At 68.0% G+C, this 57,671-nt stretch carries 41 protein-coding genes (2 of these 41 only partly in view); 18 read left to right on the top strand and 23 right to left on the bottom strand.

The genetic code is table 11. The annotated features are described in order from the left end of the window. Window positions 1–1,402, top strand: partial view of an FAD-binding domain-containing protein gene (locus tag C1O66_RS13680; protein WP_102768386.1) — the 3' portion only. 119 nt of this gene lie to the left of the window's left edge; only the last 1,402 of its 1,521 coding nucleotides appear in the window; its start codon lies beyond the left edge, outside the window; it ends in the stop codon at window positions 1,400–1,402. A 27-nt stretch (window positions 1,403–1,429) separates the two neighbouring features. Further along, window positions 1,430–2,596, top strand: coding sequence for a serine hydrolase domain-containing protein (locus C1O66_RS13675; RefSeq protein ID WP_102768385.1), 1,167 nt, complete (start codon window positions 1,430–1,432; stop codon window positions 2,594–2,596). Window positions 2,597–2,598: 2 nt separating this feature from the next. Here the strand turns inward: C1O66_RS13675 and C1O66_RS13670 are convergent, their stop codons facing one another. The 4 genes from C1O66_RS13670 to glnE all read right to left on the bottom strand — a co-directional run bounded on the left by C1O66_RS13670 (window position 2,599) and on the right by glnE (window position 9,324). Beyond that, window positions 2,599–4,566: a methyl-accepting chemotaxis protein gene (locus tag C1O66_RS13670; protein WP_243392794.1), complete on the bottom strand. Its 1,968-nt coding sequence runs from the start codon at window positions 4,564–4,566 to the stop codon at window positions 2,599–2,601. 270 nt (window positions 4,567–4,836) lie between these two features. Next, a complete protein-coding gene (locus tag C1O66_RS13665; RefSeq protein ID WP_102768384.1) occupies window positions 4,837–5,817 on the bottom strand; it encodes a DMT family transporter in 981 nt (326 codons plus the stop codon). Between the two features lie 133 nt (window positions 5,818–5,950). Continuing rightward, window positions 5,951–6,553, bottom strand: a complete 603-nt coding sequence (locus C1O66_RS13660) for a rhomboid family intramembrane serine protease (RefSeq protein ID WP_102768383.1) — start codon at window positions 6,551–6,553, stop codon at window positions 5,951–5,953. A 2-nt stretch (window positions 6,554–6,555) separates the two neighbouring features. Beyond that, a complete protein-coding gene (glnE, locus tag C1O66_RS13655; RefSeq protein WP_102768382.1) occupies window positions 6,556–9,324 on the bottom strand; it encodes a bifunctional [glutamate--ammonia ligase]-adenylyl-L-tyrosine phosphorylase/[glutamate--ammonia-ligase] adenylyltransferase in 2,769 nt (922 codons plus the stop codon). Between the two features lie 265 nt (window positions 9,325–9,589). On the opposite strand from glnE, the gene C1O66_RS13650 reads away from it, so the two are divergent. From C1O66_RS13650 to C1O66_RS13640, 3 genes are all read left to right on the top strand, one after another. Beyond that, a complete protein-coding gene (locus C1O66_RS13650) occupies window positions 9,590–13,789 on the top strand; it encodes a YhdP family protein (protein ID WP_102768381.1) in 4,200 nt (1,399 codons plus the stop codon). A 654-nt stretch (window positions 13,790–14,443) separates the two neighbouring features. Further along, window positions 14,444–15,262, top strand: a complete 819-nt coding sequence (locus C1O66_RS13645; protein WP_102768380.1) for a carbon-nitrogen hydrolase family protein — start codon at window positions 14,444–14,446, stop codon at window positions 15,260–15,262. 45 nt (window positions 15,263–15,307) lie between these two features. Next, window positions 15,308–15,898, top strand: coding sequence for a hypothetical protein (locus tag C1O66_RS13640; RefSeq protein ID WP_102768379.1), 591 nt, complete (start codon window positions 15,308–15,310; stop codon window positions 15,896–15,898). 50 nt (window positions 15,899–15,948) lie between these two features. On the opposite strand, the gene C1O66_RS13635 is transcribed toward C1O66_RS13640, so the two are convergent. Beyond that, window positions 15,949–17,169: a M24 family metallopeptidase gene (locus tag C1O66_RS13635; protein WP_102768378.1), complete on the bottom strand. Its 1,221-nt coding sequence runs from the start codon at window positions 17,167–17,169 to the stop codon at window positions 15,949–15,951. A gap of 149 nt (window positions 17,170–17,318) precedes the next feature. Between C1O66_RS13635 and C1O66_RS13630 the strand changes: the two genes are divergently transcribed. Continuing rightward, window positions 17,319–17,897, top strand: a complete 579-nt coding sequence (locus C1O66_RS13630) for an NnrU family protein (protein WP_102768377.1) — start codon at window positions 17,319–17,321, stop codon at window positions 17,895–17,897. A gap of 27 nt (window positions 17,898–17,924) precedes the next feature. Here the strand turns inward: C1O66_RS13630 and C1O66_RS13625 are convergent, their stop codons facing one another. Then, a complete protein-coding gene (locus tag C1O66_RS13625; protein WP_102768376.1) occupies window positions 17,925–18,662 on the bottom strand; it encodes a hypothetical protein in 738 nt (245 codons plus the stop codon). A gap of 144 nt (window positions 18,663–18,806) precedes the next feature. Between C1O66_RS13625 and C1O66_RS13620 the strand changes: the two genes are divergently transcribed. The 3 genes from C1O66_RS13620 to C1O66_RS13610 all read left to right on the top strand — a co-directional run bounded on the left by C1O66_RS13620 (window position 18,807) and on the right by C1O66_RS13610 (window position 21,498). Continuing rightward, window positions 18,807–19,649, top strand: a complete 843-nt coding sequence (locus C1O66_RS13620; protein WP_133155215.1) for a hypothetical protein — start codon at window positions 18,807–18,809, stop codon at window positions 19,647–19,649. Between the two features lie 224 nt (window positions 19,650–19,873). Next, complete coding sequence (locus tag C1O66_RS24420) at window positions 19,874–20,536, top strand: cold shock domain-containing protein (protein WP_102768374.1); 663 nt, start codon at window positions 19,874–19,876, stop codon at window positions 20,534–20,536. Window positions 20,537–20,610: 74 nt separating this feature from the next. Further along, the gene (locus C1O66_RS13610; protein WP_102768373.1) at window positions 20,611–21,498 is read left to right on the top strand and encodes a DMT family transporter; all 888 of its coding nucleotides are present in this window, start codon (window positions 20,611–20,613) and stop codon (window positions 21,496–21,498) included. A gap of 19 nt (window positions 21,499–21,517) precedes the next feature. Here the strand turns inward: C1O66_RS13610 and C1O66_RS13605 are convergent, their stop codons facing one another. Next, window positions 21,518–22,630, bottom strand: a complete 1,113-nt coding sequence (locus tag C1O66_RS13605) for an ABC transporter substrate-binding protein (RefSeq protein ID WP_102768372.1) — start codon at window positions 22,628–22,630, stop codon at window positions 21,518–21,520. A 240-nt stretch (window positions 22,631–22,870) separates the two neighbouring features. Between C1O66_RS13605 and C1O66_RS13600 the strand changes: the two genes are divergently transcribed. Both C1O66_RS13600 and C1O66_RS13595 read left to right on the top strand, forming a co-directional pair. After that, window positions 22,871–24,178, top strand: coding sequence for an acyltransferase family protein (locus C1O66_RS13600; RefSeq protein ID WP_133155214.1), 1,308 nt, complete (start codon window positions 22,871–22,873; stop codon window positions 24,176–24,178). A 14-nt stretch (window positions 24,179–24,192) separates the two neighbouring features. Beyond that, window positions 24,193–24,639 carry a lactoylglutathione lyase gene (locus tag C1O66_RS13595; protein WP_102768370.1) on the top strand — a complete coding sequence of 149 codons (447 nt, stop codon included), beginning with the start codon at window positions 24,193–24,195 and terminating at the stop codon, window positions 24,637–24,639. 9 nt (window positions 24,640–24,648) lie between these two features. Here C1O66_RS13595 and C1O66_RS13590 read toward each other — a convergent pair whose 3' ends face one another. The 6 genes from C1O66_RS13590 to C1O66_RS13565 form a co-directional block, all read right to left on the bottom strand. After that, on the bottom strand, window positions 24,649–25,458 hold the full coding sequence (locus C1O66_RS13590) for a hypothetical protein (RefSeq protein WP_133155213.1): 810 nt from the start codon (window positions 25,456–25,458) through the stop codon (window positions 24,649–24,651). 11 nt (window positions 25,459–25,469) lie between these two features. Further along, entirely contained in the window at window positions 25,470–26,030 is a 561-nt protein-coding gene (locus C1O66_RS13585; protein ID WP_207795953.1) for a neutral zinc metallopeptidase, read from the bottom strand. A 208-nt stretch (window positions 26,031–26,238) separates the two neighbouring features. Beyond that, window positions 26,239–26,892: a hypothetical protein gene (locus C1O66_RS13580; protein WP_207795952.1), complete on the bottom strand. Its 654-nt coding sequence runs from the start codon at window positions 26,890–26,892 to the stop codon at window positions 26,239–26,241. A 47-nt stretch (window positions 26,893–26,939) separates the two neighbouring features. Continuing rightward, window positions 26,940–28,208: an FAD-dependent monooxygenase gene (locus C1O66_RS13575; RefSeq protein ID WP_102768368.1), complete on the bottom strand. Its 1,269-nt coding sequence runs from the start codon at window positions 28,206–28,208 to the stop codon at window positions 26,940–26,942. 89 nt (window positions 28,209–28,297) lie between these two features. Beyond that, entirely contained in the window at window positions 28,298–29,782 is a 1,485-nt protein-coding gene (locus tag C1O66_RS13570; protein ID WP_133155212.1) for a hypothetical protein, read from the bottom strand. A gap of 114 nt (window positions 29,783–29,896) precedes the next feature. Next, window positions 29,897–31,678, bottom strand: a complete 1,782-nt coding sequence (locus C1O66_RS13565) for an alkaline phosphatase D family protein (RefSeq protein ID WP_102768366.1) — start codon at window positions 31,676–31,678, stop codon at window positions 29,897–29,899. Between the two features lie 203 nt (window positions 31,679–31,881). Between C1O66_RS13565 and C1O66_RS13560 the strand changes: the two genes are divergently transcribed. Beyond that, the gene (locus C1O66_RS13560) at window positions 31,882–32,865 is read left to right on the top strand and encodes a potassium channel beta subunit family protein (protein WP_102768365.1); all 984 of its coding nucleotides are present in this window, start codon (window positions 31,882–31,884) and stop codon (window positions 32,863–32,865) included. Window positions 32,866–33,064: 199 nt separating this feature from the next. Next, window positions 33,065–36,250: a ligand-binding sensor domain-containing diguanylate cyclase gene (locus tag C1O66_RS13555; protein WP_165794604.1), complete on the top strand. Its 3,186-nt coding sequence runs from the start codon at window positions 33,065–33,067 to the stop codon at window positions 36,248–36,250. On the opposite strand, the gene C1O66_RS13550 is transcribed toward C1O66_RS13555, so the two are convergent. From C1O66_RS13550 to C1O66_RS13520, 7 genes are all read right to left on the bottom strand, one after another. After that, window positions 36,237–38,186 (bottom strand): sensor domain-containing diguanylate cyclase, encoded by a 1,950-nt coding sequence (locus C1O66_RS13550; protein WP_165794603.1) that lies wholly within the window; start codon window positions 38,184–38,186, stop codon window positions 36,237–36,239. The genes C1O66_RS13555 and C1O66_RS13550 overlap by 14 nt on opposite strands. A gap of 99 nt (window positions 38,187–38,285) precedes the next feature. Continuing rightward, window positions 38,286–39,008: a nucleotidyltransferase family protein gene (locus C1O66_RS13545; RefSeq protein ID WP_102768362.1), complete on the bottom strand. Its 723-nt coding sequence runs from the start codon at window positions 39,006–39,008 to the stop codon at window positions 38,286–38,288. 56 nt (window positions 39,009–39,064) lie between these two features. Continuing rightward, window positions 39,065–41,263 (bottom strand): ATP-binding protein, encoded by a 2,199-nt coding sequence (locus C1O66_RS13540; RefSeq protein WP_102768361.1) that lies wholly within the window; start codon window positions 41,261–41,263, stop codon window positions 39,065–39,067. Beyond that, window positions 41,256–42,785, bottom strand: coding sequence for an HD domain-containing phosphohydrolase (locus tag C1O66_RS23930; RefSeq protein ID WP_165794602.1), 1,530 nt, complete (start codon window positions 42,783–42,785; stop codon window positions 41,256–41,258). Before C1O66_RS23930 ends, C1O66_RS13540 begins: the two co-directional genes overlap by 8 nt. 226 nt (window positions 42,786–43,011) lie before the next feature. Beyond that, window positions 43,012–43,455, bottom strand: coding sequence for a type 2 periplasmic-binding domain-containing protein (locus tag C1O66_RS13530; protein WP_207795951.1), 444 nt, complete (start codon window positions 43,453–43,455; stop codon window positions 43,012–43,014). Window positions 43,456–43,471: 16 nt separating this feature from the next. Next, the gene (locus tag C1O66_RS13525; protein ID WP_133155210.1) at window positions 43,472–44,641 is read right to left on the bottom strand and encodes a TonB-dependent receptor; all 1,170 of its coding nucleotides are present in this window, start codon (window positions 44,639–44,641) and stop codon (window positions 43,472–43,474) included. A 141-nt stretch (window positions 44,642–44,782) separates the two neighbouring features. Beyond that, a complete protein-coding gene (locus tag C1O66_RS13520; protein WP_102768359.1) occupies window positions 44,783–45,376 on the bottom strand; it encodes a hemerythrin domain-containing protein in 594 nt (197 codons plus the stop codon). 200 nt (window positions 45,377–45,576) lie between these two features. On the opposite strand from C1O66_RS13520, the gene tkt reads away from it, so the two are divergent. From tkt to C1O66_RS23715, 4 genes are all read left to right on the top strand, one after another. Then, window positions 45,577–47,631 (top strand): transketolase, encoded by a 2,055-nt coding sequence (tkt, locus tag C1O66_RS13515; protein ID WP_207795950.1) that lies wholly within the window; start codon window positions 45,577–45,579, stop codon window positions 47,629–47,631. Window positions 47,632–47,686: 55 nt separating this feature from the next. Further along, entirely contained in the window at window positions 47,687–48,703 is a 1,017-nt protein-coding gene (locus C1O66_RS13510; protein WP_133155209.1) for a hypothetical protein, read from the top strand. Between the two features lie 121 nt (window positions 48,704–48,824). Further along, the gene (gene gap, locus C1O66_RS13505; RefSeq protein WP_102768356.1) at window positions 48,825–49,823 is read left to right on the top strand and encodes a type I glyceraldehyde-3-phosphate dehydrogenase; all 999 of its coding nucleotides are present in this window, start codon (window positions 48,825–48,827) and stop codon (window positions 49,821–49,823) included. A gap of 253 nt (window positions 49,824–50,076) precedes the next feature. Beyond that, window positions 50,077–52,932, top strand: coding sequence for a S8 family peptidase (locus C1O66_RS23715; RefSeq protein ID WP_133155208.1), 2,856 nt, complete (start codon window positions 50,077–50,079; stop codon window positions 52,930–52,932). On the opposite strand, the gene C1O66_RS13495 is transcribed toward C1O66_RS23715, so the two are convergent. From C1O66_RS13495 to C1O66_RS13485, 3 genes are read right to left on the bottom strand one after another with little or no spacing between them, the layout of a single operon-like run. Continuing rightward, a complete protein-coding gene (locus C1O66_RS13495; protein WP_102768355.1) occupies window positions 52,906–53,619 on the bottom strand; it encodes a hypothetical protein in 714 nt (237 codons plus the stop codon). The two genes, C1O66_RS23715 and C1O66_RS13495, sit on opposite strands and share 27 nt — an antisense overlap. Before the next feature lie 22 nt (window positions 53,620–53,641). Continuing rightward, window positions 53,642–54,532 carry a biotin--[acetyl-CoA-carboxylase] ligase gene (locus C1O66_RS13490; RefSeq protein ID WP_102768354.1) on the bottom strand — a complete coding sequence of 297 codons (891 nt, stop codon included), beginning with the start codon at window positions 54,530–54,532 and terminating at the stop codon, window positions 53,642–53,644. Between the two features lie 17 nt (window positions 54,533–54,549). Beyond that, entirely contained in the window at window positions 54,550–55,080 is a 531-nt protein-coding gene (locus tag C1O66_RS13485) for an SET domain-containing protein (RefSeq protein ID WP_102768353.1), read from the bottom strand. Window positions 55,081–55,227: 147 nt separating this feature from the next. Here C1O66_RS13485 and C1O66_RS13480 point away from each other — a divergent pair, with 147 nt between their 5' ends. Further along, a protein-coding gene (locus tag C1O66_RS13480; RefSeq protein ID WP_243392793.1) for a DNA topoisomerase III crosses the window boundary here: on the top strand, window positions 55,228–57,671 show its 5' portion. The gene runs 250 nt beyond the window's last position; only the first 2,444 of its 2,694 coding nucleotides appear in the window; it begins with the start codon at window positions 55,228–55,230; its stop codon lies beyond the right edge, outside the window.

Genomic DNA, 57,671 nt, shown 5'->3' with positions numbered 1-57,671 from the left:
GGCGGCCCTGCTGCTGATCGAACCCGAGTGGCTGCAGAGCCCCGAGTGCGAGGCCCGGCATGTCGAGTTCCTGTTGGCCTGTGCCGAGGCGCTGCAGCAAGACCTGGCCTGCATCGGCTTGCCCCTGATCGTGCGCGTGGGCTCGGCCGTGGCGGTGCTGGAGCAGCTGCGCCAGGAGCTGGGTTTCAGCCACCTGCTCAGCCACGAGGAAACCGGCACGGGCTGGAGCTATGTTCGCGACATCGAGGTCGCCCGCTGGTGCCGCACCCGCGGCGTGGCCTGGCAGGAGTGGCCGCAGACCGGGGTGGTGCGGCGCCTGAAGTCGCGCAGCGGCTGGGCCGCGCTCTGGGCCCAGCGCATGGATGCGGCGCCGCTGCCGCGGCCCCTGGGCTTCAAGCCCTGGCTCGATCAGCCGCAAGCGCCACTGCCCCGGCTGCAGGACCTGGGCTTCGCACCCAGCACCGTGCCGGCCACGCCACCCGGCGAGCGTGCCGCCTGGCAGACCCTGGGCAGTTTTCTTGAGGGCCGCGGGCGCGACTACCGCAGCGCGCTTTCCAGCCCGCTCACCGCCACCGAGGGCTGCAGCCGGCTCAGCGCCCACCTGGCCTTCGGCACCATCTCCATGCGCCTGGTGCACCAGGCCACCGAGCGCCGCATCGCCAGCACGGAGGACCGCAGCCTGGCCTACGGCCTGCGCGGCTTCTCCAGCCGGCTGCGTTGGCACTGCCATTTCATGCAGAAGCTGGAGGACGAGCCGGCCCTGGAATGGCGCAACCTGGCCCGCGCCGTCGATGGCCTGCGCCCTGGGGAGAGCGCGCCGCTGGAGGGCGTTGACCGCGAGCGTTTCGAAGCCTGGTGCGAGGGGCGGACGGGCTATCCCATGGTGGACGCCTGCATGCGCCAGTTGCGTGCCACTGGCTGGCTGAACTTCCGCATGCGGGCCATGCTGGTCAGCTTTGCCGCCTATCACCTGTGGCTGCACTGGCGCGAGCCCGGTCTGTTCCTGGCGCGGCAGTTCCTGGACTTCGAGCCCGGCATCCACTGGAGCCAGATGCAGATGCAGTCGGGCACCACCGGCATCAACACCTTGCGCATCTACTCGCCCGCCAAGCAGGCGCGCGAGCACGACCCGCTGGGCGAGTACCAGCGTTGCTGGCTGCCCGAGCTGGGCACGGCGGCCTACCCCGCGCCCATCGTCGACGAGTGCGCCGCTCTGGCCCGCGCCAAGGAGGCGCTCTACGGCCAGCGCCGCCGCCCCGAGGCGCAGGCCGAGGCCGAGCGCATCCAGGACAAGCATGGTTCGCGCAAGAGCGGCCTGCCGTCGACAGCGCGGCCCAGCAAGGCCTCGGCCCGGCGTGGAGCGACTTCGGCCGCTGAGCAGGCGCAGCAAAGCCTGTTCTGAGCGACCGGCCCGTGCGAGACTGCGGCCATGTGCTGCCGCCTGGACCTGCCCTCGCTTGCCTCCGCCCTGCGCCGTGGAATCCTGGCGTTTGGCTGGCTGCTGCTCGTGCTGAACTCACCGGCGGCGCAGGCGGCTGCCGCCCCCGATCGCTTCGAGCGCATCAGCCCGGCCGAAGCCGGCTACGACGCCGAGCGCCTGCAGGCGCTGGCTGACTTTCTGGCCCAGGCCGGCTCGCAATCGATGATCTTGCTGCACGAGGGCCGGGTGTTCTTCGAGTGGGGCGATGTGCGCAAGCCCTTGCTGCTGCATTCCATGCGCAAGGCGGTGTTGAGCGCCCTGGTCGGGCAATGCGTGGCACGGGGCCGGCTGAGGCTGGAGGCCACGCTGGCCGAGCTGGGCATCGACGACAACGCGCCTGCGCTCACGGCCGAGGAGCGCCGCGCCACCGTGCTGCAGCTGCTGCAATCGCGCTCGGGCATCTACCACCCGGCCGCAGCCGAGAGCGCCGCCATGCAGGCCGCCAAGCCACCGCGCGGCAGCCATGCGCAGGGCACGCACTGGCACTACAACAACTGGGATTTCAACGCCGCGGCCGCCGTGCTGGAGCGCGCCTGCGGGCCGGTGTTCGAGGCTTTCGATCGCGACATTGCCAAGCCCCTGGGCATGCTGGACTGGCAGGCCCGCATCGGCCGCTGGAGCGAGGGCGATCCGGAGCCCGATGCGGCCTGGCTCGCCCGCTGGGACGGCTTTGTGCAGAGCGAACCCTCGCGCTCGCGCTACCCCGCCCAGCACTTCCGGCTCAGTGCGCATGACCTGGCCCTCTACGGCCAGCTCTATCTGCAGGGCGGCCGCTGGCAAGGCCAGCAACTGTTGCCACGCGACTGGATCGAGCAAAGCACCCAGCCCGTGTCGGTGGTGCAGCCGCAATGGGGCCTGGCCTACGGCCGGCTCTGGGATGTGCTGTTGCCGGCCCGGCCCGAGGACCCGCCGGCCTTCTTCCACACCGGCGTCGATGTGCACATGCTGGGCGTCTATCCGCTGCAGCGCCTGGTCATGGTGCACCGGGTGGACACCGAGGCCGGCAGCCGCTTCACGCCGCGCGATCTGGTGCAGGTGATCCGGCTGATGCACGCGGCGCGGCGGGCGCAGCCGCCATCGCCACTGTCAGGGTCGGCGGCCGCGGCCTCGCGGTAGGCTCAGGGCAGCTTGAAGGCGTCCACCGCGCGGGCCAGTTGCTCAGCCTGCTGGCGCATGCCGCTGGAGGCCGCGGCGGTTTCCTCGACCAGGGCGGCGTTCTGCTGCGTCATCTGGTCCAGTTCGTGGATGGCTTTGCCGACCTGCTCGATGCCCAGGGCCTGTTCACGGGCACCGCTGGAGATGCCTTGCAGCAGGCTGCCCACCTTGCTGGTGCTCTCGACGATGGCGCGCATGGTGGTGCCGGCCTCGCTGACGATGCGGTTGCCCAGCTCCACCCGTTCGCCGCTGGCCACGATCAGCTGCTTGATCTCGCGCGCTGCCTCGGCGCTGCGCTGGGCCAGGGCCCGCACCTCGCTGGCCACCACGGCAAAGCCGCGGCCTTGTTCGCCGGCCCGGGCGGCTTCCACGGCAGCGTTCAGGGCCAGGATATTGGTCTGGAAGGCGATGCTGTCGATCACGCCGATGATCTCGCCGATGCGGCGGCTGGAGTCCTGGATCTCGGACATGGTGTTGACCACCTGCTCGATCACCTGCCCGCCCTGATCGGCCAGTTTGACGTTCTGGCTGGCCACGCCGGCGGCTTGCGAGGAGCCCTCCGTCGTCTGCGTCACGGTGGAGCTGATCTGCTCCATGGCCGAGGCGGTTTCCTCCAGATTGGCGGCCGCCTGCTCGGTGCGCTGTGACAGGTCCATGCTGCCGGTGGCGACCTCGTCCGCCGACAGCTTGATGGCATCGGCCGCCTCGCGAACCTCACTGACCGTGGCACGCAAGGACAGCTGCATCTCTGCCAGTGCACCCATCAGCAGGGCGGTCTCGTCGCGGCCCTTGGGTGTCAGGGTGTCGGTCAGGTCGCCGCCGGCCATGGCGCGCATGCGCTGAATCAGGGTGCTGATGCCGGAATTCATCACCCGGTAGAAGCAATAGAAAAAGTAGAGGCCGGCCAGCAGCAAGACCAAGGCGCCGCCTGCGCCCAGGATCGTGCCGTGCAACAGGCGCTGCTGGCGCGCTTCGAGCAGAGCGTCCAGTTGTTTTGCAAGGGCGCGCTGCATGCCGCTCAGCTCCACCAGAGCGGCGCTGGCCTCTTGCACGATGTCGGCAGCCTTGCGTTCGCCGACGCTGTCTTGCTGCAGCAAGGCTTCGCCGCGGGTGGTGAAGTCCAGGGCGCTGGTCATTTGTTCCGCCAGCTTGCTCTGTGCCAGGGCCGGGTTGAACTCTGCGGCATGGATCAGGTCGTCGCGCAGGCTGTTCAGCAGCGCCTTGTCTATGGCCACGCTGGCGGCTGCGGTGGCCAAACGCTGTGGCTTGGGGTCCATCACATAGTTCGCCAGGGCTCCTCGGCTCAAGCCCAGGTTCTCCATCAGGGGCGGCAAATGGAAGGTCGCAGCCAGCATCAGGTAGTAGCTGTCGCCTTCGGGGTCCAGGGCAAGACCGCTGGTATTGGCCACATGCTCGACCAGGTCGCCCAACTGCTTGCTGATTTCCACATAGGGTTTGCGAACCTCGGCCGCGCTCATGCCTTGGCTGGCCTGGCGCGACGCGGCCTCATGCGCGGCCATCAGCGGCTTCCAGTGCTCGTCGCCTTTGTCTTCAAAGCTGTCGAGGCGCGGCTTGGCTTCTTTGTGCAACAGTTCGAAGGCCGTTTTGAACCGGTCCTGCAAGGCCGGCAGGTCGCTTCTCTCCACCCCATTGGCTCGGTCGATCAGTCCTCGGCGCAAGAGTTGAGTGGCCTCCATGGCCGGCAAGATCGCTTGGATGGTGGCCAGGCCAGTGCGCTCCGAGGCCGTGCTTTGCCAGGCGGACTTCCGATCGGAGATCAGCACCCCCAAGGTCATGAGCATGGGCAGCACCAGAAGCACCAGGATCACGCCCGCCTTGGCCGGAAACATCATCTTGCGGAACCAGTTCACGCCGGGGCGGGCCCAGCCAGGGGTGCTGGCGATCGGTGTGGAATGCGTAGATGGGCGCATGGAGGCGTCTCGTCAGTTGGGATGAACGCGGGGGCAAGGCGGGGCATTCAACAGCCTCGCTTCATGCCTTGCGGTGAAGCGCGGACCAGAACCGGTCAGGCCACAGCGGGCGCAGCGCGTCTGCCGTGGTGCCTCGACCGAGCGCCGTCTGCGCCTCCAGGCGTCTGACGGGCGGAATCGGGTGCGTCCCTGCATGGTATTGCAATGGATTGCAATAAGCAGTATCGGCAGGGAGCCCGCAGGCCTTGAACGCAAGACGGGGCGGAAAAACTACCGATCTCCGGGCTTGCCCGTGGCAGCACCTGTGGGCGCCACGCCACGGGAACCACCGGCTTCTTCCTCGTTCGGCGCCGGTTCGGGCTTGCGGTTCACCAGAGCCACGCCCACCGCCAGGGCCAGCAAGGCCAGGCCCAGGCGTGGGCTGATCGCCTCATCCAGCAGCGCCGCACCGGCCAGCAGGCCGAACAGCGGCGTGGCCAGGGTGAAGCTGGCCAGACGCGTGGCCGGGTAGTGGCGGATCATCCAGAACCACAGCAGGTAGCTGGCAAAGCTGACGATCACCGCCTGGAAGAAGAACAGGCCGCTCAGGCGCAGCGACCATTCGGCCGGCAGCGGCTCGCCGACCCAGAGCGCCGCCAGGCTCAGGCCCAGGCCGGAGATGCCCAGCTGGTAGAGCAGGGTCTTCTCGGCGCTGGCGCTGGACAGGCGGCTGCCGCGGATGGCCAGGGTGGTGCCGCCCCAGAGCAGGGCCGCCAGCACGCCCAGGCTGTCACCCAGCCATTGCAAGGGGCGGCTGGCCTCTGCTTGATGGAAACCTTCCGAGAAGGCCCAGGCCACCGCCGAGAAGGCCATCACCAGGCCGGCGATCTGGCGCGGCGCCAGGCGCTCGCTGGCCGAGATGAAGGGCATGCCCAGGGCCACGACAAAGGGGCTCAGGTAGATGAACACCACCATGCGCGAGGCGCTGGTGTACTGCAGGCCGATGAAGATGCAGGCGAACTCCAGGCCGAACAAGGCGCCCGCCAGCAGGCCGCCGCGCAGCGTGCCATCACGCTGGAACAGGGCGATGCCGCGCCACTTCGCCCACAGCGCCACCAGCCCCGCCGCCACCAGCGAGCGCAGCCCCGCCTGCCAGAGCGGCCCCATCTCGCTCATCGCCGCCTTCACCGCCACCTGGTTCAGGCCCCACATGACGCAGCAGATCAGCAGCAGGACGATGGCGCGCGGGTCGAGGTGGGTGTGGCGGGGCATGGGGGGGAGTGGGTGAACGGGTGAACGGGTGAACGGGTGAACGGGTGAATAGGTGAATGGGTGAATAGGTGAATGGGTGAATGGGTGAATGCGGCGTGGTGAGCGGTGGAGGGCGAGGTATTGCTTCACCCGTTCACTTGTTCACCTGTTCACCCCGACTCCGCCACCCAGCCACCAGCCCACACAAGCCGCCCGCCACCGCCCCGCTGAAATGCGAAAACGGCACCACGGCGATGTCCCAGCCGGCCACCTCGCGCATGGCCGGGCCGGTCCAGGCTTGTTCGAGCCAGAGCTTGGCAATCAGGCCGGCGGCGATGGCCAGGCCGATGTGGCGATCACGGCCGGGGCGTTGCAGCAAGGCGACGGTGGCCACGGCCACGCCGGCGTGCAGCACGCCCGAGAGGCCGCCGAAATGAAGCAAGGGGCCGGCCGAGGTGGGCAGTAGCAGCAGCCCCCACTGGGTCAGCGGCCAGGCGGCGAACCATGCCAGGGCCCAGCTCGGCCCGAGGCGGGCATTCAGGCCCAGGGCGCCGAGCACGGCACAGCCGGCCAGATTGGCGCCCAGGTGCATCAGGCTCCAGTGCACCCAGGCCGCGCTCCAGGCGCGCCAGGGCTCGCTCGCGGCCAGGCTGGGCTGCCAGTCGAGCGCGGCGCTGGGCAGGGCGCCGGCCAGCAGGCCGCCGGCCGCCAGCAGGGCGCACAGGCCCAGCCAGGCGCGGGCCTGTGCGAACGCCAAGTTCAAGCGGCCTCGAAGACGGCGCGCCAGAGCGCCAGGATGGCATCCCGTTGGGCGCGCAGCCCCAGCTCGTCCAGACGCGCCTCGTCAAAGGTGGTGGCCTGCTCGTCCAGGCGGGCGCGGTGCTGGGCGCGGCGCAGCTCTCGGTAGGCATCGGCCGCGGCGCGGCCCACGCCGGCCGGCAGCAATCCGGCCGCTTCGGCCCGCTGCAGCAGGGCGATGACGCCGAGGTTGGGGATCAGTTCGGGGTGAGCGCCCGAATGGGCCAGCACCAGGTATTGCAGCGCGAATTCGGCATCCATCATGCCGCCGGCGCTGTGCTTGAGGTCGTACCAGCCGGCGCGCACCGGCTTGGCCGCGCGCACCTTTTCGCGCATGGCCTTCACTTCCTCACGCAGGGCGGCATGGTCGCGCGGCGCGGTCAGCACATGGCTGCGCACCGCTTCGAAGCGGGCCGCCAGGCTGGCGTCACCGGCGCAGAAGCGGGCGCGGGTGATGGCCTGGTGTTCCCAGGTCCAGGCGGTGTTGCTGCCGCGGCCGGTCTGGTATTTCTCGAACGAGGCCAGCGAGGTCACCAGCATGCCCGAGTTGCCATTGGGCCGCAGGGCGGTGTCGATGTCGAAGAGCTCGCCGGCGGCGGTGCGCACCGTCAGCCAGGTGATGAGCTTGCGCACAAAGGCGCCATAGACCTCGGGCACCAGGTCTTTGTCGGCCTCGTCTTCGTCGTCGAACAGGAAGACCACGTCCAGGTCGCCGCCATAGCCCAGCTCCTTGCCGCCGAGCTTGCCGTAGGCGATGACGGCGAAGCGGGGCTGGGGCCGGTGCGCCTGCTTGAGGCGGGCCCAGGTCCAGGCTATCGTGCACTGCAGCACGGCGTCGGCCAGGGCCGAGAGTTCGTCGGCGGCCTGCTCGACCGTGATCTGGCCTTCAATGTCACGCACCAGGGTGCGGAAGACCTCGGCATGGTGGGCGCGGCGCAAGGTGTCGAGCAGGGCTTCTTCGTGGGCCTCGCCGCTGCGCTCCCAGGCCTCGTGGCGGGCCTGCAGATCGCTGAGGAAGCCGGGGCCGTCGAAGCGTTCGCTGAGCAGGCGGTTGTCGGCCAGCTCGTCGATCACGCCCGGGTGCTGCATCAGATAGCGCATGGGCCAGCGCGCCAGGCCCAGCAGGCGCAGCAGCCGGGTCTGCACGGAGGGGCGCTCGACCAGCAGGGCCAAATAGCTCTCGCGCCGCAGCAGCGGCTCCATCCAATCGACAAAGCGCAGGGCGGCATCCAGGCTGCAGCCCTCGTCGCGCACCGCCATGGCGGCGCGGCCGACCAGCTTGGCCAGGCGCAGGCGCGAGTCTTCGCGCAGGTTCTGCACCCGCGGTTGGCTGGCCCAGCGGCGCACGGCCGTGGCCAGCTCGGGCTGCAGCTTGGCCAGGAATTCCTCGGCGTCGACCGGCAGGGCCGGGCCGTTGCAGCTGCGGCAGCCCTTGGGGCCGCTGGAGGGGCTGGGCGCCTGGCTGTCGTGCAACAGGGCGTCGAATTCGTTGGCGACGGTCTCGCGCACCTCGCACAGCTGTTCCAAGAGTTCGCATCCTTCGGGCCTGCACACCATGCCCAGGCTGTGGGCGATCCAAAGCAGGTCTTCGTCGGCCGAGGGGAGGCAATGGGTTTGCTGGTCGTCCAGGAACTGGATGCGGTGTTCGACCCGGCGCAGGAACTCGTAGCACTCGCTGAGCTTCTCGGCCGTGTCCGGCTTCATCAGGCCCAGGCTGGCCAGCCGGCTCAAGGCCTTGACGGTGGAGCGGGTGCGGATCTCGGGGAAATGCCCGCCGCGCACCACCTGCAGCAGCTGGACGATGAACTCGATCTCGCGAATGCCGCCGCGCGAGAGCTTCACATCGTTGGCCCGCTCGGGCCGGCCCACGGCGCGGCGCTGCGCCTCGTCGCGGATCTTGCGGTGCAGTTGCCGCAAGCCTTCGAACACGCCGTAATCGAGATAGCGGCGGTAGACAAATGGCGTCACCAGCGAGCGCAGGGCCAGGGCGCGGCCGTTCTGCACCGATTCCAGCGGCGCCACGACGCGGCTCTTCAGCCAGGCAAAGCGTTCCCACTCGCGCCCTTGCACCAGGAAATACTCTTCCAGCATGGCCATGCTGACGGCGGCCGGGCCCGAGTTGCCATTGGGCCGCAGGGCCAGGTCGACGCGGAAGACCTGGCCGTCGTCCGTCACCTCGCCGATCAGGGCGTAGAGCTTCTTGGCCACGCCGGCAAAGTACTCGTGGGCCGAGACCGGGCGCGGGCCGTCGGTCTGGCCTTCGTCTTCGTAGACGTAGATCAGGTCGATGTCGGAGGAGACATTGAGCTCGCGGGCGCCCAGCTTGCCCATGCCCAGCACCCAGAAATCGATCACCTCGCCGGCTTCGTTGCGCGGCGCGCCGGCCACCAGGTCCTGCTCAGCACGGGCGGCGGCCAGGGCCAGGCAGAGGCTGACCTCGGCCAGGTGGGTCATGGCCTCGGTGATCTCGTGCATGGCCGCGCCTTGCTCGATATCGAACACCGCCAGGCGCTCCAGCACCAGATGGCGCGCCACCCGCAGGGCGCTGGCCAGGCTGCGGCCCTGGGCCTGCAGCGCCTCGACCAGGGTCTGCATGGCTGCGCGCGAGGGCAGGCCGGCGGGCAGCAGGGGCAGCTCTTTCTCGTAACGGCGCCGCACGCGTTGCACAAAGCGGCTGTGTTCGGCGCGGGCGGAAGGCGCTGCCACCAGGTCGGTTTGAGGCTCGGTCATGGGCGGGGACGGCAGAAAGGAGCGAAAGAGTGCTGTGCTAGATTCGGCGGAGCCAGGGCAGGCGTTCCGCAGGCGAGAAGGGCTGAAGTATGCAGAAACTTCAAAGCCCGCGGAAAGCAAGCGCTTAAAGTCATGCCAGCGCGAGCGGGCGCCCTGCTGGGGCTTGCTGCGTGCGGGCTGTTTGAGCCTTGCTTTCTGCTGTGTTTTTTGCTGACCGCCACGTTCAACGCTTTGCCGTACCGCTGAGCCGCCATTCATCTTCTTCATGCCCGAGCTCAGCCGAGACCCCGCTGTCACCCTCAGCCCCGCCTCAGGCCCCTCCGGCTTGATCGGCTGGCGTCGCCCTTTGCGCTGGCTGCGTGTGGGCGGGCGCTGGTTGCTGGGCTTGCTGCTGCTGGCCTGGGGCCTGGTCTTGCTGGCCTGGCTGGCCTTGCACTGGCTGGTGCTGCCGCGCATCGACGACTGGCGCCCGCAGCTGGAGCAGCGCGCCTCGTCCGCCCTGGGCGTGCCGCTGCGCATCGGCAGCATCACCGTCACCTCGGGCGGCTGGGTGCCGGCCCTGGAGCTGCGCGATGTGCGCCTGCTCGACCCGCAAGGCCGCGAGGCCCTGCGCCTGCCGCGTGTGGCTGCGGCCCTGTCGGCCCGCTCGGTGCTGGCCTGGCAACTGCGCTTCGAGCAGCTGCTGATCGATGCGCCGCAGTTGGAGATCCGCCGCGACCGCCAGGGGCATATCTTTGTCGCCGGCCTCAACGTCGATGCCGCGCCCCAGGTGCAGACGGCCGATATGGCCGAGGCCTGGGCCGACTGGCTGCTGAGCCAGCATGAGTTCGTCATCCTCCAGGGCCGCATCCGCTGGGTGGACGAGCGCCGCGCCGCGCCGCCGCTGGAGCTGTCCGATCTGAACCTGGTCATGCGCAATGGCTTGCGCGAGCATGGCTTCCGCCTCGATGCCAGCCCGCCGCCCGAGTGGGGCCAGCGCTTCAGCCTGCAGGGCCAGTTCCGCCAGCAGCTGCTCAAGCGCCCCTCCGAGCTGCGCAGCTGGAGCGGCCAGCTCTATGCAGACCTGCCGCGCGCCGACCTGCACCAGCTGCGCCGCCATGTGGACCTGCCCTTCGAGCTCAGCGAGGGCGACGGCGCCCTGCGTGCCTGGCTGGATTACAAAAAAGGCGAGTCCCAGGGCGTGACCGTGGACCTGGGCCTGCGCTCGGTCAAGCTGCGCCTGGACCCGCAGGCTGAACCCCTGGTCCTGGCCCGCATCGAAGGCCGGCTGCAGCTGCTCAACGAGCCGCTGCAGCTCTCGCTGCAGGCCAAGCAGCTGGGCTTTGTCAGCGGCGATGGCACAGTGTGGCCGCGCTCGGACTGGGGCTTGCGCCTGCGCCTGGCCAAGGCGGCGGGCGCAAGCTCGACCGTCGCTGCAGGCGCTTCAGCCGCCGGGCTGCCGCCGCTGCTGGGTGGTGATCTGCAGGTGCAGCGCCTGGACATGGCCTTGCTGGCCCAGCTGCTGCAACGCCTGCCGGTCGGTGAGGCCGCGCGCGCGCGCCTGGCCGATCTGGCGCCCCAAGGGGTGCTGAGCGACCTGAACGCGCGCTGGGACGGCCCGCTGGAGGCGCCGCGCAGCTACCAGATCAAGGCCCAGCTCGACGGCTTGCGCATGGCGGCGCGGCCTGCGCTGCCACCGGCCGATCCGGCCTCGCATGCTGCCGTGGGCCGGCCCGGCTTCGACGGCCTGCGCCTGCAGCTGGAGGCCAGCGAGCGTGGCGGCCAGGCCAAGCTCAGCCTGGCCGAGGGCGGGCGGCTGGATGTCCCCGGGGTGTTCCAGAACCCCTTGCCGCCCTTCAAGCACTTGAGTGCCCGGCTCGATTGGCGCCTGGACCCGGCCGCCAAGCCCGGCCACCGCCTGGAGCTGCGCGTCAAGGACTTGCAACTGGCCAATGCCGATCTGCGCGGCGAGTTCGACGCCGTCTGGCGCGCCGGCTCAGACACCCAGCCTTTCGGCTGGATGGATCTGAACGGCAAGATCGAGCGCATCGACGCGCGCCGGGTGGTGGCCTACCTGCCCCTGGCTGTGGGCGAGCATGCGCTGCGCTATGTGCGCGAAGCCATCCGCGGCGGCGAGGCGCGCGCCATCAATTTCAAAGTGCGCGGCCCGCTGCACGAGTTTCCCTTCGAGAGCAGCGAACGCGTGGGGCAGTTCCGCATCAGCACGCAGGCGCGTGACATCGATCTGGCCTACGTGCCGGCCGAGCCGGGCCAGGCCCTGAACTGGCCGGCGCTCGAGCGCGTCAATGCCGAGCTGGTGTTCGAGCGCGGCAGCATGGCGATCCGCCGCGGCCAGGCGCGGGTGTTCGGCTACGAGCTGAATGGCATCAGCGGCGGGATCAAAAGCCTCTTGCACGACCAGGTGTTGGACATCGATGGCAGCGGCAGCGGCCCGGCCCAGGAGCTGCTGCGTTATGTGCGCAGCTCACCGGTCCATGGCTGGACCAGTGGCATGCTGGCCCAGACCTCGGCCAGCGGCCCGGCCGCCCTCAAGCTGCACCTCAGCCTGCCCCTGCATGACATCGCCCATAGCAAGGTGCGCGGCGCCGTGCAGCTGGGTGGCAACGAGCTGCGCATCCGCCCCGGCGTGCCCGTGCTGGGCATTGCCCGCGGCCGCATCGAGTTCGATCAGGCCAGCGTCCGGATCGTCGGCGCCCAGGCCCGTGTGGCCGGTGGCGATGCCGCCATCGAGGGCGGCAGCCTGCCCGATGGCAGCCTGCGTTTCGTGGCCCAGGGCGTGGCCACGGCCGAAGCCTTGCGCCGCACGCCCGAGTTCAGCGCCCTGGCGCCCTTGGCCCAGGCCGCCAGCGGCCAGGCGGCCTATCGCCTTCAACTGGGCCTCAGCCACGGCCAGCCCGAGTTCCAGCTCAGCAGCAATCTGCAAGGACTGGCCCTGGACCTGCCGGCGCCGCTGCGCAAGGAGGCCGACAGCATCCTGCCCCTGCGCGTGCAGACCGTGCTGGCGCCGCTGGCCGCCGGTGCCAGCCAGTCGGCGCGCGATGAGCTGCGCCTGGAACTGGGCAACACGGTGCTGGCCCATTACCAGCGCGACCTGACGGTGGAACCGGCGCGGGTGCTGCGCGGCGCCCTGAGCGTGCAGGACAATCTGCCGCCGCTGCCGGCCAGCGGCGTGCAGCTGCACGCCAATCTCGACAGCCTCAATCTCGATGCCTGGCGCCAGACCCTGGGCCGTTGGCAGAGCAGTAGCAGCCCGGCTGGCACGGCTGCTGCTGTTGTGACCCCTTCGGCAGAGGCCGAGGGTGCCGAGCTCAGCTATCTGCCCCAGCAGATCGCCCTGCGCGCCAGCAGCCTGCATCTGGCCGGCCGCACCCTGAATCGCCTGGTGCTGGGCGCCAGCCGCCTGCCCGGCGGCGATCTGCGCAGCTGGCGCTTCAGCCTCGATGCCGATCAGCTGAGCGGCTATGTGGAGCATCGCAATGCCGGCAACGGCCTGGTGTTTGCGCGCCTGGGGCGGCTCTCCCTGCCCAAGCAGGAGGTGGAGTCGGTCAGCCAGCTGCTGGCCGGCAAGCCGCAGGCGGACACGAGCAGCAGCGACACCCGCAGCGTGCCCGATCTGGACATCGTGGTCGATGACTTCGAGCTGCGCGACAAGCATCTGGGCCGCCTGGAAGTGCAGGCCCGCGCCACCGGCCCGCAGCGCGACTGGCATCTCAACAAGCTGCAGCTCAAGGCGGCCGACGCCGTGCTCAACGGCACAGGCCGCTGGATCAACGAGCCCGGCCAGGCGCAGCGCCGCAGCGAGCTGGACTGGAAGCTGGAGCTGCTGGACGCGGGCAGCCTGCTCGAGCGCATGGGCCAGGGTCGGGTCTTGCGGGGCGGCCGCGGTGAGCTGACCGGCCAGATCGGCTGGGCCGGTTCGCCGCTTTCGCCTGATTACGCGAGCATGAGCGGCCAGCTGCATGTGGCGCTGGAGTCGGGCCAGTTCCTGACCGTGGAGCCCGGTGTGGGCCGCCTGCTCGGGGTGCTGAGCCTGCAGTCGCTGCCGCGGCGCTTTCTGTTCGATTTCCGCGATGTCTTCTCGGAAGGCTTCACCTTCGACGGCATCCAGGGTGATGTGAAGATCGAGCGCGGCGTGGCCAGCAGCCAGAATCTGCGCACCCGCGGTGTGCAAGCGGCCGTGCTGGTGGAGGGGCGCGCCGACCTGGCCGCCGAGACGCAGAACCTGCGCGTGTTGGTGGTGCCTGAGCTGAACGCGGGCGGCGCCTCGCTGGCCTATGCCGCCGTCAATCCGGCCATCGGCCTGGGCACCTTCCTGGCCCAGCTGCTGCTCAGCCGCCCCTTGGCGGCGGCCAGCACGCGCGAGTTCCACATCACCGGCAGCTGGGTGGACCCCAAGGTGGAGAAGGTGGAGCACAAGGCCGAGGAGGCATCGACACCCGCCAGCGCTGCGGAGCGTCAGCCGTGAGCGGCGGTAAGCGGCGCATTGCGGACCATCGTCGTGCCGATCTGCTCACGCACGCTGCGGTGGCTCGGCCCGCCGCCGGGCTCATGGTTCGCGGGTCGGCTCTGAGAGCCGACTTCCCTCGCTGCTCACTCCGCGGCTCAGCGGCGCCAAACTCCCTCCGTTCGCTGCGCTCACTGTGGTCAAACAGTGGCGCCGAGTCAGTTCTTGAAGCGCGCGAGTACGCGCGCCTGAGCCGCTCCGCTGCGCCCTCGGCCGCGCACAAATCGCCCGTCGGCGGGCCGAGCCACCTCCGGAGGTGGCGTGTTCCACCGTGGAAGAGGCACATCGACCGCGATGCAAGCGCCCTGCAGCCCGTGCCGCTGCCGGGCGAATTGTGCCGGGCCGAGCAGCGCAGCGCCTCGGGGCGCGCATGTACTCGTGCGCTTCAAGTTCTGACTTGGCGCTTCTGTCTGAACGAAGCGAACGCAGGGAGCGGAGTGAGTTATGCGCCAGCCCCGAGGCGCGAGCAGCGCAGGGAAGTCGGCCCGTTAGGGCCGACCCCGGAACCATGAGCCCGGTGGCGGCACGGGCTGCAGGGCCTCACGAGCAAAACCAAAGGCTGCTTCGTGCCGATTGCAGCCGGTTGTTGAATGTCCGTAGAACGAAGGTGAACCGATGAAGATCGCAGCGATTCAGATGGTGTCCGGTCCTGATGTGGCGGCCAATCTCGCGCGGGCGCGCCACTGGTTGGCCGAGGCTGCGGCGCAAGGAGCCCAGCTGGCGTCTTTGCCCGAGTACTTCTGCCTGATGGGCTTGCAGGACCGCGACAAGCTGGCGGTGGCCGAGACCGAAGGCGACCCGAGTGCTCCGATCCAGCGCGCGCTGCGCGAGGCTGCGGCGGAGCTGGGCCTGTGGCTGGTGGGCGGCACCTTGCCGCTGCGCACCTCCGACCCCGAGCGTGTGCGCAATGCCAGCTGTGTCTACGCGCCCGATGGCCGGCTGGCGGCGCGCTACGACAAGATCCATCTATTCCGCTACGACAACGGCCGCGAGGCCTACGACGAGGGGCGGGTGCTGGAGGCCGGCGCGGCGCCGGTCATGCTGCAGGCCGAGGGGCTGAACATCGGCCTGAGCGTCTGCTACGACCTGCGTTTCCCCGAGCTCTACCGGGCGATGAGTTTTCAGCCGGGCCGGCCGCCCTGCGATCTGTTTTGCGTGCCCTCGGCCTTCACCTACACCACGGGCCAGGCGCATTGGGAGCTGCTGCTGCGCGCCCGAGCGGTCGAAAACCAGGCCTATATCGTGGCACCGGCCCAGGGTGGACGGCATGAAAATGGCCGCAGGACCTGGGGCCACACCATGATCGTTGACCCCTGGGGCGAGGTGCTGGGCTGCCTGCCGGAAGGCGAGGGCCTGGTGCTGGCCGAGCTGGATACCGCGCGCCTGGCCGCGGTGCGCAGCCAGTTGCCGGCGCTGCAGCACCGCCGGCTCTGAAGGTCCGGGCTCTGTTTTCATCTCCACTCTGCCGCTTCGCGCCTCATGCCTGCCATGCCCGATCACCCCATGCCGCGCCGCTGTGCCTTGCTGATGCTGCCGCTGGCCCTTGCGGCCGTGGGCTTGAGCGGCTGCGGCACGCCGGCCGATGCGCCCGCCATGCGCCTGAGCCTGGCCGAGAGCCTGCAGCTGCGCAGCTGGGTGCCGCCCGGCTTGCGCGCGCAAGTGCAGCTGATGCCAGTGTCGGGTGGCCAGCCGACCGGGCGATTCTGGGGCGCCAAGATCAGCAATGCCTCGCTGCAAGAGGCTCTGGAAGAATCCCTGCGCGACACCGGCCTGTATGCGCCGCGCCCGGCCGATGCGCGCTACGAGCTGCGCGTGACCCTGATGCTGCTGGACCAACCCATGGTGGCCGTGCTGGACGCCAAGGTGGCGGTGACGCTGAGCTACACCCTGATGGAATCGCGCACCGGCCGCACCATTTACGAGCGCAAGCTGCGCACCCAGCACACGGCCGAGTTCGGCTCCGCCATCCTCGACCCCAACGAGCGCATGCGCATGGCCAGCGAGGGCGCGATCCGCAGCAACGTCAATACCTTGCTGCGCGAACTGCTGGAGCTCAAGTGGCCTGAGTGACCGCCTGAATGATGGCCTGATAGCTGCAGCCGGGCGGCTGCACCGCCTGTTCAGTCCAAGCCGAAGGGATTGTCGATCGAATGCGCCGGCTGGCTGAACCAGCGCGGGCCGGCTTCGGTCATGTAGACATGGTCTTCATGGCGCACGCCGAATTCGCCGGGCACGCAAATCATGGGCTCGTTGCTGAAGCACATGCCGGCGGCCAGTGGGGTGCTGTCGTTGTCGACCAGATAAGGCCATTCGTGGATGTCCAGGCCGCAGCCGTGGCCGGTGCGGTGGGGCAGGCCCGGCAGTTCGTAGCGCGGACCGAGGCCTGCGGCGGCAATGACGCGGCGTGCGGCGCGATCCACCTCGCAGCAGGGCGTGCCAATCTGCGCCGCCGCAAAGGCCGCGGCCTGCGCGGCTTGCTCCAGGTTCCAGATCTCGCGCTGCCGCGCACTCGGCGTGCCGAAGACATAGCTGCGCGTGATGTCGGACATATAGCCCTCGACCAGGCAGCCGGTGTCGATCAGCACCATATCGCCCAGGCGCAGGCGCTGTGCTTCTTTCACCCCATGTGGGAAGGCCGTGGCCGGGCCGAAGAGCACGATGCAGAAGTAGGAGCCGCGCGCGCCGACCGCGCGGTGGCCCTCGGCGATGAAGGCCTCGACCTCCCGGGTGCTGATGCCCTCATGCAGGATGCTGGCGGCGGCCTGCTGCACCGCCAGGGTCATGTCGTGCGCGCGCTGCATCAGGGCCAGCTCGGCGCTCGATTTGCGCATGCGCAGCGGCGCCGTCACCGGCTTGGCATTGACCCAGGCCAGGCCCTCGCGCTGCAGGCCGTCCACCACGAACAGCGGTGTGTCCTCGCTGATGGCCAGGCGGCTGGCGCTGGCACCCAGGCCCAGCTCGGCCAGCACGCGCCGGCACAGCGCGTAGGGGCTCTCGTGCTCTTCCCAGACATGCAGGGCACCGGGCAGCACCATGTATTCGCGCAGCGTGCCTTCTTCAAATGCCGGTGCGATGTACTGCGGCTCGCCTTCCGCCGGAATGATCAGGCCGACCAGGCGTTCGCTCGGGTGCCAGACTGTGCCGCTGAAGTAACGCATATTCGTGCCGGCATGGGCGTAGAGCGCCGACAGGCCTTGCTGCCTCAGCAGCGCTTGTGCCGCGGCCACCCGCTGGCGGTATTCGGCCAGGCCAATCGGGGCGACCGGCGCGCGGTCTTGGAACTGCCGGGCCAGATGGGCCAGGGCCTCGGATGCGGTGCTGCCGCCCACGCCTCGTGTCATGTTCTGTGCTCTCCGTGTGCAGGGGATGGGGCCATGCGGCCGGTTAAATATATTTAAAGAATACCGCATGATGACAGCAGGCTTGCGGCGCATCGCGTACAAAGCGGGCCGAGGCAAGCCAACCATCCAACATCGAGAGGCGGAGATTCATGCTTGAACTGATCCTGGGCCTGGTGATTTTTCTGGGCGTTCATTCGCTGCGCATCGTGGCCGAGGGCTGGCGCAGCGCCCAAATCGCCCGCATGGGCGCGCAGCGCTGGAAGCTGGTCTACACCCTGCTGTCGCTGCTGGGCTTCGGCCTCATCGTCTGGGGCTTTGGCCTGGCCCGGCAGACGCCCGTGGCGCTCTGGGCCGTGCCCAAGGGCATGAACCACCTGGCCGCCTTGCTGACGCTGCTTGCCTTCGTCCTGCTGGTCGCCGCCTACGTGCCGGGCAATGCGATCAAGGCCAAGCTGCGCCACCCGATGATCCTGAGCGTCAAAGTTTGGGCCCTGGCCCATCTGGTGGCCAACAACACGCTGGCCGAGCTGCTGCTGTTCGGCGGCTTTCTGATTTGGGCGGTGCTCTGCTTCCGCGCCGCGCGCCAGCGCGACCGCGCCCAGCCGCCCGCCGCCCTCAACAGCGCGCCCATCGCCACGGCCCTGACCGTGCTGATCGGCGCTGCTGCCTGGGCCGGCTTCGCCTTCTGGGCCCATGCGGCCTGGATCGGCGTGCGCCCCATGGGCTGATGGGCAGGCATCAAGCCGGCGCGTGATTCAAGCGCCGGGCTCGGGCTGCGAAGGTGCAAGCAGCAGCGCCTTGGCGGCTTCGATGCGCAGCGCCATCGCGACGGTTTCGTCATTCATCACGCGCCGCAGAAAGCGGCGTGGCTCGCAGTCCGGGAATGCAGGGGCCGCATGGGGCCGGGGCGCCGCCGGGGCCGTGCTGGCTGAGGGTGGGGTGGGCGCGCGGCCGATGGCGTGATCCAGGGATGCGAGCGCGGCGCGCAGCTGCGTGGCTGGGATGCAGCTCAGGCGGCAGAGCACCTCGGCTTGGGCCTCGGGGCCGGGCTCGGTGTCCAGCCAAGGCTCTTCGCTGAAGACCGGGGCCAGATCGGGGGCGACAAAGGCGGACCACTGGCCGGGCGCTGCCCGCTGCGGCGGCAGGCTGGGTGCACTTGCCTGCGAGCTCGAAGTCCACCGCAGCAGCCGTGTCGCCGGCCGGAGCTCGGCCAGGTAGGCGCGCACCAGGGCCTGGAGCAAGGCGTCGGCTTCTGCCGCCAGGCCGTCCTCGGTCAGCGCAAACCAGAGCTGGAATCCGTCGCGGCCGTTGACGGCGATGGCCGGCGCTGGCAGACCCAGATCGCTTTGCACGCCGCGCCAGAGGGCACCCAAGGCGGTCCAGTCGGCGGGGCGGGCCAGTTCCAGCACGGCCGCGCGCGCCGGTGCAGCCACGGCGGGGCCGTGGCTGCCGTAGAGGCGTTGCAACTCCTGTTGCAGTCGGTTGTCGTTCATGGGGCGCTATTTTGCGGGGTTCAGTGGCCCACCGCATACCGGCCATCGTGAGCCCTTTGGATCAAGTCTCAATCATGGGATGGTCGATCCACTGCGCGATCCCGACACTGCGCCGGTCTTGGCTTTGGGGGGTGAACGATGGGCATGACCGCAACGATTGAATCCACGGATTTCGAGTCCGCAGTTCTGAATCCGGACTTGCAACTGCGCTGCTTGAGCGAGGCGGCGCTCAAGCATCTGGTGCAGGAGCTGAATACCCGGGCCTGGAGTGAGCACAAGCTCGATCTCAAGGCCTTGCAGCGCCAGGCCGACGAGATCGGTTCCGTGCTCGGTCAGGAACCAACGCCGGCCGAAGGCAGCACCGCGCAGGCTCAGGCGGCCCAGATCCAGGCTTTGTGCAAGCAGGCGGTGGCCGAAGACGTGGCGTATTCCGAGCTTGTGCTGGGGCACAACCCCACCTTGTTCCCACCGTTCTTCGATGGTGGGCGGCAGGGTGCCGCCGGAGGATTCTTCGGCATCGCGCGCAATGAGAAGTTTCCGAATCTGGGCCGCGTGGGGATCAGCGTGGCGGCCTACAACCCCGGCGGTCATGTGGAGCACAGCTCCTTTGTCAGTGCCTTGACCGTGGCCCCGTCAAGCCGCACGGTCAGCTTCCGGGCCACGGCCGGGGTCAGCGGTGCCTTGACCGCCTTCGGCCTGCTGGGCTATGGCCGAGCCAGTGCGCAGGTGCTCGGTCGGCTGTCGATCTTCGACATGGCCACCCAGTCCTTTCGCAGCGTGGAGGCGCGCAGCAGCATTGGCGAGATCTCATTTGGGCGCCTGGAGTTTCGCGGTCATCAGTTCACGGCCAGAGGCAGCGCCGTGGTCCGCGCAGGGGAGATTCTGCTGCTCTCTGGTGGCCTGCGCGTCACGGCCGGTTGTGGCGGGTTGGGATGCGGTGCGGTGTCCAATCTGCGGCTGCAGTTTGACAGCATGGCGGTGGATTGAGCCGCTGTCGGTTTGGCGCCCCACCGCCTGGCCGGGAAAACCCGTGGGCAACTGGGTTCATGCTGGGACAGGGCGCTGCTATGCTCAGCGCTAACGCCGCAGCACAGCGGCCCGAACGTGATCGCAGCGGCCCTCTGCCAACTCGCAAACATGCGTGAATGAGGCCAGGCTCGATCTGATTTGCAAGCTTGAGCGCCAACCGGTGCTGACAGAGGCAGCGCACCATGTCCAGCGGCATTCTCAGAACCTGGAACGACGAACGTGGCTTTGGCTTCATCGCGCCCACTCAGGGTGGGCGCGAGTTGTTTGTGCATATCAGCGCCTTTGCGCAGGATGGCAGCCGGCCCACCGTGGGCGAGACCCTGCACTTTGATCTCGGCACTGGCAAGGATGGCAAGCCGCAAGCGCTGCATGTCAGGCGCCTGGCTTTGGCTGTGGGCACAGGCCGAGACAGGGAACTCGAGGCGCCGTTGCCGGGCGAAGCCGCGCAGCGGCTTGAGCGCAAGGCGGCGGTGGGTCGGCATGCTGGACTTGGCGCTGCTCTCGCCTCGCCGCCTGCGCTCAGCGGCAGTTCGACCTTCTGGCGCGCCCTGGTCTTTGTCGTTTTGATGGCTTCGCTCGGAGCCTACGGCTACAAGCACTACCGCCAGAGCCTGAGCGAACTGCAACGCATCAGTGCCGCTCCGCCCGGCGCAGGGCAAAACACAGAGCCGGCTCCAGCGCTCGCGCCTTCTTCCGAGTCCTTTCGCTGCGACGGCCGCACGCATTGCAGCCAGATGCGTTCTTGCGCGGAGGCGAGCTACTTCCTGCGTCACTGCCCCGGGGTGCAGATGGACGGCGACCAGGATGGTGTGGCCTGCGAGGAACAGCACTGCGGCAAGGGCTGAGGCAAGGGCTGCGGCGGCCGTCTGAATACCCGCTCGGTTGCGGTCTCGCTCGGGCCTGGCGGCGATACTGCCGCATGCCTGATGCCGCCCGCCTCGTTCCTCCGCAGTTCTATCCCTGTTTGTTTGTGGCCCTGTGGAGCACCGGCTTCATCGGCGCCAAGTACGGGCTGCCCGATGCGCAGCCGCTGACCTTCTTGAGCCTGCGCTATGCCCTGGTGCTGCTCTTGATGGGCGCCGTGGTGCTGTGGACGCGAGCGCCCTGGCCGGCGCGGGGCAGCCGGGCCTGGGTGCACATCGCGGTTTCGGGCCTGCTGGTGCATGGGGTCTATCTGGGCGGGGTGTTCACGGCGATTGCCCAGGGCTTGCCGGCCGGCATCACGGCCTTGCTGGTGGGACTGCAGCCGCTGCTGACGGCGCTGGGCGCCGGCTTGTTCCTGGGTGAACGGGTGCGGCCAGCGCAATGGCTGGGCCTGGCGCTGGGCCTGATCGGTGTCGGCCTGGTGCTGGCCCACAAGCTGGGCTCTGGGCTGGCCACGCCGGCCTTGCAAGCCATGCTGCTGCCAGCGTTTGTCGCCCTGCTGGGCATCACCGCGGGCACGCTGTATCAAAAGCGTTTTTGCCCGGCGTTTGATCTGCGCACCGGCTCCCTGATTCAGTTTCTGCCCTGCCTGCTTCTGACCGCCTTGGCGGCCTGGGCTGGGGGGGAGAGCCTGGAAGTGCGCTGGAGCGGCTCGTTTGTGTTTGCCCTGGCCTGGCTGGTGTTGGTGCTGTCGCTGGGGGCGGTCAGCTTGCTCCACATGCTGATTCGCCAGGGCAGCGCCGTCCATGTGGCCAGCCTGTTCTACCTGGTGCCGCCGACCACGGCGTTGTTCGCCTGGGCCTTGTTTGGCGAGACCCTGCACGGCCTGGCCCTGGCCGGCATGGTGGTGGCGGTCACCGGGGTGTGGCTGGCGCGGCGCTGAACTGAGCGGCCTCAGCCACTCAACGCCAGAACTTGCCGTCGGGTCCGATGATGGCCAGATCGGCATAGTCCATGCCGGTGTGGTCGCTGCTGCTGAAGCGCAGTTCCAGGCCTCCGAGATCGAGCTTGCCCAGGCCGTCGAGTGCGCGCAGCAGGCCGGCACGGTTGAGGTCCTTGCCGGCCTTGCGCAGGGCGGCCACCAGCACCTTGGCGGCGGCAAAGCCCTCGACATTGGAGGGCGTCAGTTCCTTCAGGCCCGCGGCCTTGGCCAGCTCCTGGGCCTCGCGGATCATGGCGGTGTTGAGCGAGCGCTCGGACGGGAAGACCTGGCTGACGATGATGCCGCGACCCAGGGTGTCCAGTTGCTTGATGAAGCCCGAGGAGGCGTTGTTGGACAGGGTCACGACTTGGGCGGCCGAGCCCGCGGCGCGCAAGGCCTTGATGCCATCGGCCACGGCCGCACCGGCGCCGATGAAGAGCAGGGCTTGGGCATCGGCCTTGGCCAGCTGGGCCATCAGCGGCGCCATCTCGGGCTTGTCGCGTGGGAACTTCAGGTGGGCCAGGGGCTGCAGCTTGGCGGCCTGCAGACCCTTGAGCGCGCCGGTGGCCGCATCGGCACCAAAGCTGTCGTCCACCTGGACCAGGGCGATGCGGGCCATGCCCATGCCGGCCAGGTGCTGGATGGCGCGCTCGGCCTCGCGCTGGTAGGTGGCGCGCACATTGAACACATACGGGTTGACCGGCTTGTGCAGCAGCATGGCGCCGGTCGAGGGCGCCACCAGGGCCAGCTTGTGTTCGGCCAGCAAGGGCAGGATGGCCTGGCTGTGCGGCGTGCCACGGTTCAGGAACAGGGCGATCACGCCCTGGTCGATCAGCTTCTTGGCGTTCTCGGCGGCCAGGGCGGGCTCGAACTTGTCGTCCAGCGAGATCAGCTCGATGGCCTGGCCGTTGACGCCACCGGCGGCGTTGATCGCGTTCAGGTAGAGCTTGGCGCCCTCGGTGGTCTCCTTGACCCCGGCGGCCACCGGGCCGCTGAAACCCGCCGTTTGGCCGATCTTGATCTGGGCCATGGCGGTGGCCGTCAGGCCCAGGCTGCAGCACAGGGCCAATGCAAGGCGACGCAAGGGGATCATGGTGGGCACGCTTTCTCGTTGAGCTCGGTGTTCCTTCGGGAACGGCTGCGATTGTGGCAAAGCCCGTCCGACTCGCCCGGGCCGAAACGCGGCCTGTGTGTGAGCAAATGATTCAGATCCCGGGTTTCGTGACCCGCGCGGCGCCTGGGGGTGAAAGAACCGCTGCCAACTCGCCCCAGACCGAGGCCGGCTCGCCCCATTTGCTTGGCGCTCGCGGGCGACGGCGGCGATGCTTGGGCCATGAACACACCCAGCCTATCCATCACCCCGCCGAACACGCCCGTGACCGAATCGCGGCTGTTCTTCATCGACTGGTTGCGCATCCTGGCCTTCGGCCTGCTGGTGCCCTATCACGTGGGCATGTACTACGTGAGCTGGGGCTGGCATGTCAAAAGCCCCGCCGCCAGTGAGACGCTGGAGCCGCTGATGCTGATGAGCTCGCCCTGGCGTCTGGGCCTGCTGTTCTTCGTCGGCGGCGTGGCCCTGGCCCAGGCCTGGGGGCGCGAGCAGTCGCAGCGGCCGGGCCAGCCTTCCGGCCTGCTGCGCCAGCGCAGTGCCCGCCTGCTGCTGCCCTTGGTCTTCGGCATGCTGCTCATCGTGCCGCCGCAGAGTTATTTCGAGGTGGTGCAGAAGCTGGCCTACCCAGGCTCTTACCTCGAGTTCATGCGGCAGTATCTGCAGGGCTTTGATGGCTTTTGCTTCGCGGAAGAAGGCCGCCGCAAATGCCTGAGCCTGCCCACCTGGAACCACCTCTGGTTCCTGCCTTATCTCTGGGTCTATGGCTGGATCGGCATCACGCTGCTTCGCCGCGCGCCGGCCTGGCTGGCGGGTCTGGGCCAGCGGCTGGCGGGCCTGGGACCCTGGGGTCTGCTGCTGGGCCTGGCCCTGCCGCTGATGCTGGCGCGCCAGCTGGTCGGGGCATTCCCCTCCACCCACAACCTGACCTGGGATTGGTACAACCACGCCCAATACCTGAGCCTGTTCCTGATGGGCATGGTGGCCTCGCAGGCCGGGCGGGCGTTCTGGCAGCGCCTGAGTGCGCTGCGCTGGCCGGCCCTGGTCGGCGCCGTGCTGGCCTGGGCGCTGCTGATGGTCTATTTCGAGGCCTATGCCAAGGCCACACCGCCGGAGGGCCTGCGCGCCCTGATGCGCTGTGTCTGGGGTCTGCTGCAATGGTGGGCCACGGCGGCGGCTTGCGGCTTTGCCTTCCGGCATCTCGATGTGGACTCGGCCTGGCGCCGCCGGCTCAGCGCTGCCGTGTTCTGCGTCTACATCCTGCATCAGACGGTGATCGTGCTGCTGACCCAGGCCCTGGCGCCCCTGCACCTGGCGCCGCTGCCCGAGGGCCTGCTGCTGATCACTGCCACCTGGGCACTCTGCACGCTGGCTTATGGGGTGGTTCGTGCATGGCTGCCAGCGCCGCTGGCCTTGCTGCTGGGCGTGGATCGCCCCAAGACCCCGGCCGTGCAGGCCGGCCGTTCCGCCGCGACAATCTCAGGCCCTGTCCCCCACACCACCACCGCCGAGCTGGGCCCGGAGGCCCGCTGAGCACGAGGAAGTCGATGAAATACCTGCACACCATGGTCCGCGTGACCGACCTGGACCTTTCGCTGAAGTTCTACCGCGATGCCCTGGGCCTGGTCGAGGTGCGCCGCAGCGAGCACGAAGCCGGCCGCTTCACCCTGCTGTACCTGGCTGCGCCCGGCGATGAAGCGGGCAAGTACCAGCCCCAGGTCGAGCTGACCTACAACTGGCCCGATGCCAATGGCCAAGGCGAGGTCTACACCGGTGGCCGCAATTTCGGCCACCTGGCCTTTGCCGTGCCCGATATCTACGCCGCCTGCCAGCGCCTGGCCGACCACGGCGTGACCGTGCTGCGCCCGCCGCGCGACGGCCGCATGGCTTTTGTGCGCTCGCCCGATGGCATCTCGGTCGAGCTGCTGCAGGACGGCCCGGCCCTGGCGCCGGCCGAGCCCTGGGCCTCCATGGCCAACACGGGTTCCTGGTAATCCCCGTTCTCAGCCCGTGCCGCTGCTCTTCTTGCGGCTTTGCTCCAGCTGCGCCCACAAGGCCTCGGCCTTCTGGGCCGCCTCCTGGCGGGTCGCTTCGCCGAGCTGCTGGTAGTCCTGGGTGCGCACAAACCAGTCGGCGCTGAGCTCATCGCCGGAGCGGCGGGCGATCAGATTCCAGGCGGCCGCATCGAGCGGCCGTTTTTCCAGCAGATAGGTCTCCGAGATCATGGCCGCGGCATGCAGATTGCCGCGCAGGTAGGCCTCGGTCAGCGCCGTGCGGGCCGCTTCGCGGTAGGGGAAGCCGGGCTCGTGCTCGGGGTCTTGGGGCTTGCCGTCGAGGGCAAACAGATAGCGCTCGGCCAGATGGGTCAGGGCTTGCACATCCTTGGCGGCGGCGGCCTGACGCAGCTGGGTCAGTGGCATCTGGTAGTAACGCTCGTGGATCTGGTAGCCCAGGCGACGCAGGTTCTCGTTGATGGCCTTGTCCTCGGCACTGAGCTCGCCCTGCGGTGACAAGGCATCGGCCGCTTCGGTGGACGCGCCGGCCATCTGCCAGGGGTTGTCATGGCTGTGATCATGGGCCGCGTGCTCGTGCCCGGGCTCGCTGGCCTTGGGGCCGCGCGGCAGGGGCTGATCCACGGCGCCAAACAGATCGCGCAAGGCATTGCCGGGTTCGGCCGGCTGCGAGGCGGCGGCGGCACGGGCCGCTTGCTCGGCCGCTCGGGCTTGTTCCTGGGCGGCCTCGTCCTGCTGCCACCAGACCATCAGTCCGCTGGCCAGCAGGACGGCGGCCATGCCCCAGCGGGTGGGAGTCATGGCCGCTTTCATCAGATGCGGGTCAGGCAGGCGTTCAGACCGTTGGCATAGCCGTAGCGCGAGTAGTAGTCGCGCTGCGAAGGCGTGCCATGGGTCGAGTAGTCCGCCGCGGCGCGGGCCGAGCGCACGGCAGACTCGATGAAGCTGGGGTAGCGCAGCGTGGTCTGTGCGTACTTGGCGAAGGTGCCGCCGACGCAATCGGCCTGCAGCTCTTGCATGGGCGCGCGCTTGTTGATGCCGCGGGTGAACTGGATCGAGTGGCCCCACTCGTGGGCGATGATGAACTTGGCCACGTAGTTGCCGTAGCTGTTCTCCTGGCCTTGCAGGAAGGAGGTGCCGACGCTGATGGTGTAGGGGCCGCAGGCAAAGGCGCTGGGCGAGGGCTCGCCGCAGGCGCGCTGGTTCACGTACACCGTGGGGCGGGCATAGCCGCCCAGCTGGCCGCGGATCTCGGTGGCCGAGTTCTGGATGTAGGTGTTGTTCACCGTGGCGGCGCCGGCGGGCATCAAGCCCAGGGCCAGGGTCAGGGCAGCGGCCGCTTGGGCCAGGCCGTGAATGCGTGCAGTTTTCATGGCTGTTGTTCTCTCAGGCTGTGTTGAGATGAGGAAGAAAAGAAGGCCTCACCGGGTGAGGTGGGGCCGTCGCTGCGCACACGTCAACAGCTTGTGCGCCTGCCTGAAAGTATGGGCAGGCCGTCAGCCTCCCGGCTGAGGGTTTCCATGGCAAACCCGCGTTAACCCGCCTGCAAGCTCTTACAGGGCGAGGCCGCAATGAAACAGTTCAGTCGCTGTAGCCCCAGGGGGCCGGCGGCGGCGGCACCGGCTGGCTGAGGTCGAAGTCGACGCGGAACTCGCGGCTTTCGCGCAGCAGGCGGTAGCTGAAGCTCTTGAGCTCGGTGTGGATCATCAACTGCCAGATATTGCCGACCGAAGCGGCCATGCCCTGGCGCAGGAACAGCTCCTGGCTGTAGGGGTCGGCCGGGAAGGACTGCAGTTGCGGCCAACCGGCCTCGCGGGTGTGGCCGCCGTACATGGTCGATGCATCGCTGCGGCCATCGGCTTTGCGGTGGTCATGCTTGAGGCTCAGGCCCGAGCCGGTCTGGCTGATGATCCAGGTGCGGGAATGGTCCTCTCCGACATGGAAAGGGATCTGGATTTCGCGCTCGCTGCAGCGCCGCACATGCATCAGCAGACGGCCTTCAAAACCGCGGCCGCTCTTGGGCTGGTCTTGCACCACACGGCCTTCGAAGGCCTGGCCGCAGAGGCTGCGCAACTGGTCGAAGAATTGCTGATGGGCCTGCGCCGAGACCAGGGGTGCCGCTTGCACCACCGGGCTTGTGGCCGGTGCCGGGCTCGCTGCCGGGGCCAGCGTGTGGCTGCAAGCCAGCAGCAGGGCGGCAGTCCAGGGGCCGGTCGATCGGGGCAGGGCAGGCATGGTGGGCTCGTTTTCCTGGGGTTCGCTGCGGAGGGGGGAAGGCGCGCTCAGCGCCGGCCGAACATCATCTGCCGCGCCAGCGCCTTCTTCAGCGGCGGGATCTGCTGCAGCCCGGCCAGGGCCAGGCCGCGCACGGCCGGCAGACCCGGCCAGCGCCAGGCGAAGCTGCGAGCCAGGAAGTCGGTGGCCGCGATCATGCTCCAGCGGTCGGGCGCGCGCTGCCACTCGACCCGGCGCAGCGCCTGGCTGACCCAGAGTGCCGGCAGCCCCGGCTCGCTGCTGCGGGCCTGGCCCTGCACCAGGGCCTCGACCAGGGCATAGGCATCGCGCAGGCCCAGGTTCAGGCCCTGGCCGGCCACCGGGTGCAGGGTCTGGGCGGCATTGCCGATGCGCACGACCTGACCCTCGACCAGGCTGCGCTCGGCGTTCAGGCCCAGGGCAAAGCATTTGAGCGGGCTGATGCCCTGCAGCGTGCCCACGCGCGCCGGCAGCAGGCTCTGGATCACGGCCAGGCGCTGCGCGTCGCTGAGCGAGGCGATGTCATCGTCGGCCTGGGGCATGCACCAGACCAGGGCCGCGCGGCGCTGACCGTCGCGCGGGCGCAGCGGCAGCAGGGCCAGCGGGCCGTTGCGGGTGAAGCGTTCGAAGGCCAGACCCGGCGGGCTGTCCTCGGCCAGGATGATGCTGCCGACCCAGGCGTTCTGCTGGTAATCGTGCGAAACGGCCTTGCGCGCCTGCTCGGCAAACACGCCACCCTCGGCCACCACCGCCAGATCGAAGCTCTCGGCCACGCCGGCATCGATCTCCACCCCGGGCGAGAGCGGCTTCAAGCCCTGCACCGGTGTGCCAAAGCGGCTGAACAAGCGGCCCGGCTCGGCCTGCACGCGCGCCTGCCAGGCGGCCTGCATGGGCGCCACCAGCTGGCCATAGCTGAGCACCGCGCCCAGCTGCGGCACGCCTTGCTCGGCCGCGCTCAGGCGCACCTCGGGCTCCTGGCTGGGGCCGAACAGCGGGTGGCTCAGCGTGGGCGGCGCCTGGCTGACGCTGACCTCCAGAATCGCCTGCGCGGCCTCCGCATCCCAGGCCTGCAGGCGCTGCAGCAGCTGCACGCTGCCCAGGGCCAGGGCCAGGGTGCGCGGGTCGCCCGACACATCCTGGTCCAGAGGCCGCGCGTCGAACAGCGTCACCTGGGCTTGCGGCAGGCGCTGCGCGGCCAGCAAGGCCAGGCTCAGGCCGGCCGGGCCGGCGCCGATGATGGCCAGGCGCAGCGGCGTGGCTGCGGGGGCCGAGGAAGACGTGGGAGAAGAGGCGGGCATGGGTGCAGCAGCGGGGCGAGAAGAGGCCAGCAAAAGCGGGCAAGTTGGCACTATAGCCAGCGCCGACCCGCCCGCGGCCCGGATGGTCTTCAGCCGCCGCAGCTGCCCCCCCAGGTCTTGCCCTGGTCGGCGCTGCACTCCTTGCGGCTGGTGCCGTCGGCCAGGGTGCTGGTTCGGGTCCAGGGGCCGGTGTTGCTCTTCTCGATGGTGATGCGCAGCTGGCTGTCGTCGGTGGAGCGCTTGAGCCAGCTGAACACCGGGAGCTTGACCTCGTCCTCGAAGCGGTAGCCGCTGGCGGCCATGCGCTGGATCACGCTGGCGAAGTCCAGCTGGGCGCTCTTGCCCTGCAGCCGCTCCCAGTCCTTGAGCAGGGCGTGCTCGGGCTGCTCGGCATAGAAGCGCAGATTGCTCAGATAGGACACCTGGCCCACCCGGTAGTCGGTGTAGTACTCGCGCAGGCCCACGGGGCCGGGGCTGGCCGCATGGGCCGCGTTGAAGCAGGCTTGCGGGTCGGCCTCGCGCTTGGGGTCCTCGTAGTGCACCACCAGCTCGTATCGCACGCCGTCCTTGCTCTGTTCCACGGCCTCGTTGAGCTTGCACAGGTAGTCGCTGCCATCGTTCTGGAAGTTGTATGCGGTGCGGGTGGTCTTGAGCGTGGCGGCACCCCAGGGCTGGCTGTCCTGGCGACGCAGATTGAGCACGCGCTGGATCTTGCTCAGGTTCTCGTCCAGCACCACCCATTCGTTGAGGTAGCCGCTGGGGCGCCAGACCGAGGCGTTGCGATACCAGACACCGGCTTGGTCATCGAACTGCCGCGTGCCGCGGCCGCGGTAGACCTCGGCGCGGATGAAGGTGGCGTCGGGGTACTGGGCGTGCAGCTGGCGTTTGTAGGCGTAGCCGGCCTTCAGACCCTTGACGATGTCCTGGGCCAGCTTGTAGCTCTGCTCGTCCTTGGACTTGATGAAGTCGTCATGGATGCGTGCTTCCGACAGGTTATGTCGGCGCACCAGATCGCCCATCACGGTCTTGATCTCGTGGATCATGGTTTCGCGCAGGCTCTGGTTCTGGCGCAGCTGCTCGCAGCTGCTGAGCTTGGGGTCGCTGGCAGTGATGCGGGTGCGCACCTGGTCCCAGATGGCGGTGGTCAGGGGCGAAATGTTCAGCACCTGATCCACGCTGATGGGTTGGAACTGCGGGGCGATGGCCATCTGGTAGGCCTCCTTCACCGGGCCGCTGTCTTCGTCCACCGCGCCCACGGGCACGTCCACGTAGAGCGTGGAATACGGCAGGCAGGCGCGTTGCGGCTCGCTCAGCTCCAGCTGGTAGGCTCCGGCGGCTTTGGAGACGGTGGATGGCTCATCGGCATCCTTGAGGTGGTTGCCGTTGATGTCCAGCCAGACGGTGGCGCCGCTGACATAGCCGTCGATGACCTTGCCGCCTTGCACCGACAGCTTGGCCGGCGGCGGCGGCGGTGGCGTGGTTTCGCTGCCGCCACCACCGCCACAGCCCGTTGCCGTCAACGCCACCAGCCCACTGGCGCATAGCGCGCCCCAGCTCAAGCCTGCTTTTTCCATCGTCCCTCGTCCTTGTTTTGGTCGAAAAAGGCGCGAGTCTAGGCTGGGGCTTCCCGCACGCCCCTCAGGGTTCCCCCTGGGTTTGTGGCGCGCTCCCCCGACAGAGGGGGAAATTCAGACCGCCACGAGGCGGCGCTGGCCTTGGCCCGGCAGCACCTTGAGCGATTTGCCCACGCTGGCCGTGTACTCGCGGCTGGTGATGGTGCTGACGTAGACCCAGTCCGAACGGCATTCCTGCGCGGTGGCGGTGATGACCATGAAGCCGCGGCGCGAGGTGTCGGCATATTCCAGCGGGCCGATCAGCTGGGTCAGCGCGCCGGCCAGCACCTGGGGCGTTTCCTTTGGCAGGTAGACCTCGAAGCCCGGCGAGGTGACCGACGAGGTGGCGAACTCCACGCCCACCTGGTTGCCGGCCAGGTCTTGCAGATCGCTGGCCCAGGCGTTGTGCGTGTCACCGGCCAGCACCACCAGGTTCTTGTTGAGCTGGCGGGCCGTGGCGAGGACTGTCTCGCGTGCGGCGGCGTAGCCGTCCCAGGCATCGAGGTTGTAGGGGATGGAGGGCTGGGCCAGCACGGCGCGTTCTTGTGCTGTCAGCGTGGCCGGTGCCAGCTGCGACTTGGCCACCATGGCGGCGTAGGCCGAGACGCTGACGCCGGTGCCCGGGTAGTTGGCTTCAAACAGGATGGGCGCGGGGATGTTCATGCGGCCCATCAGCACCTGTTGGCCCAAGACCTGCCAGGTGGCGCCGGAGGCGGCCAGTTGCTGCTGCAGCCAGCCGTTTTGCGCCGCACCCAGCAGCTGGCGGTCGGCCCGGGCCATGTCCTTGCCAAAGCTGACGGCGTCGAAGCCGTTGGCGCCGGTGTACTTGGCATAGTCCAGCGGCTCGTCGCGACCGACGATGCGCGTGTCCAGCATGTGCAAGGCCAGCAGATTGCCGAACGTGAAGCTGCGGTAGATCTGCTCGGGGTTCGTCTGGCTGCGGATCGGCATCCACTCGTGATACGCCTGGATGGCCGCTGCCTTGCGCTTGGCGTAGTCACCTTCGGTCGCGGGCTGGTGGTTCTCGGCGCCGTTCATCCAGGCGTCGTTGGTGATCTCGTGGTCGTCCCAGACGGCGATCATCGGCAGCTTGGCATGCAGGCGCTGCAGGTCGGCGTCGGCGCGGTACTGCGCATAGCGGCGGCGGTAGTCGTCCAGGGCGACGATTTCGCCGGCCGGCTCCACTTCGCGGCCCAGGGTCTTGGCCTGTTCGCTGGCATAGCCGCCACGGCCGTATTCGTAGAGGTAATCGCCCAGGTGGACGGCCACATCGAGATCGTCGCGCTTGGCCGCCTCGGCGTAGACGTTGAAATAACCGGCCGGGTAGTTGGCGCAGGAGAACACGGCCATCTTCACCTGGCTGATGGCATCGCCGCTGGGCAGGGTCTTGGTCTTGCCGACCTCGGAGTTGCGGCCGTTGCAGCTGAAACGGTAGTAGTAGCTTTGGCCGGCTTGCAGGCCGGTGGCATCCACCTTGACGGTGTGGTCGCGCGTTGCCGCGGCCTGGGCCGTGCCTGAGGCGACCACGGTCTTGAAGTCGGTGTCGCTGGCCACTTCCCAGCGCAGCGTCAGCTCGCGCAGATCGCTGCTGTCGGCCGCGCGCACGCGGGTCCACAGGATCACGCGGTCGTTCTGCGGGTCACCGCTGGCCACGCCGTGGGTGAAGACCACGGGCAGCGCCGGCGGCTCCTTGCTCTCCGGGCTGCTGTCGCTGCTGCCGCAGCCGCTCAGGCTCAGGGCGCCCAGCAGGCCGCTGCCGCTGGCGGCCAGGGCCACGGAGCCGCGCACGAAATGCCGGCGGCTGCTGTCGCCGAGGGCGGGCTGGAGGAGGTTGTGTTGCTTGGTGGGCGTCGTCATGGTGCGGTGGCGAGGGTTGCGGCAGTGTCTGCGAAGCGGCGCATTCTGGGCAGGCTCGGTGACAGCGTCGCGAAAAATGCGACTCTAGAGTGCCCTCCCCAGTTCCTCGGGCAATGCCGTGCGCACAGCGCAAGCGATCCAGCTCGGCTACCCTCCGTCCTTTGTTGACAAGATGCCGCCTGTGGCGGCCGGAGAACCCATCCATGCAATACCGTCGTCTGGGCCGCAGCGGCCTGCAAGTGTCCGAGCTGTCCCTGGGCTCCTGGGTCACGTACCACAACCAGGTGGACACGCATGCCGCCACCGAGATGCTGGCCGCGGCCTTCGATGCCGGCGTCAACTTCTTCGACAACGCCGAGGTCTATGCCCTGGGGCAAAGCGAACGCGTCATGGGCGAGGCCTTCAAGGCCTTGAAGTGGCCGCGCCTGCAGTACGTGGTGTCCACCAAGTTCTACTGGGGCCTGGGCGGCGAGGGCAACAACACCGTCAACCGCAAGGACACGCTCAACCGCAAGTACCTGATGCAGGCGATTGACGGTTCGCTGGCGCGCATGCAGCTGGACTTCATCGACCTGGTCTACTGCCACCGCCCCGATCCGCACACGCCGATCGAGGAGACCGTGCATGCGATGAGCGACATGATCACCCAGGGCAAGGCCTTGTACTGGGGCACCAGCGAGTGGTCGGCCGCCGACATCCGCGCCGCCTGGGAGATCGCCGAGCGCCACAACCTGCACAAGCCGGTGATGGAGCAGCCGCAGTACAACCTCTTCCACCGCCAGCGCGTCGAGCAGGAGTACGCCCGCCTGTACCAGGACATCGGCCTGGGCCTGACGACCTGGAGCCCCCTGGCCTCGGGCCTGCTGACCGGCAAGTACAAGGCAGGCATTCCGGAAGGCAGCCGCGGCGCGCTGGAGAACATGGCCTGGATGCGCGAGCAGCTGCAGGATGCGGCCAAGAACAAGGCCGTGGCCGAGCTGGAGCGGGTGGCGGCCGATCTGGGCGGCAATGTGGCCCAGCTGGCCATCGCCTGGGCCAATCGCAACCCGCAGGTCAGCACCGTCATCCTCGGTGCCAGCAAGCTGCCGCAGCTGCAGGACAACCTGGGCGCCCTGTCCTTGACGCCCAAGCTCACGCCCGAGGTGCTGGCCCGCATCGACGCCATCACCCAGCCGCTGTCGCGCTGACGCTGAAGGTGGCGGAGTGTCCGGTAGTTCCGGGCATGCGCGGGGCAGCCATGCCCTACCATCCGGCGTGATGGAAGACGAAGCCTGCTGTATCCGCTGCCCCAGCCCTCCGCGGCCTGCGCCCCTGCGGCAGCGGGCGCAGCTCGTGGCGTGGCTGTTGGGCTTGTGCTGCTTCCTGCTGCCCGGGTTTCAGGCCCGAGTGAGCGCGGCGCCTGGCACCGGCATCGAGCTGCCCTTGCGTTTCGAGGCGGTCGGCCAGAACGGAGTGATCCCCAACAATGTGCTGTCCGCTCTGGCCCAGGATCAGAAGGGCTTTCTCTGGGTGGGCTCGGCGGCGGGGCTCTTGCGCTTTGATGGCTACAACTTCCGGCAGTTGCAGCTGCCGGCGCAGCAGGCGCAACAGCGCGGTGGGGCGTCGATCGACAGCCGCAGCCTGGGCTTTGTGCGTGTGCTGCTGAGCGGGCGCGACGGCCGGCTGTGGATCGGCAGCGATTCTGGTGGGCTGGTCGTGCACGATCCGGTCAACGAATCCACCACCCTCTACCGCCACGACCCGGCCCAGCCCGAGCGCACGGTGCCCAGCGGCACGGTGCTGGCCCTGGCGGAGGCGCCCGATGGGCAGATCTGGCTGGGCACGGCCTTGCAGGGCTTGAGCCGCTTCGATCCGGTGGGACAGACTTTTGAGCATTTCCGCCATGAGCCCGGCCGGGCCGGCAGCCTGCCCGACAACAGCGTGCAGACCCTGCTGCTCGATCGCCAGGGCACGCTCTGGATCGGCGGGCTCGGCGGTCTGGCCCGCAAGGCCGCGAACAGCGATCGCTTCGAGCCCGTGCCCCTGACCGGCTTGGGGACGGGGACGGCCATCGTGCTGCGCCTGCATCAGGCCGAAGACGGCCAGATCTGGCTGGGCACCCAGCAAGGCGATCTGGCCTTGATCGACCCGGGCAGCCGGCGGCTGCGAGTGATCGACGCAACAGGGCCGCGGGGCGCGGTCTATGCCATGGCTCAGGCCGGGCCCAGCCAGATCTGGGTGGGGCGAGCTGGGGGGCTGGAGCTGCGCGCCGTGTCCGACGGGCGCTTGCTGCAGACCTTGCGTCACAACCCACGCAACCCCAGCAGCCTGGGCGGCAACGAGGTGCGTTGCTTGCTGCAGGACCGTGGTGGCTGGATGTGGGTGGGCGGTTTCGGCGGCGGCCTGCAACGCCACGACGCCGACAACCAGAGCATCGGCGTGCGCAAGCTCGATGAGGACGGCGACGCGGTCTTCGACGACCCCAATGCCCGCAGTCTGCTGGAGCTGGACAGCGGCGAGGTCTGGGTGGGTACCACCTCGCAAGGCATCGGCGTGCTGGACGCGCAGCTGAAGGTGCGGCGCCAGATCGACCTGCGCGCCGCCCTGCGGCGCGGGCCAAAGGAGGCGGTGCGCGTGTCCACCCTGGCGCGGGCGCCCGATGGCACGGTCTGGGTGGGCGTGGATTCGCAGCTGCTGCGCGTGGATGGCCAGGGCCGCGCGCTGCAAAGCCTGGGCGTGGGTCAGGGGCGCATGCGCCGCACCGTGTTCGGCCGTGAGGGCGAGCTGTGGATCGGCACTCAGGACGGGCTGTTTCAACTGACGCCGGGGCAGAACGCCGCGCGCCGCATCAGCCTGGCCGGGGGCGTGGCGCTCAAGGGAGAGGTCAACGCCATCGCCGAAGGGGCCGACGGCACGCTCTGGGTCGGCGGTGAAGCCGGCCTGTTCCTGCGCCCTGCGGGTTCGAGTGAGCTTCAGGCCGTGCCGATGGCTCCGGGCCAGGGCTTGCGCAACAGCATCATCACCGGCCTCTTGATCGACCGCCGCCAGCGCCTCTGGGTGGACACCGCCACCGGCCTGCACCAGATGAGCGGCTGGGACGGGCGCCAGGCCAGCTTCGATGCCATCAGCGATCGCAAGGGCATTGGCGGCCGCAGCTTCGGCGCCAATCTGCTGGACGACGAGCGCGGCCGCATCTGGAGCCAGAACTATGTCTACGACCCCAACCGCGACCATCTCTACGAGCTGACCCCGGCCGATGGCGCCGATGCCGGCACCAGCTGGTTCCGCTCTTACACCCGCTTGCGCGACGGCCGTTTTCTGTTCGGGGCCGGCCGCGGCCTGCTGGTGGTGGACCCGGAGAAGTTCGAGGGCTGGGCCTATCAGCCGCCCGTGGTGGCCACCGAGCTGCGCATCGACGGTCAGCGCATGCCCGCCGGTGCGCTCGGCTCCGGCCTGCGGCTCAATCCGCAGCAGCGCAGCTTCAGCCTGGAGTTCTCGGCCCTGGATTTCAGCGACCCCGGGCGCCTGCGCTATGCCTACCAGTTGGAAGGGTATGACCGTGGCTGGGTCAACACCAGCTCGGCCCAGCGCATTGCCAGCTACAGCAACCTCAGCCCGGGCCGCTATCTGCTCAAGGTCAAGGCCAGCAACCGCAGCGGCTTGTGGAGCCCGCAGGAGTTGACGATCCCGATCTGGGTGCAGCCGGCCTGGTGGCAAACCTGGTGGCTGCGCCTGGCTCTGGCCCTGCTGGCCAGCGGCTTGCTCTACGCCCTGGTGCGCTGGCGCACCGGCTATCTGGAGCGCCGCCAGTGTGTGCTGGAAGAGCGGGTGCGTGAGCGCACGGCCGAGCTCGAGGCCTTGTCCGCCGCGCTGCAGGAGAAGTCGCGCGCGCTGGAAGAAAAATCGCTGGCGCTGGAGGACCTGAGCCTGTCCGACCCCCTGACCGGCCTGCGCAACCGCCGCTTCCTGGCCCAGCATATCGAGGCCGATGTCGCCATGACCTTGCGCCGCCACGAGGCCCAGGCCCGGCAAGGCGGTGTCCTGCCCGAGGACGCCGATCTGGTCTTTTTCCTGATCGACATCGACCATTTCAAGGACATCAACGACCGCTTCGGCCATGCCGCCGGCGACCGCCTGCTGCGCCAGATGCGCGACCGCCTGCGCCAAGTCTTCCGCGACACCGACTATCTGGTGCGCTGGGGCGGCGAGGAGTTTCTGATCGTCGCCCGCGGCAGCCCGCGCAGCCATGGGCCCGAGCTGGCCGAGCGCATGCGCGCCCTGGTGGCCGAGAAGCCTTTTGTGCTCGATGCCGATGGCCTGGTGCTGCATAAGACCTGCTCGATCGGTTTTGCCTGCTTCCCGCTGTCGCCACAGCATCCGCGTGCGCTGGATTGGAACCGCACGGTCGATGTGGCCGATGCCATGCTCTACGCTGTCAAGCGCGGCGGCCGCGATGGCTGGATGGGCGTGCTGCAGGCCAGCAGTGGTTCGGCCCAGCAACTGCGCGAGCGAGCCGCCGCCGATTGGTTGCAGGCCGAGGGCGTGATGCGGCTCAGCTCGCCCGGCCTGGGCGCGGCGCTCAAATCGGGTTGAACAAGCCTGCGGCCACGGCGCGATCGCGCCCCTGGGCCTTGGCCTGGTAGAGCGCCAGATCGGCCTGAGCCAGCCACTGCGAGGCCGTGCCGCCACGCAGCGGCACCGCACTGATGACGCCGAGGCTGAGCGTCAGCAGCGGCCCCTGCGGCGAGACCGCATGCTCGATGGCGGCCTGGCGGATGCTGGCCCGGCAGCGCTCGGCCACCGCCATGGCACCGGTGGCATCGGTCTGGGCCAGCAGCAGCACGAATTCCTCGCCGCCATAACGCGCCACCACATCGGTGGGTCGGCCTACGCTGGCGCGCAAGGCCTCAGCCACTCGCACCAGGCAGCTGTCGCCAGCCTGATGGCCGTAGTGGTCGTTGTAGAGCTTGAAATGGTCCACATCGACCAGCAGCAGGCTCAGCGGTGTGCCCAGGCGCAGGCCGCGGCGCCATTCCTCCTCGAGCTTTTGCATCAGCAGGCGGCGGTTGGCCAGCTCGGTCAGCGCGTCGGTGGTGGACAGGCGCAGCAGCTGCTCGTTGGCGTGCTGCAGCTCGATCTCGAACTGCTTGCGCTCGGTCAGGTCGGTGATCACGCCCACATACTGCTTGCCCTGCGGGCCGCGGATCTCGGACACCGAGACCTGCACGGTCAGCGACCGGCCGCTCTTGTGCAGGGCATTGAACTCTCGCGTGCGGCCCAGCAGGGGCAGCTCGCGCTCGCCATCGCTGCCCTCGCGGCGGCGCAGGTAATGGTCGTGGGCGCCGCGGTCGGGTTCGTCCATCAGCAGGGACACGTTCTGGCCCAGCATCTCCCCGGCCCGGTGGCCGAACAGACGTTCCACGGCCGGGTTGCAGCTGAGCATGTGCCCTGCAGCGTCGATGGTGACGATGGCCACGCCTGCCGTCATGATGATGGCCTGCAGCTGTGCCTGGCTCGCTTGCAGCTCGCGCTCCTTGAGCACGAGATCGCTGATGTCCTGACGCACAGCGACCAGGAAGCCTTCGGGCGTGCGTGTCTCGGAAACGCGCAGCCACAGTCCGCTGCTGAGCTGCTGGAGATGGGCTTGTTCGCTGCGGCCGCGGCGTGCCAGGCGCTCGGCCATCCAGGCCTCCTCCATGCCATGTGCTTCCACCGGCAGGGCGCCGGCGGCGCGGGTCTGCTCCAGCATGAAGGCGAAGGTCTTGCCCAGCATCTGCGCATAGTCCAGGTGGGGCATCCAGCTGACCACGCGGCGGTTGGCCAGCAGCAGGCGATCTTGCTCGTCGTAGATCTCGATGCCGGCCGGCATGGCGTCCACCGCGCGCTCCAGCAGCTGACGCTCGGCCTGCGCGGCCGCCTGCGCCCGGGCCAGGGCGTGTTGGGTCTCCACCAGCTCGGTGACATCGAGGCGGATGCAGACCAGCTGGCCCGAGGCCGTGCGTTGCTCGTAGAGATGCAGCCAGCGATCACCGAACTGCTGCAGGCGGGGGCGCAGGCGCTGGCCGCGCTCGGCCAAGCGCTCGGCCAGCCAGTCGGCCTCGCGTCCGCGAGCCTCGGTCACCAGGCCGGCGGCCAGGGATTGGCGCAGCACATCCTTGAAGCGCAGGCCAGGCACCAGGTATTCGGTCACCTGCGGGTAGTCCTCGCGGATGCGCTGGTTGCACAGCAGCAAGCGGTCCTCGGCGTCCCAGAGCTCGAAGCCGGCGGGCAGGGCCTCGATTGCATCAAGCAACTGGCGTTCGCGCTCATCGGCTGCGCTGGCGGCGCTGGCCTTGGCCTGCTCCGTGCGGGCAAGCGATCGAAGCAAGGGCAGCAGGGCCAGCAATGCGGCCCCCAAGGGCAGCGCTGCCAGTTCGCGCGGAGACGGGGTGAAGAGCAGCAGCAGGGCCAGCAGCAGGCTGGCGGCACTGATGCGCAGCAGCATCAGCGTGCGGCGGGCGTCCGGCGCCGGAGGCAGGGGGGTGGTCATTCTTGGTGTCCCGGCCGTGGTGTTCGCCCGATTCTGAATCAGGCCCGGTGCACGGGCATGCGGGCTAATCCGCATGTGCCCGCAAGCAGGGGGGCGTGGTCAGCCGGCGGCGGCTGCGTTCAGCTGGGCCAGGCGCTCGGGGGTGCCGACATCGGTCCAGGGGCCGCGGTACTCGCTGGCGGCCAGGGCGCGGCGGCCGATGGCGTCTTCCAGGCTGTGGCGCAGGCGCACCGCCTGGCCGAGCGGCAGGTCCTGGAACAGCCGGGCCTTGAACAGGCCCAGGCAGGCCCAGGTCAGGCGCGGCAGATCGGCGGGTGCGCCGTGGCGCTCGCTCAGGGCCAGGCCGTCGGGGCTGATGGCGAAATCGCCGCCTGGGTGGTGGGGGCTGTTGGCCACCATCCAGAGCCGGCCGTCGAGGGCGTCGTCGGCCGCGAAGCGCTCGGCGGCATCGGCCTCGAAGCGGAAGCCCGGCACAAAGACATCGGCGGAAGCGACCCAGAAGCTGCGCTCGCCGCCGGCCGTCAGCAAGGGCAGGGCCTTGCGGATGCCCCCGGCGGTTTCCAGCGCGCCGACCGGCTCGCGAGATTCGTCGCTGTAGTGCAGTCGCAGCCCCCAGCGGCTGCCGTCACCCAGGACCGCCGGGAACTGCTCGGCCAGCCAGGCGATGTTGATGACGATGTCGCGCACGCCGGCCGCGGCCAGGGCTTCGATATGCCAGACGATCAGGGGCTTGCCCTGGACGGAAAGCAGGGGTTTGGGGCAGGTGTCGGTGAGCGGCCGCATGCGCTCGCCGCGCCCGGCCGCGAGGATGATGGCTCGCATGGGGCGAATCTTAGGCCCTCGCTCGGGCTCGCCCTTGCCTCGTGCCCAGCGGCTGTTCAGGCCGTTGTTGTGTCGGTGCCTGGCCCTTGCACGGGAATCCAGACCTTGAAGCAGCTGCCCACGCCAGGTTCGGATTCGACCTCGATGCGGCCGCCATGCTTTTTGACGATGGAGAAGGACAGCGACAGGCCCAGGCCTGTGCCCTGGCCCACCGGCTTGGTGGTGAAGAAGGGGTCGAAGATGCGGCGCATCACCTCGGGCGGCATGCCCTGGCCGTTGTCCCGCACGCTGATGCAGACCCAGTCGCCCTGCGCCTCGGTGCGCAGCTGCAGCAGGCCCTGGCCCGGCATGGCATGGGCGGCATTGACGATCAGGTTCATGAAGACCTGGTTCAGCTGGGCCGCTAGGCAGCGCACCGGCGGCAACGGGCCGTAGTCGCGCCGCACCTCGACCTTGTACTTGATCTCGTGCCGCACCACATTGAGGGTGGATTCCAGGCCCTGGTTGAGATCGGCATCCTGCCAATCGGCCTGGTCGACGCGCGAGAAGTCCTTGAGGTCCTGGACGATCTTCTTGACCCGGCCGAGGCCGTCATCGCTTTCGCGCAGCAGCTGGGGCAGGTCTTCCTGGATGAACTCGAAATCCGCTTCCTGTCGCAGGCACTCGATCTGCTTGCGAAGTTCGTCGGGCAAGGTGGCGTGATTGATGGTTTCGTACAAACCATTGAGCTGCAGCATGGATTCGATGTAGCGACGCAGGGTGCCCAGATTGGAGGCGACAAAGCCGACCGGGTTGTTGATCTCATGCGCCACGCCGGCCGCCAGCTGGCCGATGGAGGCCATTTTTTCCGACTGCAGCAACTGGTTCTGCGCGTCCTCCAGCCGGGCATTGGCTTGTTGGATCTGGCGATAGTTGTTGACCAGTTCGCGTTGTGCGCGCATCACTTCGCTGCGGTCCTGCAGCAGCCACCAGACGGCGGTATCGGGGTCGCCGGGGTTGGCCGGATAGGCGATCAGCTGTACCCAAATCAGCTGATTGCTCGCAGTTCGCAGTTCCATCTCGTGCATCACGGATTGGCCCGCTTGCAGCGTCGGTCGGGCCATATTGCGCATGGCCTTGTAGGCCGCTGCATCAGGGAAGTAGTTGAAGGCCGCCATCTCGGCATTGCTGAGGCCCTCCATTTCGAACATCTGTGCAAACTTCTTGTTGCTGCGCAGGATCTGGCGCTTGCTGGTGCAGAGGATGCCGACCGACGCGTTCTCAAGAAACGCGTCGAGGTCCTGGTGGCTGCGCAGCAGCTCGGCGCTGCGTTCGGCGACCAGGGTTTCAAGCTCTTGCTGGTGGCGCTTGAGCTCTTCTTCGGCCGCATGGCGGCGGCTCACGTCCATCAGGGTTTCGATGGCGCCGATCAGGCGCCCCTGTGTGTCGTAGAGCGGCGCGGCGGTGCAGAACACCCAGCGACCGTTCTGGCCGAACTGAGGAAAGTAGTCTTCGGTTTCGTAGGCGCCGGGCAGGCTGGGCGAGGCGCGCAAATTGGCGTCCGCCAGCCTTTGCAGCTCGCTCTCATCGATCACCTTGCCATCCACGATCAGATCCACCATCAAGGGGCGGGGCTCGCTGAAGAACGGTCGCCAGGTCTGATCGCTGCCCACCATCTCGCTGGCCGAGAGGCCGGTCAGTTGCACGCAGGCTGCGTTCCAGTGGGTGATGCGGTGCTCGGTGTCGATCACAAAAGTGGCGACCGGGTTGTTTTCGAGGATCTGGTACATCACCCGGCCGACATTGAGCAGGCTGTCCTGCACATGGCGCATGTCACTGAGGTCGGTGCAGGTGAGCAGGGCCAGGGGGCCCTGCGGTCCGGCGATGCGGCTGGCGCTGATTTCCAAGTGGCGCACCGAGCCATTGGCCGTGAGCGCCTCGCACTCCAGGGCGGGCAGGTCGTCCTGCGTTTGCAGGCAGCGCTCACCATAGGCCTTGACCGGCTCGATGCTGGCTTCGCTGGCCCAGGCGTAGTGCGGCACCAGGCAGAGCTCGGCCAGGCTGTAGCCGAGCAGGCGTTGCAGGGCCGCGTTGGCGAATACGATGCGCTCGCCGTCATGAACCATCAAGGGCGCGCTGACGGCGCTGAGTGCATGCACGCAGACCGGGTCGAGCACTTCGGGGGCCGGCGGCAGCACGGAGGCGCCGCCGGTGGCGGCCCAGAGTGCCTTGGCCAGGCCGCTGGCCTCGCGCGGTGCCGTATCGAACTCAAGCATGTTGCACCTGACGTGGTGACTTGCGTGCGTCCTGTGGCTTCTTGATGAAGAAGCTCACGGTCAAGCGTTCGCGCTGGTCCATCAGCTGCACCTGGCGGATCAGGGCGCTGCTGAAGACATGGCCGGCCGGCAGCAGCAAGCTGCCATGCGGGCTCAGCAGGTCGCGCGCCAGCACCATGCCCGGGCGCAGTTCCGCGACCGTGATCTCCTGATCGGCTGCGTTCTCGAGGGCCAGGGCGGCTTGCACGGCGTCAAAGGCGGCCAAGACCTCGGGGTCGTAGTGCTGCCCACCGTTCTCGTGGATGGCTTTGCAAGCATCCTCGGTGGAGTAGACCTTCTCGGCCAGTCGGCCGGCGATCAGGGATTCGAAGGTGCTGGCGATGTTGATGATTTGCGAGCCCAGAGGCACTTCGATGCCGGTCAGGCCGTCCGGGAAGCCCTTGCCATCGACCCGCTCATGTTGCGAGCGGATGAGCAGGGCGCTTTGGTGCAGTCGTGCCAGCGGCATGAGCGCGGCCTGGGCTTGCAGCGGGTGGCGTTTGTAGAGTTCGAACTCCTGGCCGCTCATCAGGGACACGGTTTTGCGCAGCAGCTCGTCCGGCAGGCCGATCTTGCCCACCTCGTGCAGCAGGCCGGCGTTGTGGATGTCCAGCACTTCGGCCGGGCCCAGCTTCAGCTCCTCGGCAATGCGGCCGGCCAGGGTGGCGACGCGCCGACCATGGCCGCTGACGCTGCCGTCGCGCAGCTCCAGCAGACCGGCGAACACGCTGATGGACAGGGCGAAGTTCTCCTCCAGCTGGATGTGGGCTTGCTGCAACTGTTCATGGGCTTGGGCCATGGCGGCGTGCGAGCGACTCAGTTCCTCATTCGCCTGTTGCAGCTCCTGGGTGCGTTCTTGCACGCGTCGTTCCAGCTCGTCGTTGACACTGGCCAGCTGCTGATTGCTGCTGTCGAGTTGCTCGTTGCTGGTTTTGAGCTCGGCATTGACGGCAGCCAGTTGACCGTTGGCGTCTTGCAATTGCGTGTTGACGCTTTGCAGCTGGGTGTTGCTGTCTTGCAGTTGCAGATTCATGTCCTGCAACTGTTCGTTCTGCACGGCGGTCAGCTGTGCCAGTCGCTTGTTCTCTTGTTCGAGCTGATGGCGTGTCAGGCCGTCACCGATGGACAGAACGATGTCCTGGTCGTCCCATGGCTTGGAGATGTAGCGATGGATGGCGCCCCGGTTGATGGCGGCGATGGTGGAGCTGATGTCGGCATAGCCGGTCAGCAGGATGCGCACGGTGCTGGGCCAGCGCTCGCGCACCTGTTCGAGGAACTGCACGCCATCCATCTCCGGCATGCGCATGTCGGAGACGACCAGATCGACGGCTTCCATCTCCATCAGCGCCAGGCCGGCCGCACCGCCTTCGGCCATCAGGACCTTGTGGCCCTGGGGCCGTAGCAGGCGCCGCAGGGCGCTCAGGATGGAAGGTTCGTCATCGACCAGCAGGATGGTCGCCGGGCTGCGTGCGTCCTCAATCATGGTGGCACCTTTTTCGCCAAGCCCCGATCCAACAATATGTCGGCATGCGGGCCTAGAGCTCTCGGGTCTTCAGCTTGCGCTTGAAGGCCGCTGCGCGCACATTTCAAATTGATAAAAATGTGAAATACGAGCGAATTGCCGCTGCTGCCGTGGCCACGCTTGCAGCTGACCACGGCAGCGTCTGCTTCAGGGCTTGCAAGCAGAGCCGCAGCGAGCCCGCGCTTGCTCAGCGCTTGACGACCTTGACGCTGGAATTGGCCTTGCCGGCCTCCACATAGCCAATGGCGCCTGGTGTCGAGGCCACGAACTTCAGCACTTCGTCGTCGCCACCCAGTTCCTTCGGTGGTTTGGCGCCGCCGGTGAAGATCTGGCGCGCCCACAAGGCCTTGAGCTGGGACTGGTTCTTCTTGAGCACCTTGTTGCCGAAGTCTTCGCGGGCGGCTCCGTCCTTCTGGTCCACCGGGATGGCCTCGCCGCCGCCGGCAAAGGTCTTGGTCTGGCCGAGGAAGATCTTGCTGATCTGCTCGTCATCCAATGCCGTCGCATTGCTGGGGTGGACGATGACCACGGTGTCGGCCTGCGCGGCCGAGGCCAGCAGGCTGAGGCAGAGGCTGGCTGCGGCGAGTGCGGCCGTGTGGCGGCGCGTGCTGTGCGTTTGGTGTTGCGTCATGATGGCTGCCCCTCGCTCAGAAGACAAAGTCATAGGACAGGGTCACGAGCTTGCGGCGCACATCGTTGCCGTCCAGCAAGTCCCAGCGGCTGCGGTCGTACTGCGCCTTGATCGAGCTGGTGTCACTGAGGTCGTAGCGCAGACTGAAGCTGGTCATCGCGTCTTTCTCGACCAGGGTCGTGAAGGCCGCGTTGTAGGCCTTCAGCTGACTGACGGTGACCATGGGCGTGAACTTGTCGAAGCGGTAGCCGGCGCCGATCATGCGACCGCGGTAGCTCCCGCGGGCCGGTGAGCGGTTGATGTAGGAGATCTCGCTGCGCAACAGCCAGTTGTCCTTGTCGATGACGAAGGACAGGGCGGCGAAGGTTTGCGGCGAGTGCGTGCCGGTGGCCGGATCGGGCGAGGTTTGCACGCCCTCACGGAATTGCTGCTGCTTGGACTTGTTCAGCGCCAGGCGGGCGGTGAACCAGTCGCGGTTGATTTCGAGGTCGATGCCCCACATCTGATCCCAGTTGATGTCCGAGGGCGCGGCGGTCTCGAGCTTGGCGATCGGGTTTTTCTTGGTGTGTTCGCTGCCGACGTAGGCATTCGATTTCACCGCCCAGCCAGCCACATCGCCGCGGTAGGTCAGGTTGGCGCCGTTGTAGTTGACGACGGCCCAGCCGTAGACATCAGGCGGCACGCGCACCCAGCTGTAGGCGTAGCTGACGTCCTGGTAGTCGGAGTAGAAGAACAGCGGCAAGCGCTTGCGGCCCAGCTGTACGGTCAGCTGCGGGGTCAGGTTGTAGGACAGGTAGGCCCATTCCAGATCGGCCTTGGCCTTCTGCGCCGCATGGCGTGCCACACCCTGTGCGGTGAAGGACAGATCGGGGGTGAAGGTCCAGTTGCCCTGCAGACCGATGCGCGACTCGGGTTTGAGCGACCACTTCTGCTCGTAGACCGAGCCGTGCGAGAAGTCCGCTATCAGGCAAGGGCAGTTCCACTGCGTGCCGTCGGGATAGCCGATGTCGATGCCTCCAGCGCTGACCACCTTGCCGAGGGTGACGTTGCCGAAGCCGGAGTAGCTGAAGTCCACAGCCTGGCTGAGGCCGCTGGCGCCGAGCAGGCCGATCGCCAGACTCAAGGGCTTGAGCAGCGAGCGCGTGCGTGGAGAGGCGGGGGGCGTGAGAAGAGGGAGCTTTCGCATCTTGGGTCCTTCCAATGGATCAACAGCACCATCGCAGCGAGATGCCTGTCTCCGTTTATCGCCCGATGCCCGCTCAGGTCTGAGTCAGAACAGGGTGTTGTTTATCGCCCATTTGTGCGTTGTTCGCGCGAGACGATCGACCTACAAGGCCGGCCCGAAACCCAGCGGCGCTGGCAAGGCGCGCAGCACCGTCTGCACCAGAGCCTGGTAGGGCGCATCCACCGCGTGGCCGGCCAGCGGGTCTCGGTTGCCGGCAAAGGCCTCGTCGAGCTCGGCCCAGTCTTGCGCACTCAGATGCTGCAAGGCCAGGGGCAGGACCTGTGTTTCCTCCACCTGCATGTGCTGCAGATAGCCGTGGACATAGCGCTCGCAGAGCTGCTCGAAGGCCTCACGCCGGCTCTCGCCCATGATCTCGAAGGCCAGCAGCGCATGCTCCAGATCGCGGATGGCACGTTCGCCGCGCAGATGGTCTTCGTCCAGCCGATCCAGCACGCTGCGGATCTCGGGCGCCCGGGCGCGCAGCTTGGGGAAGAGCAGGCTGCTTTCCTTGGGGTGGTGCAAGCGCTCGGGAAACTCGTCCAGATAGAACAGCATGGCGCGTAGGGCGGCGAAGTCAGGCTGCGCCTGGCGCCGGCGCAACTCGGCCAACAGCAAGGGCAGGGATCTCAGCATGGCAGCCAGGGCGCGATGTTCGTCGCAGATCACCTGCAGGGCCAGCGGGCGGGTCGTGGGCATGGAACCTCCGGGGCGGCGCGGCGAGAGAAGGAGGGAAGGCGCACGCAGCTGCAAGACTGGCAGATTCCGGCGGCACGAATTTGCGCTGCATCAAGGGTCGGCGGCCCATTTCGGCAAGGCTGGCGCGCGGGTCGGGCGCCAGGCCCACGCCGGCCAAGTAAAATCCGGGATTACCCCGCAACTCTCCCTTCCGCACGCACATGGCAACTACCGCTGCTCGCAACCCCACCCTGATGGCCAACGCCATTCGCGCACTGGCCATGGACGCCGTGCAGCAAGCCAACTCGGGCCACCCGGGCGCGCCCATGGGCATGGCCGACATCGCCGTGGCCCTGTGGAGCCGCCATCTGCGTCACAACCCGGCCAACCCGCAATGGGCCAACCGTGACCGCTTCGTGCTGTCCAACGGCCACGGTTCGATGCTGATTTACGCCCTGCTGCATCTGTCGGGCTATGAGCTGCCGATCGAAGAGCTCAAGGCCTTCCGCCAGCTGCACAGCAAGACCCCGGGCCACCCGGAAGTGGGCATCACCCCGGGCGTGGAAACGACCACCGGCCCGCTGGGTCAGGGCATCACCAATGCCGTGGGTCTGGCCTTGGCCGAGAAAATGCTGGCCAAGGAATTCAACATCGACGAGCACCAGGTCGTCGACCACCACACCTATGTGTTCCTGGGTGACGGCTGCCTGATGGAAGGTATCAGCCACGAAGCCGCCTCGCTGGCCGGCGCCTGGAAGCTGAACAAGCTGATCGCCATTTACGACGACAACGGCATCTCCATCGACGGCCAGGTCGCCCCCTGGTTCGCCGACAACACCGCCCAGCGTTTCGAAGCCTATGGCTGGAACGTGGTCGGCCCGGTGGACGGCCATGATGTCGACGCCGTCGACGCCGCCATTGCCGAAGCCAAGAAGAGCAGCGTCAAGCCGACCCTGGTGATCGCCAAGACCCATATCGGCAAGGGCTCGCCGAACCGCGCCAACACTGCCAAGGCCCACGGCGAGCCGCTGGGTAACGAGGAAATCAAGCTGACTCGCGAGCAGCTGGGCTGGGCGCACGAGCCCTTCGTGATCCCGCAAGAGGTGTATGCCGACTGGGATGCCAAGGCCGCGGGTGCTGCTCTGGAGTCCGCCTGGGACGAGCGTTTCGACGCCTACGCCACCGCTCACCCCGAGCTGGCCGCCGAGTTCGCCCGCCGCATGGCCGGCGTGCTGCCTGCCAACTTCGCCCAGACCGCCGTCGACGCCGTGGTCGCGGCCCACGGCAAGGCCGAAACGGTCGCCAGCCGCAAGGCCAGCCAGATCGCCCTGGAAGCCTTCACCGCCGCCGTGCCTGAACTGCTGGGCGGCTCGGCCGACCTGACCGGCTCCAACCTGACCAACACCAAGTCGACCCCGGCCTTCCGCGTCGAGGCCGATGGCAGCAGCAACGGCGGCCGCCACATCAACTACGGCGTGCGCGAGTTCGGCATGGCCGCCATCATGAACGGCGTGGCCCTGCACGGCGGCTACATCCCCTACGGCGGCACCTTCCTGACCTTCAGCGACTACAGCCGCAATGCCATCCGCATGGCCGCGCTGATGAAGCAGCGCGTCATCCATGTGTTCACCCACGATTCCATCGGCCTGGGCGAAGACGGCCCGACCCACCAGTCGATCGAGCATGTCGCCTCGCTGCGCCTGATCCCGGGCCTGGATGTCTGGCGCCCGGCCGACACCACCGAAACCGTGGTCGCCTGGACCATGGCCATCGGCAACGCCCAGCGCCCCAGCGTGCTGGCCCTGTCGCGCCAGAACCTGCCCTACGCACCCAAGACCGCCGTCGATGACATCGCCAAGGGCGCTTACGTGCTGAGCGAGCCCAGCGATGCCGGCCTGAAGAAGAAGGCCCGTGGCGTCATCATCGCCACCGGCTCCGAAGTGCAGCTGGCTCTGGCGGCGCAAGCCACCCTGGCCCAGCAAGGCATCCCGGTGCGCGTGGTCTCCATGCCCTCGACCACCGTGTTCGACCGCCAGGACCTGACCTACAAGAAGGCCGTGCTGCCGGAAGGCCTGCCGCGCGTCGCAGTGGAAATGGGCGTCAGCGATGGCTGGTGGAAGTACGGCGTCGCCGCCGTCGTCGGCATCGACAGCTACGGCGAATCCGCCCCCGCCCCGGTGCTGTTCAAGCACTTCGGCTTCACCGCCGAGAACGTGGTCGACACGGTCAAGGTGGCGCTGGGTGTGGCCAAGCTGAAGGGCGGCAAGAAGCGCTGAGATTCAGCTAAGCTCGCGACCTTTCACCCTGGCCGATAAAGACAAGGAGGAGCGCTTGAACCACCTATCGAAGAACACGGGGTTTGAGCGCATGCTGGTGGTGCTGGGTCTGCTGAGCGGATTCGGTGTTGCTGCGCATGCACAAACCGCATCGGATGTGACGCCGCCTTCACTGGCACAGTCGCTCAGCTGCTTGGTTCGCAAGGAGAAGCCGCCGGTGTATCCGAACGAGCTCGAGAGAAGCCGTGCGGGCGGCTTCATGCGCGTCCAGCTGCACTTCCATCAAGCCGATGCGGCGCCCCTTGTTGACGTGCTGACGAACACGGCAGCGCCCGAGATGCAGGAGCAGGTGTTTCGCTTCCTCGAGGGCTATCGCTTGCCCTGCCTCACAAGCACGGAGGGGCCGGTCAAGGCGGTGCAGGAGTTCAACTTCACGAACACGCAGCGAGAGCCTTTGCCGCTGGCGCGACAGAACAAGGACGAGTTCTGTGTCGTCATGCCTCGAGAGCCGATCGAGGCGCCGACGCCATGGCCGGGTGATCGTGACGTGGAGCATGTCGTTGTCGTGCTGGGATTCCACGGCGATGGGAAGCAGCCGCCGGATGTGAAGCTCATTCATTCCACGGCCTCGAAGCGCTTTGAGGACGTGGTTCGTGAGCGTGTGGCGAAGTACCGCATGCCTTGCCGTACGGGGGCTGAACAGCCCCGGTTCGTTGAGCAGCGATTCAGCTACAACCCACCGGGCGTGCGTCGTTATGCCTTGAAGCGGGACGTTTTGGGATTGGGTGAGTTCCTCGGAATGACCGCAGGAATCCGAGGCGTGAATGCCGACTTTGACTTCAGCACCATGAATTGCCCTTTCAAGGTGGATTACTCCATTCTTGGGCCACACCTGCCGAACGAAGTCAGGGCTGGCAAGCCAGACCCCAACCGCGCCGCCTTTCTCAAGTGGCTGTCTGAGCGGCAACTGGCCTTTGCCAGCGACAAGCAGGCCAACGAATTGTTCGGCGAAGTGCTCCAGATCCAAGTGCCCTGCGGCACCCTGAAGCTCGAAGCCGAGGCGCAAAGCTGATGCAATGCGACGCCGCCCGCACCCGACTCATCCGTTCAGGCGCCCCGGTGCTTGCCGGGTTTGAACCGAGTTCCCTTTTCTCAATTCATTCAATCTCCAACCTGAACAGGAGTCTTTCCTCATGACGATCAAGATCGGTATCAACGGCTTCGGCCGCATCGGCCGCATGGTGTTCCGCGCTGCCATCGCCAACTTCAAGGAAATCGAAGTGGTCGGCATCAACGACCTGCTCGAGCCTGACTATCTGGCCTACATGCTCAAGTACGACAGCGTGCACGGCAAGTTCGACGGCGAAGTCTCGGTGGACGGCAACACCCTGGTTGTCAATGGCAAGGCCATCCGCCTGACCCAGGAGCGTGATCCCGCCAACCTGAAGTGGAACGAAGTCGGCGCCGACATCGTCGTCGAAGCCACCGGCCTGTTCCTGGACAAGGCTTCGGGCGAAAAGCACCTGGCCGCTGGCGCCAAGAAGGTTGTGTTCTCGGCACCGTCGAAGGACGACACCCCGATGTTCGTGTTCGGTGTGAACCACAACACCTACGCCGGCCAGGCCATCATCTCCAACGCCTCGTGCACCACCAACTGCCTGGCCCCCCTGGCCAAGGTGCTGAACGACAAGTGGGGCATCAAGCGCGGCCTGATGACCACTGTGCACGCCGCCACCGCCACGCAAAAGACCGTGGACGGCCCGAGCAACAAGGACTGGCGCGGTGGCCGCGGCATCCTGGAAAACATCATCCCCTCGAGCACCGGCGCAGCCAAGGCCGTGGGCGTGGTGATCCCCGAGCTGAACAAGAAGCTGACCGGCATGAGCTTCCGCGTGCCGACCTCCGACGTCTCGGTGGTGGACCTGACCGTCGAGCTAAACAATGAAGCCTCGTACAAGGACATCTGCGCCGAGTTCAAGGCCCAGTCTGAAGGCGCACTGAAGGGCGTGCTGGGGTACACCGAAGAGAAGGTCGTGGCGACCGACTTCCGCGGCGACGCCCGCACCTCCATCTTCGACGCCGACGCCGGCATCGCCCTGGACGGCACCTTCGTCAAGCTGGTGGCCTGGTACGACAACGAGTGGGGCTACTCGAACAAGGTGCTCGAGATGGTGCGCGTCATCGCCAAGTGATGCCGCAGCCCGCGCGCCACGCGGCGCGCTGAGCACACCGGGGCCTTGCCATGGCGGCAAGGCCCTTTTTTTGCGCCTGCGCGGTGCGCATGGCAAGCCTTTTCTCTGTGTCAACAAGCGGGGGCAAAGGAATCTTTTCTTTACGCCGAGGCATTTCAGGCCGCTCTAAACTGGCGCGACAGCGCTCGGGCAGCCCTGCTCGACGGCCTCGCCATTGCTCGCCTATATTCATTCCGGCCCAGGAGCTTGCCCCATGAAAACCACCCCCCTCGGCCTGAGCCTTTGCCTTTCACTGCTGGCCATCGCCTGGGCCCCCACGGTGCCTGCGCAGACCGCGCCGCTGGTGGCTGCTGCGGCTGCCGAAGCGCAAGCCCGCGTCATCGTGCGCTTCAAGCCCGCGGCGGCCAGCGTGCGGGCCAAGGCCATGTCGGTGTCCATGAGCCGCAGCGCGGCCATGGATGTGGCGCAGACCCGCGCCACCGGCCTGGGCCTGCGCAGCGGCCTCAATGCCCGCACGCGCCAGGGCCTGCGCGCGCTACGCAGCCTGGATGAGCGCACCCATGTCATCGTTGCCAGCGGCATCAGCTCGGCCGCCCTGGCCCAGCAGCTGGCGCTCGATTCGGAAGTGGAAATGGCCGTGGTCGATCAGCGCCGCCGTCACACCCGCCTGCCCAACGACCCCTTCTACGCCACCGCCCTGCCCAGCGGTCCCAGCGTCGGCCAGTGGTACCTGAAGCCCCCGAGCAGCGTGCCTGGCGAGGTGGTGTCCAGCATCAATGCGCCGGCCGCCTGGGACATCAACACCGGCCACAGCAGCATCGTCGTGGCCGTGCTGGACACCGGCATTCGCAAAGACCACCCCGAGCTGGCGGCCCAGATCGTCGGCGGCTACGACATGGTGGGCCTGAACTCATCGAGTGCCCAGGCCACGGCCACCGCCAACGACGGCGATGGCGCCGATGCCGACGCCTCCGACCCCGGCGACTGGGTCAGCCAGGCCGACATCAATGCCGGCACCCTGGGCAGCAGTTGCGACGCCAGCGACATCGGCAACAGCTCCTGGCATGGCACGCGCGTGGCCGGCCTGATCGCCGCCGCCTCCAACAACGGCGCCGGCATGGCCGGCGTGGCTTGGGGCGTGAAGATCCTGCCGGTGCGCGTGCTGGGCAAATGCGGCGGCTACGACTCCGACATCATTGCCGGCATGCAATGGGCGGCCGGCGTGGCCGTGCCCGGCCTGCCCAGCAATCCCAACCCCGCCAAGGTGCTGAACATGAGCCTGGGCGGCAGCGGTGCCTGCGGCACCACGGGCACCGGCCAGCTGTACCGCAATGCCATCAGCGCCGTCACCGCGCGTGGCGCCAGCATCGTCGTCGCCGCCGGCAACAGCGAGGGCCTGGCGGTCGGCCTGCCGGGCAACTGCCCCGGCGTGATCACGGTCACCGGCCTGCGCCATGTCGGCAGCAAGGTCGGCTTCTCCAGCATCGGCCCCGAGGTCAGCATCGCAGCCCCGGGCGGCAACTGCGTGAACCTCAGCGGCGCCTGCCTCTACCCCATGTTCAGCACCACCAACAGCGGCACGACCACGCCGGTGGTGGGGGATGCGGCCTACACCAACAACGGCGCTTCGGTGGGCACCAGCTTTTCCACCCCGGTGGTGGCCGGCACCGTGGCCCTGATGCTCTCGGTGCGCCCGAGCATGACGCCGGCCGAGGTGCTGAGCACCTTGCGCAGCACCGCACGCCCCTTTGTCACCAGCGGCGGCACGGCCGGCATCCCGCAATGCACGGCGCCGACCTCGGCCACCCAGGACGAGTGCTACTGCACCACCAGCACCTGCGGTGCCGGCATGCTGGACGCCGGTGCGGCCGTGGCCGCGGCGCGGGCCGCCAATGGCGCGGTGATCCAGATCGTCAGCACCCCGAGCACGCCGCTGGCCGGCAATCCGCTGAGCCTGAGCGCCAGCAGCAGCACCTTGGGCACCGGCCGTAGCATCGCCAGCGCCGCCTGGACGCTGAGCTCGGGCGGCGGCATCGTCAGCGCTTTCAGCGCCGGCGCCAACACGCAAACCGTCACCCTCACGCCCAGCGGCGCCGGCAGCTTCAGCGTCAGCTTGCAGCTGATCGACGACCTGGGCACGGTTCACACCAGCACCCGGACAATCACGGTCTCGGCCGTTGGCAGCACGGCTCAGACGATTGCCTTCACGGCGCCCAGCGGCCTGGTGTTCGGCCAGGCGCCCAGCAGCCTGGTGGCCACCGCCAGCTCGGGCCTGCCGGTCAGTTTCAGCAGCAGCACGTCTGCGGTCTGCACGGTCAGTGGCAGCAGCCTGACCCTGGTGGCGGGCGGCACCTGCACCGTGGTGGCCAGCCAGGCCGGCAGCTCCGTGTTTGCCGCGGCCCCTTCGGTCAGCCGCAGCTTCACGGTCTCGCCCGCGAGCCAGAGCATCAGCTTCCCGGCCGTGGCCGATCAAGTCCTGGGCACGGCGGCCCCGGCCCTGGCTGCAACGGCCAGCTCGGGCCTGAGTGTCAGCTTTGAAAGCAGCACGCCGGGCGTGTGTACGGTCAGCGGCACGTCTTTGAGTCTGCTCAGTTCCGGCGTTTGCACGGTGCTGGCCAAGCAGGCCGGCAACAGCAGCTACCAGGCTGCGGCCGACGTGGCGCGCAGCTTCAATGTGGCCGGCACGCCGCAGACCATCGCCTTCTCAGCCATCGCCAACCAGACCCTGGGCACGGCCATGCCGGCCCTGGCGGCCACGGCCAGCTCGGGCCTGGCGGTCAGTTACAGCTCCAGCACGACGGCGGTCTGCACGGTCAGCGGCACTGCGGTGTCGCTTCTGACGGCGGGCACCTGCACGCTGACGGCCAGCCAGGCCGGCAATGCCAGCTTTGCGGCTGCCAGCCCGGTGTCGCAGAGCTTCACGGTATCGGCCGCCTCGGGCACGACGCCGGGAGGCAGCACCAGCTCGGGCGGTGGAGGTGGTGGTGGCGGCGCTTTCAGCGGCCTGTGGCTGGCCCTGCTGGCGCTGGCGGCCTGGGCTTTGCGCTCGGGTACCGCGGAGCGCGGTGAAATGAGCCGTCGCTCAGCGGCCGCCGCTGGTCGGGCTTGACGCGCTGGCTGCGGCGCTGGCCGCCAAGCTGGCCGCGGCGCCCGTGCAGCTCTTGAAGCCGGCCGCTAGAGCGGGGCTCTTGAGGCTCTTCAGCTGGGCGCGGCGTGCGCCGTCGGCTTGTACGAAGACCAAGGTGTGGCGGTTGATCGGTGCCTGCAGTTGCAGCACCTGCAGGCCTTTGACTGCGCGCTGGCCCAGGCGATCAATTTGCAGCTGGGCCGCCTTCTCGCTGGCATGGCGGCTCAGCAGCAGGGCTGGCATCTCGGCCGGCACGCCGCTCAGAGGCTCGTAGCTGATCTTGAGCTTCTTCAGCACCTCTTCCTTGCGGCCTTGCAGGTCTTTGTTGGGGAAGCGGGTGGTGGCCACGGCCCAGACGCCAGCCTGCTCGTTGTGCAGGGCCTGCCATTCGCTGGCGGGCACGCCGGCATTGGCCAGCACGGTCTGTGCCGCCTGCAGGGCCGCGTCACCCTCCAGCGGGCCCAGCTCCACGCAGGCGCGCTGCTGCAGGGCCTTGGCGGCCGAGGGGCTCAGCAGCTCGATGCGCTCGGGGTTCTGTTGGCGAGCCAGTCGCTCGGGCTCGCGATCGCCGCTGGCCTTGATGCCGACGAAGCCATCCAGCCAGCCCTGGGTCCAGCTGAAAAACAGCCCGTTGAGAATCAGCAGCAGGGCGAGCAGGGCACGAAGCATGGTGGTCGTGGGGGCTGGGGCTTCAGCGGCCGGTGGCCGGGGCGGCGGGCGGCGTGCTCAGGCGCAGGCTGACTTCACCGGCGCTGACGCTTTGCAGGCCCTGGGCCGTGTCGACCTGCAGCGAACCATCGGCGGCCACGCCGCGGGCGATGCCTTCCAGGGCGCCGGCGCTGACGGGCTGGCCCAAGGTCAGGTCACGCCGGGCATAGGCCTCGGTCCAGGCCGCAAAGCCGCCCTGCGGGAAGTCGCGCAGGCAGCGCGCCATGGCCGGGGCGATGCGGGCCAGGACGGTGGGGCCGTCCAGCGTGGCATCGAACTCGCTCAGCGAGGCAAAGCCGGTGTTGAAGGTGGCGCCGGGCTGGGTGTCGGGCTCGCCGGCCAGGGCCTGGATGTTCAGGCCCACGCCGATGATGACCATGCGCTGCTCGCCGGCGGGCACGGTCTCGATCAGGATGCCGCCCAGCTTGCGGCCATCCAGCCACAAATCATTGGGCCACTTCAGTTCCAGCCGCGGCCGCTGGCCGGCGGCCAGGCAGCTGCTGGGTTCCAGGGCCTCGGCAATCGCGCAGCCGATGGCCAGGGACAGGCCACCCCAGTCGGCCAGATCCAGCGGCAGGCCCAGGGAGAAGGTCAGCGAGGCGCCGGGGCTGGACAGCCAGGCGCGGCCTTGGCGGCCGCGGCCGTGGGTCTGGTGCTCGGCCACCAGCAGGCAGGGCTGCATGTCGTGGGCGCGGCGGCCGTAGCGGCTTTCCGTGCCTTGCTGGGCCTGGCTGCGCACCCGCTCCAGCAGGGCGGTATTGGTGGAGGCGGTGCGGGCCAGCACTTCGATGCTGATGCCGGGCAGCAAGGGGGTCAGGTCTTGCCAGAGGGCTTCGGCTTTCCAGTCGAGATGGCTGCGTTCGGAGAGGCTCATGGGTGGCGGAACATCACTCAGCGTTTGGGCGCCAGCATGGTGCCACGGCAGAAGGGGCTGCCGCAGTAGCAGGCGAACTCTTTCTTCAGCTTCGGGGTGTAGCGCTCGTCGATGGTGAGGCCGTAGTCATAAAACAACTCTTCACCGGGGGACAGGTCTTGCAGGGCCTTGATGAAGACGCGGCCCTTGATCTCGTCGGTCTCGCAGTTGGGCTCGCAGGAGTGGTTGATCCAGCGCGAGCTGTTGCCGCCGTAGAGGGCATCGATGACGCGGCCGTCCTCGATGTGGAAGTAGAAGGTGTGGTTGGGCTGCTTGGGATCGTGGGGGTGGCGCTCCATGGCCTCGTCCCAACTGATGAGCTCACCCGTGTATTCGATGATGACTTCGCCCGCCTTGATCGGCGCCAGCGCATAGACTCCGCGCCCATGCACACCGGAATTGCGGACCTGGATGCGCCGACCCTTGCCCGCTGCGGCCTTGGCAGGCTGGGCGGGCTTGGCAGCCGGGGCCGAGGCCGGGGCAGACTTTTTGCGAGCGGCTTGCGTCATCGGAAGTTGTGGTTACATTGAATTCATGGGTGTGCGCGCGTGCAGGTACGTATGTGCATGGGCGCGCGCGAGGCCGGATTGTAGGCAGGCCGGAGTCAGCGACTTCGGCCGGCAGCGAATAGACGAGTAGAAAACTTCATCATCATCATGAGCAAGACCCTGATCATTGCCGAGAAGCCGTCCGTGGCGCAGGACATCGTCCGCGCCTTGACCCCCAAGGCGGGGAAGTTCGACAAGCACGATGAATACTTCGAGAGCGAGGACTACGTCGTCAGCTCGGCCGTCGGCCACCTGGTGGAGATCAAGGCGCCCGAGGAGTTCGACGTCAAGCGCGGCAAGTGGAGCTTTGCCAACCTGCCGGTGATCCCGCCGCACTTCGACCTCAACCCCATCGACAAGAGCAAGGGCCGCCTCAATGCCCTGGTCAAGCTGATCCGCCGCAAGGACGTCACCCAGCTGATCAACGCCTGTGACGCGGGCCGCGAAGGGGAGCTGATCTTCCGCTTGATCGTGCAGTACGCTGGCACGGCCAAGGCCGCCATCAACAAGCCGGTGCAGCGCCTGTGGCTGCAGTCCATGACGCCGCAAGCCATACGCGACGGTTTCGACAAGCTCAAGAGCGATGCCCAGATGCTGCCTCTGGCCGATGCCGCGCGCTGCCGCTCCGAGGCCGACTGGCTGGTCGGCATCAATGGCACACGCGCCATGACCGCCTTCAACTCGCGCGACGGCGGCTTCTTCCTGACCACGGTCGGCCGGGTGCAGACGCCGACGCTGTCCATCGTCGTCGAGCGCGAAGAAAAGATCCGCAAGCATGTGGCGCGCGACTACTGGGAAGTGCGCGGCGTCTTCGACGCCCAGGCCGGCCAGTACGAAGGCAAATGGTTCGACCCGAGCTGGAAGAAGGGCGAGGACGCCGAATCGCGCGCCGACCGCATCTGGAACCGCGCCGAGGCCGATGCCATCGCCGCCGCCGCCCTGGGCCAGCCGGCCAGCGTGCGCGAAGAAAGCAAGCCCACCACCAGCAGCTGTGGCGGCCTCTACGACCTGACCACGCTGCAGCGTGAGGCCAACTCACGCTTCGGTTTTTCGGCCAAGACCACGCTGAGCCTGGCCCAGGCCCTGTACGAAAAGCACAAGGTGCTGACCTACCCCCGGACCGACTCGCGCTTCCTGCCCGAGGACTATCTGGCCGTGGCCAAGCAGACCGCCGAGATGATTGCCGGCGAGGACCTGCCCGGCCCCTTGCGTGAGCTGGCGGGCCACGCCCGAAAGGCGCTCAACGAGGGCTATATCAAGCCGACCAAAAAGGTCTTCGACAACAGCAAGGTCTCGGATCACTTTGCCATCATCCCGACCCTGCAGGCGCCCAAGAGCCTGACCGACATCGAGGCCAAGCTCTACGACCTGGTGGTCAAGCGCTTCCTGGCCGTGTTCTTCCCGCCGGCCGAGTTCCTGGTCACCACCCGCATCAGCACCGTCAAGGCCGCGGGCAAGGAGCTGAACTTCCAGACCAATGGCAAGGTGCTGGTCAAGCCGGGTTGGCTGGCCGTCTACGGCAAGGAAGTGCAGGAAGACGACGCCAATCTGGTGGCTGTGGCCCCGGGCGAGGTGGTGCGCACCGAGTCGGTCGATGTGAAGAGCCTGGCCACCAAGCCGCCGGCCCGCTACACCGAAGCGACCCTGCTCTCGGCCATGGAAGGCGCCGGCAAGCTGATCGACGATGAAGAGCTGCGCGCAGCCATGACCGAGAAGGGCCTGGGCACACCAGCGACCCGCGCCGCCACCATCGAAGGCCTGCTGACCGAAAAATACATGTTGCGCGATGGCCGCGAGCTGCTCCCCACGGCCAAGGCCTTCCAGCTGATGACCTTGCTGCGTGGCCTGGACATCAAGGACCTGACCAAGCCCGAGCTGACCGGCGACTGGGAGTTCCAGCTCTCCGAGATGGAAAAGGGGCGCCTGAACCGCGACGAGTTCATGGCCAAGATTGCCGCCATGACCGAGCGCGTGGTGCAAAAAGCCAAGGAATACGACCGCGACACCATCCCTGGCGATTACGCCACCCTGAAGACGCCCTGCCCGAAGTGCAGCGGCGTGGTCAAGGAGAACTACCGTCGCTTCACCTGCACCGGCAAGGATGGCGCTTCGGAGGGCTGCGGCTTCTCGATCGGCAAGATCCCCGGCGGCCGCAGCTTCGAACTGCACGAGGTGGAACAGTTCCTGGCCGACAAGAAGATCGGCCCGCTGGAAGGCTTCCGCTCCAAGGCCGGCTGGCCCTTCACGGCCGAGCTGGCCCTGGTCTTCGACGAGGAGATCCAGAACTGGAAGCTCGAGTTCGACTTCGGCGACGACGGCAAGAACGGCGAGGGCGATGGCGAGGCGGTGGACTTCAGCGCCCAGACCTCGCTGGGCGCCTGCCCCAAGTGTCAGGGCCGGGTCTTCGAGCATGGCAGCAACTACGTCTGCGAGCATGCCGTGGGCGCCGCCATCACCTGCGATTTCAAGAGCGGCAAGATCATCTTGCAGCAACCCATCGAGATCAGCCAGATGCAAAAGCTGCTCAGCGAGGGCAAGACCGCGCTGCTGGA

Source organism: Paucibacter aquatile (assembly GCF_002885975.1).
In the GTDB taxonomy this organism is placed as follows: domain Bacteria; phylum Pseudomonadota; class Gammaproteobacteria; order Burkholderiales; family Burkholderiaceae_C; genus Paucibacter_A; species Paucibacter_A aquatilis.
Note: the sequence above shows the minus strand (reverse complement) of the source record. Positions and strands in the feature narration are given on the sequence as shown.

What these genes read in the sequence shown, in the direction of transcription:
- C1O66_RS13495 (WP_102768355.1), bottom strand. Translation starts at nt 53,619, where the DNA reads ATGCTTCGTGCCCTGCTCGCCCTGCTGCTGATTCTCAACGGGCTGTTT.
- C1O66_RS13645 (WP_102768380.1), top strand. Translation starts at nt 14,444, where the DNA reads ATGAAGATCGCAGCGATTCAGATGGTGTCCGGTCCTGATGTGGCGGCC.
- C1O66_RS13585 (WP_207795953.1), bottom strand. Translation starts at nt 26,030, where the DNA reads ATGAAAACTGCACGCATTCACGGCCTGGCCCAAGCGGCCGCTGCCCTG.
- C1O66_RS23715 (WP_133155208.1), top strand. Translation starts at nt 50,077, where the DNA reads ATGAAAACCACCCCCCTCGGCCTGAGCCTTTGCCTTTCACTGCTGGCC.
- C1O66_RS13490 (WP_102768354.1), bottom strand. Translation starts at nt 54,532, where the DNA reads ATGAGCCTCTCCGAACGCAGCCATCTCGACTGGAAAGCCGAAGCCCTC.
- gap (WP_102768356.1), top strand. Translation starts at nt 48,825, where the DNA reads ATGACGATCAAGATCGGTATCAACGGCTTCGGCCGCATCGGCCGCATG.
- C1O66_RS13620 (WP_133155215.1), top strand. Translation starts at nt 18,807, where the DNA reads ATGACCGCAACGATTGAATCCACGGATTTCGAGTCCGCAGTTCTGAAT.
- C1O66_RS13610 (WP_102768373.1), top strand. Translation starts at nt 20,611, where the DNA reads ATGCCTGATGCCGCCCGCCTCGTTCCTCCGCAGTTCTATCCCTGTTTG.
- C1O66_RS13595 (WP_102768370.1), top strand. Translation starts at nt 24,193, where the DNA reads ATGAAATACCTGCACACCATGGTCCGCGTGACCGACCTGGACCTTTCG.
- C1O66_RS13640 (WP_102768379.1), top strand. Translation starts at nt 15,308, where the DNA reads ATGCCTGCCATGCCCGATCACCCCATGCCGCGCCGCTGTGCCTTGCTG.
- C1O66_RS13485 (WP_102768353.1), bottom strand. Translation starts at nt 55,080, where the DNA reads ATGACGCAAGCCGCTCGCAAAAAGTCTGCCCCGGCCTCGGCCCCGGCT.
- C1O66_RS13525 (WP_133155210.1), bottom strand. Translation starts at nt 44,641, where the DNA reads ATGCGAAAGCTCCCTCTTCTCACGCCCCCCGCCTCTCCACGCACGCGC.
- C1O66_RS13530 (WP_207795951.1), bottom strand. Translation starts at nt 43,455, where the DNA reads ATGACGCAACACCAAACGCACAGCACGCGCCGCCACACGGCCGCACTC.
- glnE (WP_102768382.1), bottom strand. Translation starts at nt 9,324, where the DNA reads ATGACCGAGCCTCAAACCGACCTGGTGGCAGCGCCTTCCGCCCGCGCC.
- C1O66_RS13665 (WP_102768384.1), bottom strand. Translation starts at nt 5,817, where the DNA reads ATGCCCCGCCACACCCACCTCGACCCGCGCGCCATCGTCCTGCTGCTG.
- C1O66_RS13520 (WP_102768359.1), bottom strand. Translation starts at nt 45,376, where the DNA reads ATGCCCACGACCCGCCCGCTGGCCCTGCAGGTGATCTGCGACGAACAT.
- C1O66_RS13670 (WP_243392794.1), bottom strand. Translation starts at nt 4,566, where the DNA reads ATGCGCCCATCTACGCATTCCACACCGATCGCCAGCACCCCTGGCTGG.
- C1O66_RS13545 (WP_102768362.1), bottom strand. Translation starts at nt 39,008, where the DNA reads ATGCGAGCCATCATCCTCGCGGCCGGGCGCGGCGAGCGCATGCGGCCG.
- C1O66_RS13630 (WP_102768377.1), top strand. Translation starts at nt 17,319, where the DNA reads ATGCTTGAACTGATCCTGGGCCTGGTGATTTTTCTGGGCGTTCATTCG.
- C1O66_RS13540 (WP_102768361.1), bottom strand. Translation starts at nt 41,263, where the DNA reads ATGCTTGAGTTCGATACGGCACCGCGCGAGGCCAGCGGCCTGGCCAAG.
- C1O66_RS23930 (WP_165794602.1), bottom strand. Translation starts at nt 42,785, where the DNA reads ATGATTGAGGACGCACGCAGCCCGGCGACCATCCTGCTGGTCGATGAC.
- C1O66_RS13625 (WP_102768376.1), bottom strand. Translation starts at nt 18,662, where the DNA reads ATGAACGACAACCGACTGCAACAGGAGTTGCAACGCCTCTACGGCAGC.
- C1O66_RS13600 (WP_133155214.1), top strand. Translation starts at nt 22,871, where the DNA reads ATGAACACACCCAGCCTATCCATCACCCCGCCGAACACGCCCGTGACC.
- C1O66_RS13575 (WP_102768368.1), bottom strand. Translation starts at nt 28,208, where the DNA reads ATGCCCGCCTCTTCTCCCACGTCTTCCTCGGCCCCCGCAGCCACGCCG.
- C1O66_RS13675 (WP_102768385.1), top strand. Translation starts at nt 1,430, where the DNA reads ATGTGCTGCCGCCTGGACCTGCCCTCGCTTGCCTCCGCCCTGCGCCGT.
- C1O66_RS13650 (WP_102768381.1), top strand. Translation starts at nt 9,590, where the DNA reads ATGCCCGAGCTCAGCCGAGACCCCGCTGTCACCCTCAGCCCCGCCTCA.
- C1O66_RS13570 (WP_133155212.1), bottom strand. Translation starts at nt 29,782, where the DNA reads ATGGAAAAAGCAGGCTTGAGCTGGGGCGCGCTATGCGCCAGTGGGCTG.
- C1O66_RS13590 (WP_133155213.1), bottom strand. Translation starts at nt 25,458, where the DNA reads ATGACTCCCACCCGCTGGGGCATGGCCGCCGTCCTGCTGGCCAGCGGA.
- C1O66_RS13580 (WP_207795952.1), bottom strand. Translation starts at nt 26,892, where the DNA reads ATGCCTGCCCTGCCCCGATCGACCGGCCCCTGGACTGCCGCCCTGCTG.
- C1O66_RS13605 (WP_102768372.1), bottom strand. Translation starts at nt 22,630, where the DNA reads ATGATCCCCTTGCGTCGCCTTGCATTGGCCCTGTGCTGCAGCCTGGGC.
- C1O66_RS13565 (WP_102768366.1), bottom strand. Translation starts at nt 31,678, where the DNA reads ATGACGACGCCCACCAAGCAACACAACCTCCTCCAGCCCGCCCTCGGC.
- C1O66_RS13560 (WP_102768365.1), top strand. Translation starts at nt 31,882, where the DNA reads ATGCAATACCGTCGTCTGGGCCGCAGCGGCCTGCAAGTGTCCGAGCTG.
- C1O66_RS13550 (WP_165794603.1), bottom strand. Translation starts at nt 38,186, where the DNA reads ATGACCACCCCCCTGCCTCCGGCGCCGGACGCCCGCCGCACGCTGATG.
- tkt (WP_207795950.1), top strand. Translation starts at nt 45,577, where the DNA reads ATGGCAACTACCGCTGCTCGCAACCCCACCCTGATGGCCAACGCCATT.
- C1O66_RS24420 (WP_102768374.1), top strand. Translation starts at nt 19,874, where the DNA reads ATGTCCAGCGGCATTCTCAGAACCTGGAACGACGAACGTGGCTTTGGC.
- C1O66_RS13635 (WP_102768378.1), bottom strand. Translation starts at nt 17,169, where the DNA reads ATGACACGAGGCGTGGGCGGCAGCACCGCATCCGAGGCCCTGGCCCAT.